The following is a 53,769-nucleotide window of genomic DNA, read 5'->3' on the forward strand; positions in this document are numbered from 1 at the left end:
TACATAAAGAGAATTCAAGGCATTTACATGCCTACAAAATGAAGTCCGATCAAAGGCCTAACTCGTTGATCTGCAAGGGATCAGTCGCCAATCTGACGGCCTGATTGACCGGAACTTCGGGCTAACCGGCCACCAGCAACTGCTCCAGCCGCTGCTCGCGCAGCCCGTAGAAGCGCTTGATCTCGGCGATCTGCGCCAGCAGCTCGACCCGGCGCGCGGCCAGGGCCTCGGCCGCGGGCCCTTGCGCCTTCACGGCCAGGATCATCTTGTTCTTGCTGGTGTGCTCCAGCGCGATGAACTCGAAGACCTGGGTGCGGTAGCCCTGGCTCTCAAGCAGCAGCGCACGCAACGAGTCGGTCACCATCTCGGCCTCCTGGCCGAGGTGGATGCCGTGCTGGAGCATGGGGCGCAGCACCGCCGGCAGCGTCATCTGCGGGCGCAGCTCCTTGTGGCAGCAGGGCGAGCTCATGATGATGCGGGCGCCCGACTGCAGGCCGACGTGCAGCGCATGGTCGGTCGCGATGTCGCAGGCGTGCAGCGCGATCATCAGGTCCAGCGGCTGCACGGCCTGGGTGCGCACGTCGCCCTGGTCAAACCGGATGCCGGCCAGCTGCTCCCCCTCGATGACCGCGTTGCACAGCCTGACCATGTCGTCGCGCAGCTCGATGCCGGTCACGCGCGGCTGCAGGCCCTGGGACTGCAGCCAGTCGTGCACGGCAAAGGTCAGATAGCCCTTGCCCGAGCCGAAGTCGGCCACGCGCACCGGGCCGGCCAGGCCGGCCTCGTCGACGGCCGAGGACAGGATCTCGACGAAGCGGTTGATCTGCTTCCACTTGCGCGCCATCGCCGGCACCAGCGCCGGCTCGCCCTTCACCAGATGCGTCAGCCCCAGCGCCGACCAGACCGTGTGCGCCATGTCCAGCGGCCGGTGCTTGGCCTTGTCGTGGGCGGCGGGCGCTGGCGCCTCGGCGTCGCCGTCACCGTCGACGCGCGTGACGCGCAGCGTCTCGCGGCCCTTGCGGCTGACGGCGAACTGCACCTCCTCGGTGGCCGTGTGCAGATGGGCATTGCGAAAGCGCGCGCCGAGCAGCGCGGCGATCTCGGCCAGGCCGGCCTCGGGCGCATGGTTCTTCGTGACGTCCCTGGTACGGTGCCGCCACAGGAAGCTCAGCGCCGCTTCGCCGCGCAGCTCGATGGCCCGCACGGTCAGGCGCTCGACCTCCTCGTCATCGCCGACCGGGCCGGACAGCAGCAGCTTGCCGAACCGGCCGCCGGCCAGCGCCAGGCGCACGAGATGCAGGAAGCGCTCGTGCGCGGGCGCGGTGGCGGCGGGGGGCGGGGTGATCAGGCTCGTGAACATCGAGCCGGATTGTCTCAAGCGTGAGTCATCAAGCCGCGCGCCTCGGCCGTGTCCAGATGCGGCAGCGCATTGAAGGTGACGAGGTGGTGGCGCTTGGGGTTGAACGCGAACTCGGTCAGCGCCGAGTTGCGGATGCGCAGGTTCAGCTCGACGACCGTCTCGGGCGGCGTGTCCAGCACCTGGCCCACCGCCGTCGAGATCGGGCCGCCGCTGGACACGATGAGCACATGCCGGCCCACGCCCAGCGCCAGCACGCGCGCGAGCACATCGGCCACGCCGGCCGCGAAGTCGGCATGCGCCGGCATGCCCACGGGCGCCGTCTCGCCGCGCATCCAGGCCAGCAGGCCCTGGCGCAGCAGCCGGAAATGCTGCTTGACCGTCTCGGGGTCGCTCGGTTTCCCCAGCGGCCCGGGGTGGATGGCGCGCACGACGGCCTCACTGTCGTACTCGTTCAAGCCCGGCAGCGCGACGGCGGGCAGGCCCTCGCCATAGCCTTCGACGATGCCGGCCAGCGACTGCGCGTGGCGGCGCAGCGTGCCGGTGAAGACGGCGTCGAAGCGCTGGCCGCGCTCGCGCCAGTAGGCGCCGAGGCGGCGGCATTGCTCATGGCCCTTGGCGCTGAGCTGGTCGTAGTCGGCCGCGCCGAAGCTGGCCTGGCCGTGGCGGACGAGGTAGAGGCTTCCCATAGCCGACATCATGACGGCGCGGGGCGCCGCCGGCTGTCGCGACAATGACGGGATGTCACACCTCCGACAAGCCACCCGCGCCGACACCGCCGAACTCTGGCGCGTGCGCTATGCCGTCACCGAGAACACGCTGACGCCGGGCCGCATTGGCGACGCCGAGCTGCACGCTCATCTCGAAGACCACGGCCGCGGCTGGGTCGTCGAGCTGGCGCCCGGGCACATTGCCGGCTTCTGCATCGGCGACGCGCGCGACGGCAATATCTGGGCGCTGTTCGTCGACCCCGCCCAGCACGGTCGCGGCCACGGCCGGCGGCTGCACGACGCGATGGTCGACTGGCTGTTCGCCACCGGCCTGCCGCGCCTGAGCCTGGGCACCCAGCCCGGTTCGCGCGCCGACGCCTTCTACCGCCGCGCCGGCTGGCGGCCGCTGCACATCGACGACCACGGCGAGCGCCGCTTCGAGCTCTTCGCCACCGACTGGACCTCCCGCCATGCTTGAAACCCACGAGATCGAGACCGCCCCCGACCCGCGCACGACGCTGATCGTGCTGCATGGCCTGGGCGCCGACGGGCACGACTTCGTGCCCATCTGCGGCGAGCTGGACCTGCGCGCCCTCGGGGCCGTGCGCTACGTCTTCCCGCATGCGCCCGAGCGGCCGGTGACGATCAACGGCGGCTATGTGATGCGGGCCTGGTACGACATCCTCGGCACCGACCTCGTGCGCCGCGAGGACGAGGCCGGGCTGCGCGAGTCGCAGGCCGCCATCGCGGCCCTGGTCGATCGCGAGCGCCGACGCGGCGTGGCGGCGCAGCGCATCGTGCTGATGGGCTTCTCGCAGGGCTGCGCGATGGCGCTGATGACGGCGCTGCGCTACCCCGAGCGCCTGGCGGGCGCCGTCGGGCTGTCGGGTTACTTGCCGCTGGCCGCCACGACGGCGGCGGAGCGCTCGACGGCCAACGCCGGCCTGCCCGTCTTCATGGCCCACGGCAGGCAGGACCCGGTCGTCGTGCCGGCGCGCGGCACGGCCAGCCGCGACGCGCTGCGCACCCTCGGCCACGACGTGGAGTGGCACGACTACCCGATGCAGCATTCGGTCTGCATGGAGGAGATCGAGGACCTGAACGCCTGGCTGCTGAAGCATCTGGGTTGATTTACAGGCCCTGTTCCGGCCGCCGTTTGCGGGCCAACTAGAAGAAGATCGACAAGTCATGGAGCGCCTGGCCGAACAGATCGTCGACTGGCACAACCGCCACCCGCTGGCGCGCCGCATAGTCGTGGGCGATGTGCACACCCTCGGCGTCGTCGCCCTGCCCTTCGTGCGCGCGGACGCTCAGGCCGGCGGCATCGAGCCGGTGCTGACCGATGTCGTCAGCGCCTTCGACGCGATGCACGACCACCCGCCGCCGTCGCGCTGGTCCGTCATCGTGCAGCGCGTGTCGGGCCTGCTGGCCCGGCGGCTGAAGCGGCAGCCGCGAACGCAGTGGCGCGCCTTCAACGAGAAATTCCTGCCCGGCCTGAGCCCGGCGCGCATCGAGCGCTTCGCGCTGGCCCACGGCTTCGCCGAGGCACCTGCGGAGCCCGAGGCCCGGCCCTGGCGGGTCATCGTCATCGACGAGTCGCTGGCCGGCGCGCATGGCGGCTGGCCCTTCGAGCTCTATCTGATGAGCGCCGGCATCGACGCCGGCCGGGGCCGCACGCGGGTGCTGGCGGGCCGCGGCATCCCGTCGCAGGTCATCGGCCGCCGCATCTGGGATCCGCTGCGCTTCGGGCTGGCGGCCGGCGCGCTGGCCCTGCTCGCGGCGGCGCTGGCCTGGGCGCTGTGGCCGCGCCACGAGGCGCCGGCCCGGGCGGCGCCGGACGCGCCGGCATCGGCGCCGTCCGCACCGGCCCCCGCCTCCGCGGCGCTGCCGGCCTCCGCGGCCGAGCCGGCCTCGTCGCCCGCCGAACCCGCGGCGAGCGCGCCGCAGGCCGAGGCGGCGTCCCTGCCGGACATCCGCCCCCACCTCGTGCGCCGCGCCGACGGCATCGCCAGGCCGCCGCTGCATGCCGAGAAACCTGGCGACGACAGGCCCGCCGAGAAACCCGCCGACAAGGCCTCCGAGGCCGGGCCGGCACAGGCCGGCAAGGCCACGCCCCCCGACCCGCGCCTGGAACGCATGGCCGCCGCGCCGGGCCGGGCCGTCGTCGCCCTCGTCGGGCCGCCGGGCAGCAAGGCCGACGCCGAGGTGCTGCTGAAGAAGATGCAGGCCGGCCTCGCCGGCCTGCACAGCGATCCGGATGCGCTGCAGGCCGAGGTCATCCAGACGCCCGAGGGCTGGCGCGCGGCCGTCTGGCCCTTCCCGAGCCGCGAGCAGGCCCAGCTCATCAACGCGACGCTGGTGGCGCGCGGCTTCAAGACCAGGGCCGTGAACTTCTGAGCCGGCTCAGCCGGCCGGCCGGCGGATGACGAAGGCGCGCTTGTCGCCGCCGTCGAAGCCGCAGCGCTCGTAGAAGGCCCACACGGCCGGATCCTTGCGGCTGGTGGTCAGCACGACCTTGTAGCAACCGGCCGCCCAGGCCTGCGCTATGGCGTGCCGGATGACGGCCTGGCCGTGGCCCCGGCCGCGCCGGTCGGCATGGGTGACGACGTTCTCGATGACGCCATGGCTGCGCCCGCCGCGCGTCAGGTTGGGCAAGACGGCGAGGTTGCAGCTCGCCACCAGCGCGTCGCCGACGAACAGGCCGAAGTGGCGCAGGCCAGCATGCGCGAACACCGCGCGCACCGCCTCGGGCGAGGGCGGCGCATCGCCGGCGTTCAGGTGCTGGTAGAGGGCCAGCAGGGCATCGGCATCGCCGGCGCCCAGGTCGCGGATGGCGGCCTCCGCCGTCACTTGACTTCCAGTTTCATCGTGTTGGCGATGAAGGCCAGGATGTCGCCGCGCTCCTCGATGATCTTGGAGGTGGGCTTGCCGGCGCCGTGGCCGGCATTGGTCTCGATGCGGATCAGCTTGGGCGCCGGGCCGGTGTCGGCGGCCTGCAGCGTGGCGGCGTACTTGAAGCTGTGCGCCGGCACGACGCGGTCGTCGTGGTCGCCGGTCGTGATCAGCACGGCCGGGTATTTCACGCCGCTCTTGATGGTGTGCACCGGCGAATAGGCATACAGCGCGTCGAACATCTCCTTGCTGTCGGCGCCGGTGCCGTAGTCGGTGGCCCAGGCCCAGCCGATGGTGAAGTTCTGGTAGCGCAGCATGTCCATCACGCCGACCTGGGGCACGGCCGCGGCAAACAGGTCGGGGCGCTGGTTGGTGACCGCGCCGACGAGCAGGCCGCCGTTGCTGCCGCCGTTGATGGCCAGGGTCGCCGGGCTGGCGACCTTGTTCTTGACCAGCCATTCGCCGGCGGCGATGAAGTCGTCGAAGACGTTCTGCTTCTTCAGCTTGGTGCCGGCCTCGTGCCAGGCCGAGCCGTACTCGCCGCCGCCGCGGAGGGAGGCGATGACGTAGACGCCGCCCATCTTCAGCCAGGTGGCCGCGGTGACGTTGTAGGCCGGCGTGATGGCGATGTCGAAGCCGCCGTAGCCGTAGAGCAGCGTCGGGTTGCTGCCGTCGAGCTTCAGGCCCTTCTTCGCGGCGATGAAGACGGGCAAGCGCGTGCCGTCCTTGCTCGTCACGAACTCGCGGCGGGTCTCGAACTCGTCGGGGTTGAAGGCGGTCTTGGGCGCCTTGAACAGCTCGATCCTGCCGGTCTTGACGTCGTAGCGGTGGATCTCGGCCGGTGTCGTCAGGCTGGTGTAGCTGAAGAAGGTTTCCTGGTCGTCCCAATGGCCGCCGAAGCCGCTGGCCGTGCCGACGCCGGGCAGGGCCACCTCGGACAGGCGCCTGCCGTCGGCCCCGTGCACGCGCACCAGCGTCGCGGCGTCGTGCAGATAGCTCAGCAGATAGCGGCCGCCGACGGCCGACGCGCCGGTCATCGCGTCGGGGCCTTCGGCCACCAGCGTCTTCCAGCCCGCCGGGGCGGGGTTCTTCAGGTCGATGGCGACGAGGCGGCCGCGCGGCGCGCCCTTGTCGGTCTTGACGACCAGCTTGCCGCCCACCGCGAGGATGGGCGTGTACTGCGCGTCGAAGTCCAGCGTGACGGGCCGGGGCTTGCCGCCGGCGAATACGCCCTTGGGCAGAGGCAGCACCATCAGGCCGTTCTTGCTGCCGGCGCTCTTCCAGACCGTGATGAGCAGCAGCTGGCCGTCGTCCGACACCTCGGCGCCGAAGCCCCATTCCTTGTCGTCGCGGTTCTCGGTGACGAGGACGTCGTCGGCCTGCGCGGTGCCGAGGCGGTGGTAGTAGAGCTTCTGGAAGTAGTTGGCGCCCTTGAGCGCGTCGCCTTCCTTGGGCGCGTCGTAGCGGGCGTAGAAGAAGCCCTTGCCGTCCGCCGTCCAGGCCGCGCTGCTGAACTTGACCCAGTCGATCCTGTCGGCGAGGTCCTGGCCGGTGGCGAGGTCGCGCACCTTCCAGACCTGCCAGTCCGAGCCCGCGCCGGCCACGCCATAGGCCAGCAGCCTGCCGTCGCGCGAGGGCACCACGCCACCCAGCGCCACGGTGCCGTCCCGGCTGAGGGTGTTGGGATCCAGCGCGACCTGCGGCGCGTCCTTCAGCGACCTGGCCGTGTAGAGCACGTTCTGCTGCTGCAGGCCGTCGTTGCGGCTCCAGAAATAGCGCTCGCCCTCGTGGAAGGGGATGCCGAAGCGCTCGAAGTTGTAGAGCTCGGTGTAGATGCGCCGCACCGGCAGGCGCTGGGGCATGGCCGCGAGGAATTTGTCCGTGACCTCGTTCTGCTGCGCGACCCAGGCCTTGGTGTCGGCGCTGTTGTCGTCCTCCAGCCAGCGGTAGGGGTCGGCGACGGCGATGCCGTGGTAGGCGTCGATCTGTTCGATCTTGCGGGTGGCGGGGTAGCCGAGGCCCTGGGCCTGGGCGGTGGTGGAGAACACGGCGGCGAGCGAAAGAGCAGTCAGGCGGAGTTTCATGCGGGAGGACGGGCACCAGAAGAGCCGGGAATTGTCTGCGCCGCCGAGACGGCGACCGTTGGTCATGGCGGCGGCGAACGGCGGGCGGCAAGGAAAAGGCCCGTCGCGCGTCGCTTCATGACGCTGGGGCCGGACGCGACGAGCCAGTCCCTGCGCGACATCGGTTCATGCGAAACGAGCCCATGAAAACGGCGACCGGCGCAGCAGCTGCGCGGTCGCCGTCGGGAGGGCGGGCGCATCCGGCACGATGCGCCCGCAGGGCTGGGGTTCAGTGGGTCAGCGCGTAGTTGACGGCCTCGCGCGCCATGACGAGGCCCGCACCGGAATCGCGGTCGATGCCCACGGCACGGATGTCCAGCGTCGTCTGCGTCAGCGCGTTCAGGATCTGCGCATTCGTGTAGTCGGGCCGCGCGCTCTTCACGAGGGCTGCGATGGCCGCGGCATGCGGCGCCGCCGCCGACGTGCCGAAGAACGGCAGGAAACCGGGCGTCCGCGTGGACACGCCGTCGGCAGCGGCGATGTCCGGCTTGTTCAGGGTCCGGCCCCCTCCGGTCCCGAACAGGTAGTTGCCCGGGGTGATGGGCGTGCCGTCGGGGCGGAAGAAGATCTTGCGCGGGCCGTCCGAGCTGAAGGTCTCGGTCGGGTTGGCCGCGCCGCCGACGAAGGGACGGGTGCCGGTTCTCGCGCTGTTCCAGTAGACGGCGGCCGTGCTGACGGTGCTGGCAGCGCCGTTGTGGCCGAACGTGGCCCCCGAGGTGGCGACGGCCAGGCGACCGCGCTGGGTGTCGATGTGGATGGCACGCGGCTCGGCACCGGCCTTCTTGCCGACCACGATACGGGAACCCGCGGGCCAGCCCTTGCTGTTGTAGCAGGCCTCGATGGAGTCGCCGCTGCCGGCCTGCACATCGGTCGATGCGCAGAGCACGGCCGTACCGGCCGCATTCAGCAGGAAGAGGTCGTAGTCGTTGGCGGAGCTGCCCCAGGCGTCGGACCAGTGCAGGCCGATCCACTTGCTGCCGGCGGTCAGGACGTTGTAATCCTGGCCCGGCTTGAACTGGTGCAGCGTATAGCCGGCGGGCAGCACGCCACCGCTGGCGCTGCCCGGCGTGAAGTCGCCTTCCCAGGTTCCCGAGGTTCCGGAGGTCAGGTTGCCGCTGTTGGCCGCCGCGGAGAAGTACAGGGCGCCCGACGCCACGACATCGTTCACCGCCTGCGCCACGACGCCGTCCTGGAAGACGGGCTCGTCGAAGTAGCTGACGTCGTCCACGATGATGTCGCAGTGGTAGACGTCGCGCAGCGTGCGGATGTTGTTCGCGAAGCTCTGCTCGCCATTGAAGGCGGTGGCAAAGAACAGCTTGGCGCCGGGCGCGAGGTCGTAGACGATTTCCATCATCGCCGTCCCTTCGCTGGAGCCGGTGTTGCCGCTCTGGCCGGGCACCACCACGGCGTCGGCGGGCAGGTCGCCGGTGCCGATCAATGCCTGCAGATAGTCCACGGAATCGGAGATGACGCCGATGCGCACGCCGGTGCCGTCGTAACCCGAGGCCACCACCTGGTTGGCCTTGTGGCTGATATAGCCCTGGGAGGTCAGGGAGCCGGTATTGGTGCTGGCCGGCGCGGCCAGGCCGATGCGGCCCACGGCGGCGCTGCCGGCCACGGCCTCCACGGCGCTCAGCGGCACGGAGACCAGGGCGCTCTGCCTGTTCCTGGCGACGTAGAGCACCTGGCCGCCCTGGGCCGCGATGAAGCTGGCGAGGCTGCCGTCGCCAAAGTCGCCGCGCACGCTCGCGCGGACCATGCCGTTCGCATCGGCCTTCACGGCATCCACGGCGCTGCCGTAGACGGTGAGTTGGGCGTCGTCGGACGGCACGCGGCCGGCCTGCAGGGCATACCAGAGCTGGGAGCCGATCTTGCTCTGCGTCGCGCTGCGCGCGTCCTTCTCGGCGAGCAGGCCGGCCATCTGGCTGGTGACTTGGGGATCGCTGGCCGTCTGGGCCTGGGCCACGCCCGCGAGGCTGGCGGCCAGGGCCACGGCGCCAAGGGCGAAGGCGGTGTTGCGGATCGAATTGCGCTTTGCCATGACTGGAATTCCTTATGAGGATCTCTGAGGGGGCGGCAGGCGCTCGTCGCCGGTCCAGCGACGCAGCCTGCCTCAGATGACGGGGCTCAGCCCCTGCGTCGGCGGCCGACCGCGCCGGCGCTCACCAATGCACCGAAGCACAGCGCCATGGAGCCGGGCTCGGGCAGTTCCCCGAAGTTGGCGTTCTGGAAGGCCTCGACGGTGACCGTCCCATGCTGGTTGACGCCGGCCCCCGCCGCCGACGTGTCGTTGAGAACGAGCAGCAGATGCGAGTTCTGCGGCACATAGACCTGGAAGAACAGCGGGTCGGTCCCGAAATAGTTTCCGCTGGTGCCGGGATCGCCCAGCCAGGTGGAGGCCATCGTGGCGGCGGAGGTCGGGTCGTAGCTGTCGAGGTAGGCGGCCAGGAAGGTGTTGAGCGAAAGGGAGTCGAAGCTGACCTGGACAAAGCCGCCGTAGTAGGACGACACCTTGCCCTCCAGCGAGGTCAGGTCCAGGTCGTAGGTGTGGTAGCGGTAGGCGACGCCGGGGTTGACCACCCCGCCGAAGGCCTCACCGCCCGCCCAGTCCTGAGGAACCTGGTTGCGGGCGATGCGCCCGTGCTGGACCGCGTCGCCGGCGGCGACGAAGGCATCGAAGGTGGAGACCAATGCGGCGCTGGCCGTGCCGGAGGCCAGGGACAGCGCAGCGGCCAACGGCAGCGCGCGGGAGAGCAGCTTGTCGAGAAACGACATCGGGACCTTTCTCAGGGTGAACGAAGGCCAGCAGACTGCGTCCCAATGCTGGGCGCCGGCAGATCGCCGGCACCTGTCGGATCGGAGGCTGGTGGCCACCAAAGGCCGCGAGGGTAGTGGCCTCACCCAGGCTCAAACAACCCCCGGGCAGGGGCAGCAAAAACCCCGAGAGCTCGCTGGGCGAGGTCAGTGCAGAAGTCCCGTCAGCTGCGATAGTCGGCGTTGATGCTGACGTAGTCGTGGCTGAGGTCGCAGGTCCAGACGGTGGCGCCGGCCGCGCCGCGGTTCAGGCCGACGCGGATCGTGATCTCGGTCTGCCGCATCACGCGCTGGCCGTCCTCCTCGCGGTACTCGGGCCGGCGGCCGCCGCGGCTGACGACGTGCACGTCGTCCAGGTGCAGGTCGATCAGGCCCTGGTCCAGGTCGGCGATGCCGGCGTAGCCGACGGCGGCCAGGATGCGGCCCAGATTGGGGTCGCTGGCGAAGAAGGCCGTCTTGACCAGCGGCGAGTGGGCGATGGCATAGGCCGCCAGCTTGCACTCGGCCTCGTCGCGGCCGCCCTCGACGGTGACGGTGATGAACTTGGTCGCGCCCTCGCCGTCGCGGACGATGGCCTGGGCCAGCTCCTGGGCCAGCGAGACCAGCGCGTCGCGCAGCGCGCGGGCCTCGGCGCCGTCCAGCGACGTGATCTCGGCATGCCTGGCCCTGCGGCTGGCGATCAGCATGAAGCAGTCGTTGGTCGACGTGTCGCCGTCGATGGTGATGCGGTTGAAGGACGCGTCGGCGGCCTCCTTCACCAGCGGCTGCAGCAGGGCCGGCGCGATGTTGGCGTCGGTCGCGACGAAGCCCAGCATCGTCGCCATATTGGGGCGGATCATGCCGGCGCCCTTGGAGATGCCGGTCAGCGTGACCTCCACGCCGCCGATCCGGATGCGGCGCGACGCGGCCTTCGGGACCGTGTCCGTCGTCATGATGCCGGCCGCGGCCTCGGCCCAGTGGTCGGCCTTCAGCGCGGCCAGCGCGGCGGGCAGGCCGGCGACGATGCGGTCGACGGGCAGCGTCTCCATGATGACGCCCGTCGAGAAAGGCAGTACCTGGGCGGGCGCGCAGCCGAGCAGGTCGGCCAGCGCCTTGCAGGTCGCGCGGGCACGGGCCAAGCCGTCGGCGCCGGTGCCGGCGTTGGCATTGCCGGTGTTGATGACGAGAGCACGGATGGACGAGCCGGCGGCCAGGTGCTCGCGGCAGACCTGCACCGGCGCGGCGCAGAAGCGGTTGGTCGTGAACACGCCGGCCACGGCCGCGCCCTCGTCCAGCGCGATGACGCTGAGGTCGCGCCGGTTGGCCTTGCGCACACCCGCCATCGCCACGCCGAGGCGCACGCCCGGCACGGGCAACAGAGAGGCGGGGTCGGGGGCGAAGAGATTGACGGGCATGGCGCGCTCGATGGAGAAAGTTCGGGAAAGCGCGCGGATTGTAGAAATGACAAAGGCTCCCGAAGGAGCCTTTGCAAGGATTTGCGGCGCAATCAGCGCGGCATGCGGCGGCGGGCCAGCAGGCCGACGACGCCCAGGCCGCTCAGGAACAGCGCATAGCTCTCGGGCTCGGGCACGGCGCTCAGCGGCGTGGCCGTGACCAGGTCCTGCAGCTGCGGGTTGGTCAGCTTGGTGAGGGTGTACAGCGCCGGGCCCTTGTAGGCCAGGGCGTTCGCCAGAAAGGAGTTGGCTTCGCTGGCGACCGCGGCGCTGGTGGTGTCGGTGCTGGAAAGGTGGAAGCTGCCGGTGGTCACGTCTAGCGCGCTGCCGGTTTCAAGCACCATTTCCCACACGGCGAGCTGGAAGGCCGCCTTGTCGTTGTAGGTCGACAGGCCGGCGTAGGCCGTGGAGAACAGGCCCTGCAGATTCTGGGCCTGCACGCCGGTGAAGCTCTCGACGCCGTAGCTGCGGGTGATGTTGGCGCGGCCGTTGCCCTGGCTGGGTTCGATGCAATAGGCGATGAAGCTCGTACCCGTATCGGCGTAGCTGTAGTTCAAGGCCGTCGTCGCATAGTTGCTCGTGACCGGCACGGTGCTGGACAGCGTGGTGTCCATCGTGCTGAGCTTCACGCCCGAAGTGTCCAGCCCCTGCCACTTGATGTTGACGGTGGTCGCGGCATCCGCGGCCTGGGCGGCCAGAGCGCCCGCGGCGAAGAGGCCTGCAACTACGATGCTTTTCATCATGTCGGTCTTCCGATGCCTCCGGAGGGCTCAGGCCTTGCGGCGGCGGGTGCTCGTCAGGCCGGCGCCGGCCAAGGCCAGCGCAGCCAGTGCCACGCTGCCGGGCTCCGGCAGCTCGACGTTGGCGACATAGCCGTTGCCGGTCTTGTCGGCGTAGGACGTGCCGACCACCTCAAGCGTCCACTGGCCAGCACCCAGCGACTGGGGCGCCAACGCCCATTGCTCGACGCCGTCGGGCGCGACGTTCCAATCGATATTGAGCGTCTCCTGCCAGGTAATGCTGTTACCCAGGTGGCTCAGCGTCACCTGCCGGATGTCGATGGCCGGTGCATTGCCCAGCAGCGTACCGGTCGTCAGCAGCCCGCTGACCCAGGTGTTGCCGGCCAGGTCGAACGTGTAGATGTCGTCAAAGTCCTGGCCAAGCCCGGTGAGGTCCTGGTGACCGTAGTTGCTGAAGCTGACCGTGTTGGCCGACGCACCGGTGGCCAGGACGATTGCAGCAGCTGCGAACAGGGCTTTCATAACATGCTTTCTGATATTTCTATCGGGTTAACCCCGAGTTTGGGGCTGTCTTGGACTGCACTCTAGGGGGATGCGCGCGGGGTGAGCACCCCCCATGCGCGTGGCCCAGGCCGCCGACCGTGCCCAAACGCACGGATTTCCCCCTGGATAAGCGAGGCGCCCGACAGCGCCTCCCCATGAAAACGGGCCGGCTGAGCCGGCCCGTGCAGGGGTTCGGGCGCCCGGCCGTCAGGCCAGCTTGCCGTGGCAGAGCTTGAATTTCTTGCCGCTGCCGCAGGGGCAGGGGTCGTTGCGGCCGACATGGCCGTACTGGGCCAGCAGGGTTTCGGGGTCGACGTCCTGGCTGACGGAGCCGTCCTCGTTGGGATGCTGGTAGGTCACGTTGGACACGCCTGCAGCGCGCTGCTCCATGGCCTCGGCGGCCTGGTTGGCCTCTTCCTGGCTCTGGATGCGCACGTTCAGCAGCGTGCGGGTGACCTCCATCTTCACCAGGTCGAGCAGTTGGGAGAACAGCTCGAAGGCCTCGCGCTTGTATTCCTGCTTGGGGTTCTTCTGGGCGTAGCCGCGCAGGTGGATGCCCTGGCGCAGATAGTCCAGCGCGGCCAGGTGCTCGCGCCAGCGCTGGTCGATGCTCTGCAGCAGCACCATGCGCATGAAGGGGTTGAACTGCTCGATGCCGACACGGTCCAGCTTGCTTTGGAACAGCTCGTCGCCGGCCTTGACGACGGCCTCGACGATGTCCTCGTCGCTGATGGACTCGCTCTTCTTGACGAGGTCGGCCAGCGAGAGGCCGATCTGCCATTCGGTCTGCAGCACCTGCTCCAGGCCAGGCAGATCCCACTGCTCTTCCAGGCTCTCGGCCGGCACGAAGCTGCGCACGACGTCGGTCAGCGTGGAGGCGCGCAGCGATGCGATCTGGGCGACCAGGGCCTCGGCCTCGAGGATGTCGTTGCGCTGCTGGTAGATGACCTTGCGCTGGTCGTTCGACACGTCGTCGTATTCGAGCAGCTGCTTGCGGATGTCGAAGTTGCGGGCCTCGACCTTGCGCTGCGCGCCTTCGATGCTGCGCGTGACGATGCCGGCCTCGATGGCCTCGCCCTCGGGCATCTTGAGCCGGTCCATGATGGCGCGTACGCGCTCGCCGGCGAAGATGCGCATCAGCTGGTCGTCCAGCGACAGGTAGAAGCGCGAGCTGCCAGGGTCGCCCTGGCGGCCCGAGCGGCCGCGCAGCTGGTTGTCGATGCGGCGGCTCTCGTGGCGCTCGGTCGCGATGATGCGCAGGCCGCCCTCGGCCTTGACCTTGTCGTGCAAGCCCTGCCACTCGTCGTGCAGCTGCTGGATGCGGCGGGCCTTCTCGTCGGCCGGGATGGCCTCGTCGGCTTCGATGAACTGGACCTGCTTCTCGACGTTGCCGCCCAGCACGATGTCGGTGCCGCGGCCGGCCATATTGGTCGCGATGGTGATGACGCCGGGGCGGCCGGCCTGGGCGACGATCTCGGCCTCCTTGGCGTGCTGCTTGGCGTTCAGCACGTTGTGCGGCAGCTTGGCGGCCTGCAGCAGCTTGGAGATCAGCTCGGAGTTCTCGATGGATGTCGTGCCCACCAGCACCGGCTGGCCGCGCTCGTGGCAGGCACGGATGTCCTGGATGACGGCGTCGTACTTTTCCTTGTCGGTCTTGTAGACCAGGTCCAGCTCGTCCTTGCGGATGGTCGGGCGGTTCGGCGGGATGACGACGGTCTCGAGGCCGTAGATCTCCTGGAACTCGTAGGCCTCGGTGTCGGCCGTGCCCGTCATGCCGGACAGCTTGCCGTACATGCGGAAGTAGTTCTGGAAGGTGATGGAGGCCAGCGTCTGGTTCTCGGCCTGGATGGCCACGCCTTCCTTGGCCTCGACGGCCTGGTGCAGGCCGTCGCTCCAGCGGCGGCCCGACATCAGGCGGCCGGTGAACTCGTCGACGATGATGACCTCGCCGTTCTGCACGACGTAGCTCTGGTCCTTGTGATAGACGTGGTGGGCCCGCAGCGCTGCATTCAGGTGATGCATCAGCGTGATGTTGGCCGCGTCGTAGAGGCTGGCGCCTTCGGGGATCAGGCCGGCCTGGGTCAGCAGGCGCTCGGCGACCTCGTGGCCGTCCTCGGTCAGGTGGATCTGGTGGGATTTTTCGTCCACCGTGAAGTCGCCCGGCTCGATGACGCCTTCGCCGGTGCGCGGATCCAGCTCGCCGATCTGCTTCTTCAGGCCCGGCACGACGGCGTTGATCTTCAGGTAGACGTCGGTATGGTCGTCGGCCTGGCCCGAGATGATCAGCGGCGTGCGCGCCTCGTCGATCAGGATGGAGTCCACCTCGTCGACGATGGCGTAGGCCAGGCCGCGCTGCACGCGGTCGGCCGTCTCGTAGACCATGTTGTCGCGCAGGTAGTCGAAGCCATACTCGTTGTTGGTGCCGTAGGTGACGTCGGCGGCGTAGGCGGCCTGCTTCTGCTCGCGCGGCATCTGCGGCAGGTTGATGCCGACCGTCAGGCCCAGGAAGTTGTAGAGCCTGGCCATCCACTCGGCGTCGCGGCGCGCGAGGTAGTCGTTGACCGTGACGACGTGGACGCCCTTGCCCGTCAGCGCGTTCAGGTAGACGGGCAGCGTGGCCATCAGCGTCTTGCCTTCGCCGGTGCGCATTTCGGCGACCTTGCCGGCGTTGAGCACCATGCCGCCGATCAGCTGCACGTCGAAGTGGCGCATCTTCAGCGCGCGCTTGCTGCCTTCGCGGCAGACGGCAAAGGCCTCGGGCAGGATGTCGTCGACCGTGGCGCCGCCGGCCAGGCGCTGCTTGAACTCGGCCGTCTGCGCGCGCAGTTCGTCGTCGCTCAGCGCCTCGTATTTCGGCTCCAGCGCATTGATCTGCTGCACGGTGCGGCGATAAAGCTTAAGCAAACGCTCGTTGCGGCTGCCGAAAATCGAGGTGAGAAGCTTGGGCAACATGCTGCGATGAATGAGGCTGACGGGCGGCCGGCGGGGCGGCCGGCGCGAGGCGCGAATCTGGGGTCGCGGCGGGGCATTGCAAGAAGGGCCTGCCCGGCCGCGCAAAACGGCGCAGTTTAGCAGTGGGGCAGGGCGCGACGCCCTGGCGCAGGGCGCGACGCCCTGGCGCAGCCCGCGGCGCCAGCCGGCTGACTACACTCCGGCCATGTCCACCGCGCCCCGCTATCTCGCCCCCCGGAGCCAGCGCGCCAGCGTGCCGTCGCCGATGCCGGTGGCCGACGCCCTGCGCGCCCACGAGGGCCTGAACCAGCTCGGCGCGCGGCTTGAAGCCTCGCGGCGGCGCCTGCGCGTCATCGCACCGGCCCTGCCCGGAACGCTGCTGGCCAGCCTGCAGCCGGGGCCGATCGACGAGGACGGCTGGAGCCTGCTGGCCGCCAACGCCGCCGTCGCGGCCAAGCTGCGGCATCTGCTGCCGCGCCTGGAGGGCCTGCTGGCCCAGGCCGGGTTGCCCGGACGCATCCGTTTGAAGCTGATGCAGAAGTGAAAAACCCACTGCCGTCGGGCAGTGGGTCGCTTTTGGTGCCGGCTATCGGATTCGAACTGATGACCTACCGCTTACAAGGCGGTTGCTCTACCAACTGAGCTAAGCCGGCGAAAAACAGGGCGCGATTCTAGGCGCTTGCCGCACGCTCTTCGCGCAGGAGCGTCATTTCACGCGCTTCAGCGCAGGGCGCGCACCACCACCAGGCGTTTCGGGCGGCGGTTCGTCGTCGGGCTCGCCTTCGTGGCTCTCGGATGCGAGGCGCAGCCCACGGCGAGGCTCGGCCGCGGGCAGGGGCGGCGGCGGCGCGCCCTCCTGCGGCGACTCCGGCGCCGGGAAGGCCATGCCCTGGCCGTTTTCGCGGGCGTAGATGGCGACGACATGGCCCACCGGCACGACGATCTCGCGCGCGACACCGCCGAAGCGGGCCTTGAACTGGATGAACTCGTTGCCGAGGTCCAGGCCGCTGGTCGCGTCGAAGCCGATGTTCAGCACGATCTCGTTGTTGGACACGTATTCCATCGGCACCTGCACCGAGCGGTCGACGTGGACCGCGATATAGGGCGTGAAGCCGTTGTCCGTGCACCAGTCGTGCAGCGCGCGAATCAGGTAGGGGCGGGTGGACGTGCCCCCACCCGCGCCGCCGGAAGCGGGGGTCTGGTCCATCAGCGGCGCATGACCTTTTCGGACGGCGTCAGCGCCTCGATGTAGGCCGGACGGCTGAAGATGCGCTCGGCGTACTTCAACAGCGGCAGCGCGTTCTTGGACATGTCGATGCCGTAGTAGTCCAGGCGCCACAGCAGCGGGGCGATGGCCACGTCGAGCATCGAGAAGTCGTCGCCCAGCATGTACTTGTTCTTCAGGAAGATGGGCGCGAGCTGGGTCAGGCGGTCGCGGATCTGCGAGCGGGCCTTTTCCAGCTGCTTGTCCGTCGCCTTGGTCGTCGTGCCGCGGCCTTCGAGGATGTTCACGTGGGCGAACAGCTCCTTCTCGAAGTTCAGCAGGAACAGGCGCACGCGGGCGCGGGCGACCGGGTCGCCGGGCATCAGCTGCGGGTGCGGGAAGCGCTCGTCGATGTACTCGTTGATGATGTGCGATTCGTACAGGATGAGGTCGCGCTCGACGAGGATGGGCACCTCGTTGTACGGGTTCATCAGAGCGATGTCTTCAGGCTTCGCGAACAGGTCAACGTCGCGGATCTCGAAGTCCATGCCTTTCTCGAACAGCACGAAACGGCAGCGGTGCGAGTAGGGGTCGGTGGTTCCAGAGTAGAGGACCATCATGGCTTGGGCTCCCGAGGGGTCAGTCAATCAAAACGCGCGACGGCTGCCGCGCTGAAAAAGCAAACGCAGTGGGTGGCCGAGGCGCGCCCCACTGCGTGGTTCGGCGCCGCCTGAGGCGGTGCCGGGAAGGACGGTGCTTACTTCACGTCCTTCCAGAACGAGGCGTTCAGCCGCCACGCAAATACGGTCAGGAGGCCGAGGAAGATCAGCACGACCACGCCCAGCTGGAAGCGCTGGCCCTGGGCCGGCTCACCCATCCACTGCAGATAGGCGACGAGGTCGGCCACCGCCTCGTCGTACTGGTGCTCGGTCAGCTTGCCGGGCGTCAGCTGCTCGTAGCCGGCGAAGACATGGACCTTCTTTTCATGGTCGTGCGGGTCGGCGGCTTCCTCGAACCTGGCGGCGCGCTGGCCCTGCAATTCCCACATCACATGCGGCATCGCGACGCTCGGGAAGGCCAGGTTGTTCCAGCCGGTGGCCTTGGTGTCGTCGCGGTAGAAGCTCCGCATATAGGTGTAGAGGTAGTCTGCACCCGAGCCCTTGGCGCCGTCGGCACGCGAGCGGGCGATGACGGACAGGTCCGGCGGGTTGGCGCCAAACCAGGCCTTGGCTTCCCTGGGATCGAGGCTGACCTTCATGGTCTCGCCGACCTTGTCGGCGGCGAACAGCAGGTTGTTCTTGATCTCGACTTCCGTCAGGCCGATGTCGCGCATGCGGTTGTAGCGCATGTAGGCGGCGGAATGGCAGTTCAGGCAGTAGTTGACGAACAGCTTGGCGCCGGTCTGCAGCGCGGCCATGTCCGACATCTTCTCCTTCGGGAACTTGTCCCACTCCATGCCACCGGTATTGGCCTGGACGGCGCCGGCAAGGCTCAGGGAGGCCAGCAGCAGGGCGATCAGCTTTTTCATGGATGTTCTGCTCCGCGGCTCAATGGGCATGGAAGGTCACGCGGTCGGGCACCGGCTTGGGCGTCCCGAGGCGGCTCCACCAGGGCATCAGCAGGAAGAAGCCGAAATAGAACAGCGTGCCGGCCTGGGCCACCAGCGTGCCCATGTCGCTCGGCGGCTGGATGCCGAGATAGCCGAGCACGAGGAAGAACACCACGAAGACGGCGTAGACGTATTTGTGCCAGTCGGGCCGGTAGCGGATGGACTTGACCGGGCTGTGATCCAGCCAGGGCAGGAAGAACAGGATGATGACGGCGCCGCCCATGACGACGACGCCCCAGAACTTGGCGTCGAAGACCTTGAGCAGAAAGATCAGCGCGACCGCAGCCACCAGCAGCGCCACCTTCGCCGCGCCGCCGAATCTGCCCTTCAGGAAGCTCACGACGGCCGCGATGCCGACGACGCCCACGAGCACGTTGACCATCACGTCGGTCGTCGCGCGCAGCATCGAGTAGTAGGGCGTGAAGTACCAGACCGGCGCGATGTGAGGCGGCGTCTTCAGCGGGTCGGCCGGGATGAAGTTGTTGTACTCCAGGAAATAGCCACCGAACTCGGGCGCGAAGAAGAGGATGGCGGTGAACACCATCAGGAACAGGCAGACGCCGTAGATGTCGTGCACCGTGTAGAACGGGTGGAAGGGCACGCCGTCCAGCGGCTTGCCGTTCGCGTCCTTGGGGCCTTTCTTGATCTCGACGCCGTCGGGGTTGTTGGAGCCGACGTCGTGGAGGGCCAGCAGGTGGGCCACCACCAGGCCCAGCAGCACCAGCGGCACCGCGATGACGTGGAAGCTGAAGAAGCGGTTCAGCGTCGCATCGCCGACGACGTAGTCGCCGCGGATCATCAGCGCCAGGTCCGGGCCGACGAAGGGCACGGCGGCGAACAGGTTCACGATGACCTGGGCGCCCCAGTAGGACATCTGGCCCCAGGGCAGCAGATAGCCCATGAAGGCCTCGGCCATCAGGCACAGGAAGATCGCGCAGCCGAAGATCCAGACCAGCTCGCGCGGCTTGCGGTAGCTGCCATAGATCAGGCCGCGGAACATGTGCAGGTAGACGACCACGAAGAAGGCCGAGGCGCCCGTGCTGTGCATATAGCGGATCAACCAGCCCCAGGGCACGTCGCGCATGATGTACTCGACCGACGCGAAGGCCAGGCCCGCGTCCGGCTTGTAGTGCATCACCAGGAAGATGCCGGTGACGATCTGGATCACCAGCACCAGCAGCGCCAGCGAGCCGAAGATGTACCACCAGTTGAAGTTCTTCGGCGCGTAATACTCCGACATGTGGACCTTGTAGGCGTCGAACGCGGTCGGGAACCGGTTCTCCAGCCAGGTCACGGTCTTCACGCCCATCGAGGCGCCTGCGGGAGCTTCCTTGAATTCAGCCATGTCTCGTCGTCCCGTTTTGTTCTGGTCAGGCCTTCTTGTCCTCGCCGATCAGCAGGCGGCTGTCGGTCAGGTACATGTGGGGCGGCACTTCGAGGTTGTCGGGCGCCGGCTTGTTCTTGAAGACGCGGCCGGCCATGTCGAAGGTCGAGCCGTGGCAGGGGCAGAGGAAGCCGCCGTTCCAGTCGTCCGGCAGCGAGGGCTGGGGACCGGCGGCGAATTTGTCGCTGGGCGAGCAGCCCAGATGCGAGCAGATGCCGACGACGACGAGGTACTCGGGCTTGATCGAGCGGCCCTCGTTCTTCGCATAGTCGGGGATGGGGTAGGCCTTGCGCTCGGAATTCGGGTCGGCCAGCTGGATGTCGTTCTTCTTCAGGGCCTCGATCTGCTCGGGCGTGCGGCGCACGATCCAGACCGGCTTGCCGCGCCACTCGACGGTCAGCTTCTCGCCGGGCTTGATGGCGCCGATGTCCACCTCGACCGGGGCGCCGGCCGCCTTGGCACGCTCACTGGGCGCGAAGGTGCTGACGAAGGGCACGGCAGTCGCGACACCGCCGACGGCGCCGGTCACACCGGTCGCGATCAGCCATGTGCGTTTGCCTTGGTCCACTTGCTGGTCACTCATGAGGGTCCTCTAAAGAGACTTCGAATCCGAGACTTCTGATCAGGGGCAGCCGAGAATTCTAACGGACGCCGCTTCGCGCCCCGGCCATGCCGGACCGGCCAGGGACCGCAGGTTTACCCGCCTTCTACACTCCCACCCTTGCCGACAATATCGGCGCCCTTCTCTCCCCCCAAACGATCCCAAAGGAGCCCCGGATGAGTTTCTTTTCCGAATTCAAGGAGTTCGCCGTCAAAGGCAATGTCGTCGACCTCGCGGTCGGCGTGATCATCGGCGGCGCCTTCGGCAAGATCGTCGACTCGCTGGTGGGCGACGTCATCATGCCGGTCGTCAGCAAGATCTTCGGCGGGCTGGACTTCAGCAACTACTTCGTGCCGCTGGCCGGCCAGACGGCCCAGACGCTGGCCGAGGCCAAGAAGGCCGGCGCCGTGCTGGCCTACGGCAGCTTCATCACCGTGTCGCTGAACTTCATCATCCTGGCCCTCGTGATCTTCCTGATGATCAAGCAGATCAACCGCCTCAAGCGCGAGCCCGAGGCCGCGCCCGCGCCGGCCGAGCCGCCCCCGACGCCCGAAGACATCCAGCTGCTGCGCGAGATCCGCGATTCGCTCAAGCGCTGAGTCCCCTGTCCTCAGAAATGCCCGGTAAGTAATGGTTACCGGGCTTTTTTCTGCCACGAAGTTGGCAACCTGCTGGAAACCCGGACTTGTTGCTCGCGCGATACTTTCGGTGACGCCCGCGGCCCTTGTTGATGAACGCGCCCGAAATACGCCTGAATCCGCATCTCGAAGCCTCGCTGACCCGCATCCGCCTTGCGGGTGAGCAGGCGGCCGAGCGCTGCGCGGAAGGCCTGGGCCTGTCGGCGCTGTCGGCCGGGCAGATCAAACGCCGCGATGCGCTGCTGGCGGCGCAGTTCGTGTTCCGCCAGCAGCAGGGCATCTTTTCGCAACGCTTCGTGCAGGGGCTGCGCAGGCAGGTCGCGGCCGAGCAGGCCGACACCAGGCCCGTGCAGAGCGGCGCGAAGAAGACGGCCTGGGGCGAGCTCTCGCTGATGGACGACGACCAGGTCAACAACCTCGTCGCGGCCGACCGCATCGGCCTGGCCATCGGCCATCACAGCGAATGGGAGCTGCGCGAGGTCGAGTCCTACGTCTCGGGCATCCAGGTCGGCGAGCGCAACCCGCTGCGGCCCGAACTGATCGGCCAGGCCCTGCTCGACGCGGTGCAGTCCATCACCGACGACCCGCAGACCCGCCAGACGCTGACCGACGAGCTGACCCGCGCGCTGGCCCAGGAAATGCGCGCCTGCTATGCCGACATCGCCGAGCTGCTGCGCTCGCGCGGCCTGCGCCCGCAGGACTTGCGCGTGCGCGCGACACCGGATGGCGGCGTGTCGCGCTACGGCGGCCTGGGCCCTTCCACGCAGCCGGGCGAGCTCGACTCCGGCCATGGCGGCGTGTCGACGCGGGCCGGCGGCTACGGCGGCTCGGGCCATGGCGGCCTGGGCCGCAGCGGCGGCTTCGGCCGGGGCGGCGGCATCGGCCGCGTCGACCCGCAGATGATGGACCTGCTGCGCCAGCTCGCGCAGGCGCCGGCCGCCTACGAGGCCGGCTACGACAGCCATGGCCAGTCCGGCCGCATGGGCCTGGACACGCTCGGCGGCGACTCGCCCAGCGCCTGGGGCCAGTTGCCGCTGCCGGCCAACCTGATCCACCAGCACCGCGACGAGCTGCGCCAGGCCGCGACAGGCCGGCTGGACCACATGGTCATCGACGTCGTCGCGGGCCTGTTCGACCAGATCCTGTCCGACCCCAAGGTACCGCCGCAGATGGCGCGCCTGCTGGCCCGGCTGCAGCTGCCGGTGCTGCGCGTGGCCCTGGGCGACGAAACCTTCTTCTCGTCGCGCCGCCACCCGGTGCGCCAGTTCGTCAACCGCATGGCCTCGCTGGCCTGCGCCTTCGACGATTTCAGCGACGACCCGGGCCGCTCCTTCCTGGCCCATGTGCGCGACCTCGTGCAGGACGTGGCCCAGGGCGACTTCGACCGCATGGACGTCTACACGGCCAAGCTGGACGCCCTCGAAGCCTTCATCGCCGAGCAGACCCGCGCGACGCTGAAGGCCGCCGGCGACGCAGCCGCCGTCGTCGAGCGCCGCGAGACCGACCTGCGCCTGCAGCAGCGCTATGCGCTGCAACTGCAGCAGGCCCTGGCCAAGGTGCCGATGCAGGACTTCCTGCGCAGCTTCCTGGCCCAGGTCTGGAGCCAGGCCATCGTGCTGGCCTCGCGCGAAGGCGCCCCCGAGCGCGCGCTGCGGCTGCGCCAACTCGGCCGCAGCCTGGTCATGAGCGTGCAGCCCAAGGGCGGCACGGCGGCGCGCGCCGACTTCCTGCGCGAGCTGCCCAATCTGATGCGCACCCTCAACGAGGGCATGGACCTGATCCGCTGGCCGGATGCGCCGCGCAAGGACTTCTTCGGTGCGCTGCTGCCGGCCCACGCCGAATCGCTGAAGGGCGCCGCGCCCAGCGCCCTCGACACCAATCTGCTGGTCAGGCAGCTCGACCAGATCTTCGGCGTGCCGCCGCCGGCCGAGGCCGACCTCGGCAAGCCCATGGCCGGCGAGACCGCCCCCGGCGACCTCGATGCCAGCCAGCGCCTGACGCCGAACGAGGCCAAGAGCCTGGGCCTGGTCGAGGACGCCAGCGTCGACTGGAACGGCGAACTCGACCTGGACCTGTCGGGCAACGACGAGGCCGCGGCGCCGCTGGAAGCGGTGGACATCTCCATCGATGGCCTGCCCGCCGCCGAGAGCGCACCCGAGCCCAGCAGCGGCGCGCTGCTGATGGACAACATGCAGCTCGGCTTCGCCTATCAGATGCACACGGGCAGCGAGTGGCAGAAGATGCGCCTGGCCCATGTCAGCGCCGGGCGCAGCTTCTTCATCTTCACGCACGGCAGCCGCCACCAGGAGACGGTGACGATGACGGCGCGCATGCTGAGGAAGCTCTGCGAGGCCGGCCGCATGCGGGCCTACGAGCAGGCCTATCTGCTGGAGCGCGCCACCGCGCGCACGCGGGCGCAGCTGGCGGCGCTCAGGGGGTGAGCCGCCGCGCCATCGCCAGCGCCGCGCCCAAGCTGGCCGGGTCGGCGATGCCGCGCCCGGCGATGTCGAAGGCGGTGCCGTGGTCGGGGCTGGTGCGCACGAAGGGCAGGCCCAGCGTCACGTTCACGCCCTGCTCCACGCCCAGATACTTCACCGGGATCAGCCCGTGGTCGTGCGTCATCGCGACGACGACATCGAACTCGCCGCGGCGGGCGCGCATGAAGACCGTGTCGGGCGCATAGGGGCCGCTGGCCTCCCAGCCGGCCGCGCGCGCGTCGGCGATGGCGGGCGCGATGTGCCGGATCTCCTCGTCGCCGAACAGGCCGCCCTCGCCGGCATGCGGGTTCAGCCCGGCCACCGCGATGCGCGGCGCCTGCAGCCCCATGCGCCGCAGCGCCGCGCCGGTGATGTGCAGCGTCTCCAGCACGGCCTCGCGCGTGACGCGCGTGATCGCGTCGCGCAGCGAGCAGTGGATCGTGACCAGCACCGTGCGCAGTTCCTCGTTGGCCAGCATCATGCGCACCGGCACCCCGCCGGCCAGGGCCTGCAGCATCTCGGTGTGACCCGGGTAGGGCGAGCCGGCCGCGTGCAGCGCCTCCTTGTGGATGGGCGCCGTGACGAGGGCCCGCGCCCGGCCGGCCTGAATCTCAGCCACGGCCGCCTCGATGCAGCGGGCCGCGGCCGCACCGGCGCGCGCATCGACGCGACCCAGCGGCGCATCGACGAGGCCGGCCGGCAGCCCCGCAGGCTGCCAGACCGGCAGGCAGCGCGGCGGCACGCGGTCCAGTTCGTCCAGACCCTGCAACTCGGCTACTGCGAGGCCACCGCCGATCGCCGCGACGGCCCGCCTCAGCACGGCCACGTCGCCCACGACGACGGCATCGCGCGGGACCTCGCGCCGCCACAGGCTGGCAATGATCTCGGGGCCGATGCCGCAGGCATCGCCCATCGTGACGGCCAGGGGCAGGCCTGGCGAATGTTCCGGGGTCATGCGGCATTCTTTCATCACCCGGCCGCTTCGCTGGCAGACTGCGGCCGCCATGAACCAAGACCACACCCCTTATCCCATCGGCACGCCCGGCCAGGCCTGGGGCGCCGCCGAAATCGCCACCTGGCACGCCCGCCAGACCCGGCAGCGCAGCCATGCCCAGGACGTACTCGCCGCGATCGAGCCGCTGCGGCAGGACTTCGACGTCTTCGACTACGGCGCGCTGGACTACGACGGCGAGCGCTTCCCGCTGCGCGCCATCCGCAGCCGCGGCTGGCGCGACGATCTGCCGACGCTGGTCGTGACCGGCGGCGTGCACGGCTACGAGACCAGCGGCGTGCATGGCGCTTTACAGTTCGTCCGCGACCACGGGCTGGAGCAGGCCGGCCGTGCCAACCTGCTGGTCGTGCCCTGCATCAGCCCCTGGGCCTACGAGCGCGTGCAGCGCTGGAACCCGGCCGCGCTCGACCCCAACCGCAACTTCCGCGACGCCAGCTCCGCCGGCGAATCGGCCGCGCTGGTGGCCCTGCTGGCGCCGCTGCGCGGCCGGGTGCTGATGCACATCGACCTGCATGAGACGACGGACTCGGACGAGTCGGAGTTCCGCCCGGCGCTGGCGGCGCGCGACGGCGAGGCCTTCACGCCCGACACCGTGCCCGACGGCTTCTACCTGGTCGACGACGTGGACCGGCCGCAGCCCGGCTTCCAGCGCGCCGTCATCGATGCGGTGGCTCGCGTGACCCATATCGCGGAGCCCGACGCCAACGGCCAGATCATCGAATGCCCGCTGCAGCAGCACGGCGTCATCAGCTTCGAGGTCGGCCGTCGCGGCCTGTGCGCCGCCATCACGGGTGCGCGCTTCAGCACGACGACCGAGGTCTACCCGGACAGCGCCCGCACGACGCCCCAGCAGTGCCTGGCGGCCCAGGTCACCGCCGTGCGCGCGGCCATCGCCTACGCGCTCGCAAACGCCGCCTAAGCCGGGTTGTCCACGTCGATGAACTGCCAGCTCAGGCCCAGGTCCTGCGCGACCCGGGCGCTCAGGCCCTGCACGCCGTAGCGCTCGGTCGCGTGGTGGCCGGCCGCGACGAAGGCGACGCCGGTCTCGCGGGCGTAGTGGGCCTGGGGCTCGGAGATCTCGCCGGTGACGAAGACATCGGCGCCGGCTGCGATGGCCGATTCGAAATAGCCCTGGGCGCCGCCCGTGCACCAGGCGACGCGGCGCAGCGGCCGGCCGTCGCCGGGCACGGCGGTCACGTCGCGGCCCAGCACGTCGCGCAGCCGGGCGGTCAGCGCCGGCAGTTCGGTGGGCTCGATCGCGGCGCTGAAGCCCAGGTCCTGCTCGCCGAAGCGCCGGTCCGCGGTCCAGCCGAAGCGCGCGCCGAGCTGGGCGTTGTTGCCCAGCGTCGGGTGGGCGTCCAGCGGCAGGTGGTAGGCCAAGAGGTTGATGTCATGGGCCAGCAGCCGCGCCAGGCGCTGCTTCATCCAGCCGGTGACGCGGCCGTCGTGGCCGCGCCAGAACAGGCCGTGGTGCACGAGGATGGCGTCGGCCCGGGCCGCGATGGCGGCGTCGATCAGCGCCAGGCTGGCCGTGACCCCGCAGACCAGATGGCGGACCTCGGCGCGGCCCTCGACCTGCAGACCGTTCGGCCCATAATCCTTGAAGCGCCCAGGCTCCAGCAACTCGTTGAGGCGGAGCTCCAGCGCGGCGCGATCGGTCATGGCTTGAGAAGGAATTGGGGTGTTGAAGCGGCTCTGGCTGATTTTCGCGCAGGCGGTCACGGTCGCCCTGGCGGCCCTCTTCGTCGTCGCGACGCTGAAGCCGCAATGGCTGGCCCAGGACCGCAGACCTGACGCGGCGATCGCCGCCACTGCACGCCAGATCGCGCTGCCGCCGGCTCCGGCCGCGTCGGTCGTGCGGGCCGGCTTCTCCCAGGCCGCGCGCATCGCGTCGCCCGCCGTCGTCAGCATCACGGCCAGCAAGGCGCCGCCGCGGGCGGCCGGCCGCGCGCGCGAGCCGCTGTTCGGCTTCCCGGGCTTTCCCTTCGGCTCGCGCCCGCGCGGCGGCCCGCAGCTGGGCCTGGGCTCGGGCGTCATCATCTCGGCCGACGGCGTGCTGCTGACGAACAACCATGTCGTCGAGGGCGCCTCCGACATCGAGGTCCAGCTCAGCGACGGCCGCCAGGCCCAGGCCACCCTCGTCGGCACCGACCCCGAGACGGACGTGGCCGTGCTGAAGATCGCGCTGCCCAATCTGCCGACCATCCCGCTCGGCGACGCGGCCAGCCTGGCCGTGGGCGACGCGGTGCTGGCCATCGGCAACCCCTTCAACGTCGGCCAGACCGTGACCTCGGGCATCGTGTCGGCGCTGGGCCGCAGCCAGCTCGGCATCAACACCTTCGAGAACTTCATCCAGACCGACGCGGCCATCAACCCGGGCAATTCGGGCGGCGCGCTGGTGGACGCCGACGGCCGGCTCGTCGGCATCAACACGGCCATCTTCTCGCGCAGCGGCGGCTCGCTGGGCATCGGCTTCGCCATTCCCGTCGACGTGGCGCGCCAGGTGGCCGCGGCGCTGCTGAAGGACGGCGTCGTCGCGCGCGGCTGGATCGGCGTGCAGACGCGCGAGCTGACGCCCGAGCTGGCCGAGGCGCTCAAGCTCGGCACGGACGCCAAGGGCGTGCTGATCGGTGGCGTCGTGGCCGAGGCGCCGGCGGCGCTCGCGGGCATCAGGCCCGGCGACGTGCTGACTCGCATCGGCGCTCACACGGTGGCGACGCCGGCCGAGCTGCTGGCCAGCGTCGCGGCGCTGAAGCCCGAGAGCAAGGTCGAGGTGGCCGTGCAGCGCGCCGGCAAGGCCATGAGCTTCCAGCTCGCCGTCGCCCAGCGGCCCAGGCCGCAGCGGCAGGCCGAGGACGACTAGGCCGCGGGCGGCTCGTCCTCGGGCGCCTTGGTGCTGCGGATGAAGTAGCCGGCCGCCAGCAGGCCCAGCTCGTAGAGCAGGCACATCGGGATGGCCAGCGCGAGCTGCGAGACGATGTCGGGCGGCGTGATGACGGCGGCGACGATGAAGGCCACGACGATGAAGTAGCCGCGCCATTCGCGCAACTTGTCCACCGACACGACGCCGATGCGCGCCAGCACGACGACGATGACCGGCACCTCGAAGGCCGCGCCGAAGGCGATGAACATATTCATCACGAAGCCCAGGTAGGCCTCGATGTCCGGCGCCGCCGTGATGCTCTTGGGCGCGAAGTTCTGGATGAACTTGAAGACCTGGCCGAAGACGAAGAAATAGCAGAAGGCCACGCCGGCGAAGAACAGCAGCGTGCTCGACACGACCAGCGGCAGCACGAGGCGCTTCTCGTGCGAATACAGGCCCGGCGCGACGAAGGCCCAGGCCTGGTAGAGCACCACCGGCAGGGCCAGCAGGAAGCCGGCCAGCAGCGTGATCTTCAGCGGCACGAAGAAGGGCGCGATGACATTGGTGGCGATCAGCTTGGTGCCGACCGGCAGATGCGACACCAGCGGCGCGGCCAGCAGGTCGTAGAGCGGGCCGGGGCCGGGGTAGATGACCAGGATGCCGAAGCAGATGCCGATGGCCAGGATGGCGCGCAGCAGCCGGTCGCGCAGCTCCATCAGGTGGGCGACGAAGGGCTGCTCGGTGCCGGCCAGTTCGTCGTGGTCGGGTTTCTGGAAGGAGGAGCTCATTTCCGCAGGCCGGGCGGCCTAAAGCGCGCGACGCGCGCGGCGCCGGACTGGGTGTGGCGGCGCACGCCGGCCTGCTGCTTGAACCACAGCGGCGTCGCGCCGCGCTTGAGCCTCCAGTTCTTCTTCGGGTGGCGGTACTCGGGCGGCGGCGGCGCGATGGCCGAGGCGGCCTCGTAGGACGAGCCCTCCCCGGTCACATCGCGCCAGGTCTGGTCGAAGACCTGGGTGGCCGAGTCGACCTCCTGGCGCACGCTCTGCTCGACGTCGCGCGCCGCCGTCTCGAACTGGGACTTCATCTTCTGAAGCTCCTCCAGCTCGATGGAGCGGTTGACCTCGGCCTTCACGTCGGCCACATAGCGCTGCGCCTTGCCGAGCAGGGTGCCCACCGTGCGGGCGACGCGCGGCAGCTTCTCGGGGCCGATGACGATCAAGGCCACCGCGCCGATCAGCGCGAGCTTGTCGAAGCCGAAGTCAAGCACTCGTCGGGCTCAGGACTTGGTCTTGGCGTCGACGTCGACCGTGTTGGGGTCGTGGGCCTTGCCGGCCGTGACCTGCTGGGTCGGCGCGGCCGGCGCATCGGCGGCACCGTCCTTCATGCCGTCCTTGAAGCCCTTGACCGCGGCGCCGAGGTCGGAACCGACGTTGCGCAGCTTCTTGGTGCCGAAGATCGCGATGACGACGACGAGGACGATCAGCCAGTGCCAGATGCTGAATGAACCCATGATGCTTACTCCTTGAGGACTGGCTCAAATTCTAGGTGACAGGTGCCTCATGCCCGACTCCCTGCAGGGAGTCGGGCCTTCGCCGGGCGTCACGCAGTGCGCAGGCACTGCGCTCGGTGCCGGCTCAGCCCTTCAACCACGGCCTCGGCCCGCCCATCACATGCAGATGCAGGTGGTACACCTCCTGGCCGCCGTCCGGGCCGGTGTTGATGACGTGGCGGAAGCCGTTGCTCACGCCCAGCTCCTTCATCAGCTGGGTGCCGAGTGCCGTCATCTTGCCCAGCAGGGCCGCCTCGGCCTCGGTCACGTCGGCCATCGACGCGATGTGGCGCTTGGGGATGATGAGGACGTGGACGGGCGCCCAGGGGTGGATGTCGTGGAAGGCCAGGACGTCTTCGTCCTCGTAGGCCTTCCGGCTCGGGATCTGGCCGGCAACGATCTTGCAGAAGATGCAGCTGGGGTCGTGACTCATCGCGGGCCTCGCTTCAGACCGACATGGGTTTGCCGTCGTTCCAGTTCAGGAAGCCCTTGACGATGCGGTAGAGCACCCAGATCCCGTCGATGGCGAGGATCAGGAAGCCCACGCCGACGATCATCGTGGCGAAGCCCAGGACCGCCCACACCAGGCTCCACCAGAAGGTGCGGATCTGCCAGGTGAAGTGGCTGGCGTAGATCGTGCCGGCCGTGTCCTCGCGCTTGATGTAGTTGATGATGATCGCGACGATGCCGGTGAAGCCGGTGAACGTGCTCAGCGCGTAGAGGATGTAGGTGACCATCGTCAGCTGCTTGAGGCTTTCCAGCTTCTGTGCGGGCACGGCAGCGTCGAGGGTCGCGGGGCTCGGGTTGTCGCTCATGGGTTTTTCCTCCCTGGGGTGTTGCGGGCCGCGAATTCTTCCAGGCCCGACAGCCCTTCGCGACGCGCGAGTTCCCTAAGTACGTCCTCGGGCTTGAGGCCGAAGTGGGCCAGCGCCACCATGCTGTGGAACCACAGGTCGGCCACCTCGTAGACAAGCTTCTGCGGATCGCCATCCTTGGCGGCCATGACGGTCTCGGTGGCTTCCTCGCCGACCTTCTTCAGGATGCTGTCCAGGCCCTTGTCGAAGAGCTTGGCGACGTAGCTGGTGGCGGGGTCGGCGCCCTTGCGGGACTCGATGACGGCGCCGATGCGGGAGAGGATGTCGTCAGTCATAAATCTTCTTCGGGTCCTTCAGCACCGGCTCGACGGCGCTCCAGACGCCGTTCTCCAGCTTCTGGAAGAAACAGCTGTGGCGGCCGGTGTGGCAGGCTATCCCAGGTTCATCGGGCTCGTGCCCGAGCTGGGTGACGGTCAGCAGCACGACGTCGTTGTCGCAGTCCATGCGGATGGCGTGCACCTGCTGGAAATGCCCGCTCTCCTCGCCCTTGTGCCAGAGCTTGTTGCGCGAACGGCTGAAGTAGACCGCCTGGCCGCGCTCCGCCGTCAGCGCCAGCGCCTCGCGGTTCATCCACGCGAACATCAGCACGTCGCCCGTGCCCTGCTCCTGGGCGATGACAGGCACCAGGCCCTTGTCGTCCCACTTCACTTCGTCCAACCAGTTGCTCATGGTTTCAGTCTAGGTGAGTCGGGCCGGCATGGTGGCGCTCCTCGGCAAACCACTTCAGCACGGGGATGGTGCCCGGCAGCACGGGCTGGACCCGCACCGGCAGCCCGGCCCAGGCCATCCGCTGGCCTTCCAGCATCTGGAACTCGCCCTGCCAGTCGAAGACCTTGCAGAAGTTCAGCCGCACCAGCGCGTGGGGGTAGTCGAAGATCTCGGTCTTCCACGGGTGGGCCTGGCCGATCTCGATGCCGATTTCCTCGCGCAGTTCGCGCGCCAGCGCCTGCTCGACGCTTTCGCCGGCCTCGACCTTGCCGCCCGGGAACTCCCAGTAGCCGGCGTAGACCTTGCCCTCGGGTCGCGTGGTCAGCAGGAACTGGCCGTCCGGCGCGATGAGCACGCCGACGGCGACCTCGGTGAGGGGGCGTTGACTGCTCATTCCGTGCGCCCCGCCAGGTCGCGCGCGAACTGGAAGGCCACGCGGCCCGAGCGCGAACCGCGCTCCAGCGCCCAGATCAGCGCCGGCTGGCGCGCCGCCGCGATGGCCGCGTCGTCCAGCCCGAAATGGCGCAGCCATTGCGCGACGATGGCCAGGTATTCGTTCTGGCTGAAGGGGTAGAAGCTGATCCACAGGCCGAAGCGCTCGGACAGCGAGATCTTTTCCTCCACCGCCTCGCCCGGATGGATCTCGCCGTGCTCGCCGTGCGTGCCGCCGAGGTTGTCCGCCATCTTCTCGGGCAGCAGGTGGCGGCGGTTGCTGGTCGCGTAGACAGCCACGTTGTCGCTCGCCGCGGCCACCGAGCCGTCGAGCACGCTCTTCAGCGCCTTGTAGCCGGCCTCGCCTTCGTCGAAGCTCAGGTCGTCGCAGAAAACGACGAAGCGCTCCGGCCGGCCCTGGACCTGCTCGACGAGGTCCGGCAGGTCGACGAGGTCGGCCTTGTCGACCTCGATCAGGCGCAGGCCCCGGCCCGAGAACTCGTTCAGCACGGCCTTGATCAGCGAGCTCTTGCCGGTGCCCTTGGCGCCCGTCAGCAGCACGTTGTTGGCCGGCCGGCCGGCGACGAACTGGGCCGTGTTGCGCAGCAGCTTCTCCTTCTGCGGCTCGACCTCCTGCAGGTCGGCCAGACGGATGCGACTGACCGAGCGCACCGGCTCCAGGCACAGCGCGCCGTGGCGGCGGCGGGCGCGGAAGGCGGTGGACGCGGCCCAGTCGGGCGGCGTGGCGGCATGGGGCAGCACGGCCTCCAGCCGGGTCAGCAGGCCCTCGGCACGGGCGATCAGGGATTCAAGCGCGGCAGACATCCGCGCAGTTTAGGTGGCGGTCACTTCACGCAAGCTTCACGGCCCCGCCCCCTGCCACGCAGCTACTGCGCCAGCGCCCTTAGCGAGGCTTCGAGCTGCTCGGTCGGCAGGCGCTTGAAGCCCGAGCGGGCATAGCGCTGCAGGCGGCCGATGATGAAGCTGACCCAGACCGAGGCCTGGGCATTGGCCTGCACGGTCGGCGTCAGCGAGCCCTGGGCCTCGGCGGCGGCGCGCAGCGCCTGGCGCAGCGAGGACTCGATGCGGTCGAAGAACTGGTTCATGCGGGCCACCAGCCGCTCGTTCTCGTAGACCAGCGCGTCGCCGACCATGAGCCGCGTCATGCCGGGGTTCTTCTCGCCGAACTGCAGCATGACGCTGGTAATGCGCGCGGCCTTGCCCGGCGGCGGCAGCGGATGCGGGTTGTCGACGATCTGGTTGACGAGGCCGAAGACGCTGGTCTCGATGAAGTCGATCAGCGCCTCGAACATCTGCGCCTTGCTGGCGAAGTGGCGGTAGAGCGCCGCCTCGCTGACGTCCAGCTTCGCCGCCAGCGCGGCCGTCGTGATGCGGTCGGCGCCGGGCTGCTCCAGCATGCCGGCCAGCACCTGCAGGATCTGCGTGCGGCGCTCGCCGGGCTTGGGGCGCTTCCTGGCAGCGGGGCCGGGGCTGGGGCTGGCGGTGGCGGGCAGGTCGGCGTCCATGGCCGGGATGCTAGTCCCTCAGCCAGCCGAGGCGCCGCGCCTCGTAGATGGCTTCCACCTTGGAGCGCACATGCAGCTTGCGGTAGACGCGCTTCACATAGGTCATCACCGTGTGCGGCGACACGTGCATGAACTGTGCGATCTCGTCGAAGGTGAAGCCCTTGGCCGCCAGGTGCAGCACGCGCGACTCCTGCTCGGACAGCGCGACGACTTCCTCGTCGGCCATCGTCGCGGCCATGGCCTCGGGCGACGGGCCGGTGGCGCCCTGCGCGCCGGGCGCCAGCCGCACCAGCAGGCGGCGCGCGATGACGGGGCTGATCGGGCTGCCGCCGGCGCGCAGCGAGCGCAGCTGGCCGGGCAGGTCCAGCGCGAGGCTGTCCTTCAGCAGATAGCCGGTGGCGCCGGCCTCGATGCTGGCGACGACATGCTGCTCGTCGCCGAACACGGAGATGACCATGACCTCGCACTGCGGGCGCGTCTGCGCCGCGTGGCGGATCAGCTCGATGCCGCTGCCGCCGGGCAGGTCCAGGTCGACGAGCAGCACGTCGGGCTGGAGCTGGTCGAACATGCGCCGGCCCTGGGGCAGGTCGGGCGCGATGCCGAGCAGTTCGATGTCGGGCACGCTGCCCAGGGCGTGGGTGAAGGCCTCCCGGAAGCGGGCTTGGTCTTCGACGATCAGGACCGAGAACGGGGTCATGCCTTCAGCGGGACTCTTCAAAAGCGCGGAGTTGGGATTCTCGGCCGAGGATACCCCCTCGGCCATCCGCGTCTTCCTTCAGAAATGGGGAGAACGGGCCAGCGCCGCCAGCGAACCGACCCGCCGGCTCACATAGGCCGGCCGCCGGTGCAGCCGCGCCGCGCCCGCCCGGCGCAGCCAGCGCTGCATCCAGACCGTGGCCATGCCCAGGCCGTGGGCGGTCTTCTGGTGGACCAGCGTGTCCTCGACGAGCACGCACTGCGCCGGCCGCAGCCCCAGCCTGGCCAGCACGATGCGGAACATGCGCGCATCCGGCTTGGGCCGCGACTGGCCGAAGCAGGCCATGTCCTCGACGCAGACCAGCCCCTCGAAGACGCCGCCCAGGCCCACGGCCGCCAGCACGCGCTCGGCATAGCGGCGCGGCGCGTTCGTCATCAGAAACTTGCGGCCCGGCAGCCGGCGCAGCGCGGCCAGATCATGGGCATGGCCGTGCAGATGCGCCTCCAGCCCGGGCAGCAGATGGGTCTCGTGCAGGAAATGCGCCGGCTTGACGCCGTGATGGCGCTGCAGCCCGGTCAGCGTCGCGCCATAGCGCGTCCAGTAGCGGTGGCGCAGCGCGACGGCCTCCTCGGTCGTCAAGCCGAGATGGGTCTCGATATAGGCCGTCATCGACGCGTTCAGCTCCCTGAACGCGCGGTGCGAGGCGTTGTGCAGCGTGTCGTCAAGGTCGAACAGCCAGACCCGGTCGCGTGGACTCATCGGGAGGAAATCATCGTCCCGTAGGCCTGATCGGTCAGCACCTCCAGCAGCATCGCGTGCGGCACGCGGCCGTCGATGATGTGGACGGCGTTGACGCCGCTCTTGGCCGCGTCGATGGCACCGGCGATCTTGGGGATCATGCCGCCGCTGATCGTGCCGTCGGCCACCAGCTCGTCGATGCGGCGCGGCGTCAGCTCGGTCAGCAGCTCGCCGGCCTTGTCCAGCACGCCGCGGATATTGGTCAGCATCAGCAGCTTCTCGGCCTGCAGCACGGTGGCCAGCTTGGCGGCCACGACGTCGGCGTTGATGTTGTAGCTCTCGTTGCCCTCGCCGAAGCCGATGGGGCTGACGACCGGGATGAACTGGTCGTCCTGCAGCGCCTTCACGACGCTGGGGTCGATGGAGACGATGTCGCCGACCTGGCCGATGTCGTGCTCCTTGCTGGGGTCGTCCTTGTCCAGCATCTTCAGCTTCTTCGCGCGGATCATGCCGCCGTCGCGGCCGGTCAGGCCCACGGCCTTGCCGCCGGCGGCGTTGATCAGGCCGACGATGTCCTGCTGCACCTCGCCGGCCAGCACCCATTCGACGACGCCCATGGTCTCGGCGTCGGTGACGCGCATGCCCTGGATGAAATGGCCCTTCTTGCCCAGCTTGTTCAGCGCATCCTCGATCTGCGGCCCGCCGCCGTGCACGACGACGGGGTTCAGGCCCACGAGCTTCAGCAGCACCACGTCCTCGGCGAAGTCCTGCTGCAGCTCCGGGTCGGTCATCGCATTGCCGCCGTACTTGATGACGATGGTCTTGCCGTGGAATTTGCGGATATAGGGCAGGGCCTGGGACAGGATCTCGGCCTTCTCGCGCGGGGCGATGTGGGCGACGTCGGGGGTGTGGGAGGTGGTCATGCGCGGGCTCCGGGAATGGCGGGCATTCTAGGAAGGCTGGCGACAATGCCGCCATGCAAGCCAGCGCCTACCTCAAGCTCTCGGTTGCGACCGCGCTCGTGACCATCGTGCTGAAGACCGCCGCCTGGTGGTGGACCGGCTCGGTCAGCCTGGCGGCCGACGCGCTGGAGTCCCTCGTCAACCTGGCCGGCGCCGTGTTCGCCCTCGTCATGGTCACGCTGGCGGCCCAGCCGCCGGATGCCGAGCACCCCTACGGCCACCACAAGGCCGAGTATTTCTCCAGCGGCTTCGAGGGCATCCTCATCATTGCCGCGGCCATCGGCATCCTGTGGGGCGCCTTCGACCGCTGGCGCCACCCGGAGCCGCTGGAGTCGGTGGGCGTGGGCGTCGCGCTGGCCGTCGTCAGTTCGGCGCTGAACGGCGGCCTGGCCTGGGCCATGCTGCGCAAGGCGCGCGAGCTGCGCTCGGCCGCACTGGAGGGCGATGCGCGCCACCTGATCACCGACGTCTGGACCTCGGCCGGCGTCGTCGTCGGCCTGCTCGGCGTGATGGCCACGGGCTGGCAGTGGCTGGACCCGCTGCTGGCCGTGATAGTGGCGCTGAACATCCTGCGCGAGGGCGTGCACCTGATGCGCGAGTCCACGCGCGGCCTGATGGACGAGGCGCTGGACGCCGACAGCCTGGCCCGCGTGCAGGCCGTGCTGGAGGAGTTCCGCCACCCGCACACCATCCGCTTCGACCACATCGCCAGCCGCGTCGCCGGCCAGCGCCGCTTCATCGACCTGCATATGCATATGCCGTCGGCCTGGACGCTGGGCCGCGCCGCGGCGCTGCGCGCCTCGGTCGAGCAGGCGCTGATGAGCGCCGTGCCGGGCCTGCGCGCCAGCATCCAGCTGCTGCCGATGGACGTGGAGGCGCATTTCGACGACCCCAGGGACCTGCTGTGATCGCACTGCTGCAGCGCGTCCGCGAGGCCCGCGTGGAAGTGGCCGGGCAGGTCGTCGGCCGGATCGGCCCGGGCCTGCTGATGCTGGTCTGCGCCGAGCCCGCCGACACCGAGGCGACGGCCGGGAAGCTGGTCGCCAAGGTGCTGAAGCTGCGCGTCTTCAGCGATGCCGCGGGCAAGATGAACCTCAGCCTGCAGGACGTGGCCGGCGGCCTGCTCGTCGTCAGCCAGTTCACGCTGGCGGCCGACACGGCGGGCGGCAACCGGCCGAGCTTCTCCGGCGCCGCGCCGGCCGATCTGGGCCGGCGGCTCTACGAGCACACGCTGGCGGTCGCGCGCCGCCAGCATCCGGTGGTCGCCAGCGGCGAGTTCGGCGCCGACATGCAGGTGCACCTCGTCAACGACGGGCCGGTGACCATTCCGATGCGGGTCGCCTGACCAGGCGGTCGCCCGCCGCATCGGCCGAAGCCGCGCCTCATTCGACGGGCCGCCGGTCCTCGATGACGCGGCCATCGTTGGGCAGGCTGCCGGGCGCGACCAGCTCGACCTCGCCGCGCAGCTTGGTGACGTCGCGCAGCGCGGCCTGCAGGCGCTCTGCGAGGCCCTCGTCGGCCCGGGCCTCGACCCGCAGGCACATGCGGTCGTTGGCCAGCTCGCCGTCGACGACGAGGCGGGCCCGGCCGCGCTGGCCGCAGCGCGCCAGCACCTCGGCCACCTGGCCGGCATGCACGAACATGCCGCGCACCTTGGCCGACTGGTCGGCCCGGCCCAGCCAGCCGCGCAGGCGCTGGTTGCTGCGGCCGCAGGGGCTGGCGCCCGGCAGCACGGCGGACAGGTCGCCGGTGGCGAAACGGATCAGCGGGTAGCCGGGGCTCAGCGTCGTCACGACGACCTCGCCGACCTCTCCGTCGGGCAAAGGCTCGCCCGTGCCCGGCCGCACGATCTCGACGATGACGCCCTCGTCGACGACCAGGCCCTCGCGCGCCTCGGTCTGGTAGGCGATGAGGCCGAGGTCGGCCGTCGCATAGCACTGGAAGGCGTCGACGCCGCGCTCGGCGAACCAGGCCACCAGGGCCGGCGGGCAGGCCTCGCCGCTGACCAGCGCGCGCCGCAGCGACAGCGCCTGGCCGGCCTCGAGCGCCCTCTCTAACAGGATGCGCAGCAGGCTGGGCGTGCCGGCATAGGCCTCGGGCTGCAGGTCCTGCAGGGCCTGCAGCTGCAGCTCGGTGTTGCCGACGCCGCCGGGGAAGCTGGCCGCGCCCAGCGTGTGCAGGCCGGCTTCCATCATCGCGCCGGCCGGCGTCAGGTGGTAGCTGAAGCCGACGTGGGCGAGCTGGCCCGCGCGGATGCCGGCCGCGTGCAGCGCGCGCGCGATGCGCCAGGGGTCCGCGCCAACGGCATCGGGCTCGGGCTCGTAGAGCGGCCCGGGCGACTGGAAGATGCGCCGCGGCATGCCGGCCGCATAGCCCCCAAGGCGCAGTGCGCGCCGCGCGGCCTGGGCGGCGGCGAGGCTGCTCTTGCGCGTCAGCGGCAGCCGGGCCAGCGCGGCGCGGGAGGTGATCGCGGCCGCGTCGACATCGGCCAGCAGCGCCGTGTAGGCCGGGCTGCTGGCCTGAGCATGGGCGATCTGGGCCGGCAGCGCGGCCATCAGCGCGGCCTCGCGCGTGGCCGGGTCGCGGGCTTCCAGTGCGTCGAAGAAGTCGGTCACTCGTCGCCCTTCCAGCGCATCAAACGGCGCTTGATCTCGTCCTGCAGCTTGCGCGAGTCAGGTGCCGACTTCAGCGTGAAACCATCCCACTCGGGCGTGCGCGCCGGCCGCCTGGCCAGCCGGGCCTGCACGGCCCCGCCGTCGACGCCGAGCTGGATCACGAGCTGGCCGTTCAGCATCCAGCCCTCGCTGCGCTCGGCCAGCACCTGCTGGTCGCGCAGGAAGCGCTTCAGCGCCAGCAGCGCGTTGTCCGCGTTGAAGGGCGGCGGCGCGATGTCCCAGCCGTCGTCGCTCACGCCAGCCACCTCTTGCGGCGCTTGTAGGACTTCACGTCCTTGAAGCTGCGCCGTCCTTCGCCGCCGACGCCGAGGTAGAACTCCTTGACGTCCTCGTTCTCGCGCAGCGCGGCGGCGGCGCCGTCCATGACGACGCGGCCGTTCTCGAGGATGTAGCCGTAGTCGGCATAGCGCAGCGCCATGCCGGTGTTCTGCTCGGCCAGCAGGAAGGTCGTGCCCTCCTGGGTGTTGAGGTCGCGCACGATCTCGAACACCTCCTCGACGATCTGCGGCGCCAGGCCCATCGAGGGCTCGTCCAGCAGCACCATCTTCGGGTTGGCCATCAGCGCGCGGCCGATGGCGCACATCTGCTGCTCGCCGCCCGAGGTGTAGGCGGCCTGGCTGGTACGGCGGGTCTTCAGGCGCGGGAAGTAGGAGTAGACCTTGTCCAGCGTCGCGGCAACAGCCGCGCGGCCGTCCTTGCGCGTGTAGGCACCGGTCATCAGGTTCTCTTCGATGCTCAGGTGGGCGAAGCAGTGCCGGCCCTCCATGACCTGCACCACGCCGCGCTCCACCATGGCCGCCGTGGACAGCTTCTCGATGCGCTCGCCGCGCAGCTCGATGGCCCCCTTGGTGACCTCACCGCGCTCGCCTTCAAGCAGGTTGGACACGGCCCGCAGCGTCGTCGTCTTGCCGGCGCCGTTGCCGCCGAGCAGGGCCACGACGCTGCCTTCGCGCACCTGCAGGGACACGCCCTTGAGCACGAGGATCACATGGTTGTAGATGACCTCGATGCCGTTGACGTTGAGGAGAGATGCGGTGGTGTTCATCGGGTAAAGAAAAATTCGACCACAGAGACACAGAGGCGCAGAGGAACAGCCCACAGAGGTTTGACGCCCTCTGTGCCTCCGTGCCTCAGTGGTTGCATTTCCATCAGCTTTGGCATTCCGCCGGCGTGCGCCGCGTCAGCTTCTTTTCCGCCGCGTACTTGTCCGCAGCCGCCTTGACCATGGGCTTCAGGATCTGCTCGTCGGCCTGATACCAGTCGCTGCTGAAGTTCCACTTCGCGCCGTCCCAGGTGTGGATGCGCGCCCAGGTCGAGCCCTGGTGGTCGCTGCAGCTGGTGCCGATCGGGCGGATCACGCCGGTCAAGCCGAGGGCTGCGAGCTTCTTGTCGTCCAGAGCCAGGTTCTCCAGGCCCCAGCGCACCTGCTCGCCCGTCATGATCTTGCCCTTGCCGAAGCGCTCCTGCGCGCGCCGCACGGCCTCGACGGCCAGCGCCTGGATGACGAGGCCGCGCGTGTAGAGCACGGAGCCGACCTCGTCCCTGGGCCCGCTGCCCTGGCCCTTGGCGTGCACGAGCTTCAGGATGTCCTGGATGACCTTCGGCGCCTGGCCCGAGGTGTTGAGGTTCAGCGCGTTGTAGCCCTTGGCGCCTTCGCCCACGTCCTTCACATCGGGCTCGGCGCCCGACCACCAGACGCCGTACATCTTCTCGCGCGGGTAGCCGGTGGCCTGGGCCTCCTTCAGCGCGGTGGAGTTCATGACGCCCCAGCCCCACAGCAGCACGTAGTCGGGCCGCTGCTTGCGCACCTCCAGCCAGGCCGACTTCTGCTCGACGCCCGGCGCCGTGACCGGGATCTTGATGAGCTCGAAGCCGTGCATCTTCTGGCGCTCCTCCAGCAGCGGGATGGGCTCTTTGCCGAAGGGGCTGTCGTGGTAGACCAGCGCGATCTTCTTGCCCTTGAGCTTGTCCAGGCCGCCCTCCTTCCTGCCGATGTGCTGGATCAGGATGTCGGCCGCGGTCCAATAGCTGCCCATCAGCGGGAAGTTCCAGGCGAACACGCCGCCGTCGGCCGAGGCCGACAGGCCATAGCCCAGCGTGATCAGCGGGATCTTGTCGGCGGCGACCTTGTCCGTCAGCGCGAAGGTGATGCCGGTGGCTTGCGGGTCGAAGACGCTGGCGCCCTTGCCCTTCAGCCGTTCGTAGCACTCCACGCCCTTGTCGGTCGCGTAGCCGGTCTCGCATTCCTCGTAGCTCAGCTTCACGCCGTTGACGCCGCCGTCGCGCGCATTGATGAGCTTGATGTAGTCCTGCTTGCCGTTGGCCCAGGGCGTGCCGTTGGGCGAATAGGGCCCGGTGCGATACACCAGCAAGGGAAAGAACTGCTCCTTGGCCTGGGCCACGGCGGCCGGCGCCGCGACGAGTTGAAGGGCGGCCAGGGCCGCGCAGGTGATGAGGGCTTTCATGAGCAGTGGTCTCCGGTCGCTGTGGGTATCAATGCGGAATCAATGAGGAAAGGGCCAGAGGCGCAGCTTCTCTTTGGCGGTGGCCCAGAGCCGCGCCAGGCCATGGGGTTCCTTGATGAGGAAGAAGACGATCAGCGCGCCGAAGATCATCAGCGCGAGGTGCGAGGCGGTGGCGGTGTCGATGGGCAGGCCCGTCCAGTAGGGCAGCTTGTCCAGCAGCAGCGGCAGCACGACGATGAAGGCTGCGCCGAAGAAGGCGCCCGAGATCGAGCCCAGGCCGCCGATGATGACCATGAAGAGCAGGTCGAAGGATCGGGTAATGCCGAAGGCCGCCGGCTCCCAGGAGCCGAGGTGGATGAAGCCCCACAGCGCGCCGGCCACGCCGATGATGAAGCTCGACACCGCGAACGCGCTCAACTTGGCCTGCATCGGCCGGATGCCGATGACGGCGGCCGCGACGTCCATGTCGCGCATGGCCATCCACGAGCGGCCGATGTGGCCGCGCACGAGGTTCTTGGTGGCCAGCGCGAAGACGACGACGAAGCTCAGGCACAGCAGATAGCGCGCCGCCGGCGACTCGATGCTGATGCCCGCGATTTTCAAGTTAGCGACACCGACCGAGCCCGAGGTCGAGTCGTTGGTGACCCACTTCAACCGCAGGCAGGCCCAGTCGACGAAGAACTGCGCCGCCAGCGTCGCGACCGCGAGGTAGAGGCCCTTGATGCGCAGCGACGGCAGGCCGAATGCCACACCCAGCACCGTCGCACCCAGGCCGCCGGCCAGCAGCGACACGATCAGCGGCATGCCCTCGAAGCGCGCCTGGCAGTTGTAGGCCACATAGGCGCCCACGGCCATGAAGGCACCCGAGCCCAGCGAGATCTGGCCGCAATAGCCCACCAGCACATTCAGGCCCAGCGCGGCGAGCGAGAGGATCAGGAAGGGGATGAAGATGGCGCGCAGCAGGTACTCGCTGGATGCCATCGGCACGACGACGAAGGCGAGCGCCAGCAGCACGGCAAAAGCGATGCGGTCCTGGCGGATGGGCAGGATCTGGCTGTCCGCCGCGTACGAGGTTTTGAACTGGCCGTTTTCGCGGTAGAGCATGTTCTAGACCCGATCAATGATCTTTTCGCCGAAGAGCCCCTGCGGCCTGACCAGCAGCACGACCAGCACCAGCACATAGCCGAACCAGTATTCGATGCCGCCGCCCAACGCCGGGCCGAGATAGGCCTCGGACAGCTTCTCGCCCACGCCGATCAGCAGGCCGCCGACGATGGCGCCGGGCACGCTGGTCAGCCCACCGAGGATGACCACCGGCAACGCCTTCAGCGCGACCAGCGACAGCGAGAACTGCACGCCCAGCTTGCTGCCCCAGATCATGCCGGCCACCAGCGCGACGAAGCCGGCCACGCTCCAGACGATGACCCAGATGCGCGACAGCGGGATGCCGATGCTCTGCGCGGCCTGGTGGTCGTCGGCCACGGCGCGCAGCGCGCGGCCGGTGGCGGTCTTCTGGAAGAACAGCGACAGGCCCGCGACCAGGGCCGCCGCGATCAGCGCCGCGTAAAGGTCTTCCTTGCTGACGAGGACGCCGCCCTCGAAGGTTTTTTCGAACAGGAACATCGGATCCTTGGGCAGGCCGATGTCGATCTTGTAGATGTCGTTGCCGAACAGCATCTGGCCCGCGCCTTCGAGCAGGTAGGCGATGCCGAGCGTGGCCATCAGCAGCGTGATGCCCTCCTGGTTGACGAGCCGGGACAGGGCCAGCCGCTCGACCAGCCAGGCCACGACGACCATCACCGCCAGCGCGCCGGCAAAGGCCAGCAGGTTCACGACGAGCTTGCCGTCCAGGCCCGTGTATTTCGGGATCCATTCGGCCAGGCGGGCCATCGCCAGCGCCGCAAACAGCACCATCGCGCCCTGCGCGAAGTTGAAGACGCCGCTGGCCTTGAAGATCAGCACGAAGCCGAGGGCGATCAGCGAATACAGCATGCCGGACATCAGCCCGCCGATCAGGGTTTCGAGGAAGGGGCCCATCAGTGGCTGGCTCCGAGATAAGCACGGATGACGTCTTCGTTGCTGCGGACCTCGTCGGGCGCGCCGTCGCCGATCTTCTTGCCATAGTCCAGCACGACGACGCGGTCCGAGATGTCCATGACGACGCCCATGTCGTGCTCGATCAGCACGATGGTGGTGCCGAACTCATCGTTCACGTCGAGGATGAAGCGGCACATGTCCTGCTTCTCCTCGACGTTCATGCCGGCCATGGGTTCGTCCAGCAGCAGCAGGCTGGGCTCCATCGCCAGCGCGCGGCCGAGGTCGACGCGCTTCTGCAGGCCGTAGGGCAGGCGGCCGACCGGCGTCTTGCGGTGGGCCTGGATCTCGAGGAAATCGATGATGTGTTCGACGACGGCGCGCTGCTCGGTCTCCTCGCGCCGCGCCGGGCCGAGGTTCAGCGCCTGCCAGAACAGGCCGCGCTTCATGCGCAGGTTGCGGCCGGTCATGATGTTGTCCAGCACGCTCATGCCCTTGAACAGGGCCAGGTTCTGGAAGGTGCGCGCCACGCCCATCTCGGCGACCTGGCGCGGCTTCATGTGGTGGTAGTGGCGGCCGCGCAGCGTGATCTCGCCCTGCCGCGGCTGGTAGACGCCGTTGATGCAGTTCAGCATCGAGCTCTTGCCGGCGCCGTTGGGGCCGATGATGGCGCGGATCTCGTGCTCGCGAACGTTGAAGCTGATGTCGGTCAGCGCCTTCACGCCACCGAAGGCCAGCGAGATGTTCTTCACGTCGAGGATGACGTCGCCGATCTTTTTTGTCGCGCTCATGCGGCCTGCCCTTTGACGGCCGGGAAAGTTCGCGCTTCCATGATGCGCAGGTCAGCGGCAACCATCGAGGTGCGGCCGTCCTCGAACTTGACCTGCGTCTCGATGTATTGCGAGACCTTGCCCGCGTAGAGCGCATCGATCAGCACGCCGTACTTCTCGGCGATGGCGCCGCGGCGCACCTTGCGCGTGCGGGTCAGTTCGCCGTCGTCGGCATCCAGCTCCTTGTGCAGCACGAGGAAGCGGCTGATCTGGCTGCCGGCCAGCAGCTCGTCCTGGGCCAGGTCGGCATTGACCTTCTCGACGCAGTCGAGGATGAGGTCGTAGACCTCGGCGCGGCTGGCCAGGTCGGTGTAGCCGGCATAGGGCAGGTTGCGCCGCTCGGCCCAGTTGCCAACGGCCTCGAAATCGATGTTGATGAAGGCGCAGACCTTCTCGCGCCGGTCGCCGAAGCAGACCGCCTCCTTGATGTGCGGGAAGAACTTCAGCTTGTTCTCGACGTATTTGGGCGCAAACATCGCACCGTCGAAGGCGCCGCCCGACAGCCGCCCCACGTCCTTGGCACGGTCGATGATCTTGACGTGGCCGCCGGGGGTCAGGAAGCCGGCGTCGCCGGTGTGGAACCAGCCGTCCGCCGTCAGCGCCTCCCGCGTGGCGGCGTCGTTCTTGTAATAGCCCTTGAGCAGGCCGGGCGAGCGCACCAGCAGTTCGCCGCTGTCGGCCAGCTTGATCTCCACGCCCTCGATGGGCACGCCCACCGTGTCGGCGCGGGCCTCGTGGTCAGGCTGCAGGCAGACGAAGACGGCCGTCTCGGTGGAGCCGTAGAGCTGCTTCAGATTGATGCCGATGGCGCGGTAGAAGCTGAACAAATCGGGCCCGATGGCCTCGCCGGCCGTGTAGGCGACCCGCACGCGCGAGAAGCCCAGCGTGTTGCGCAGCGGGCCGTAGATGAGCAGGTCGCCCAGCGCATAGCCGAGGCGGTCCGGCAGGCTCGCGGGCTGGCCGTCCATCAGCTTCGTGCCGACGCGACGCGCGAGCTTCATGCAGCGGTCGAACAGCCAGCGCTTGGGTGCCGCTGCGTCTTCCATGCGGATCATCACCGTCGTCAGCAGACCCTCGAAGACCCGCGGCGGCGCGAAGTAATAGGTCGGGCCGATCTCCTTCAGGTCGATGCCGACCGTGGAGGCCGACTCCGGGCAGTTGACGACATAGCCCACGGCCAGCCACTGCGAGAAGCTGAAGATGTTCTGGCCGATCCAGGCCGGCGGCAGATAGGCCAGCACCTCCTCGTCGGCCGTCAGCCTGTCGAAGCGCTGGCCGGCGCGGGCGCGGTCGATCAGCGTCGCATGCGTGTGAATGACGCCCTTGGGGTTGCCCGTCGTGCCGGACGTGAAGAACAGCGCGGCCACGTCGTCGGGCGTGCCGGCGGCGACCTCGGCGGCGAAGCAGTCCGGCCGCTCGGCCCGCGCGGCCCGACCCTGCTCGACCAGCCCGTCCAGCGCAGCCAGGCCGGGCTCGTCGTAGTTGCGCAGGCCGCGCGGGTCGTCGAACCAGATGCGCTTGAGCTGCGGGCAGCGCTCGCGCAGCTCCAGCAGCTTGTCAACCTGCTCCTGGTCCTCGACGACGGCGAACGCGATCTCGGCATTGTTCAGCGGGAACACGAACTCGGCCGCGACGGCGTCCTGGTAGAGCGGCACCGGCACGGCGCCAAGCGACTGGGCGGCCAGCATCGTCGCGTACAGGCGCGGCCGGTTCTCGCCGACGACGACGAGGTGCTCGCCGCGGCGCAGACCCGCGGCGGACAGGCCCAGCGCGAGCTCCTGCACCAGGGTCGCCAGCTGCGCCCAGCTCAGCGTCTGCCAGACGCCGAACGCCTTTTCGCGCAACGCCGGCGCCTGGGGTCGCCGCGCCGCGTGGTCGAGCAGGAGCCGAGGGAAGGTGTCCACCAAGCTGTCTCCGTTGCGAAGGCTCAGGCCCCCGTCTGTGAATGCATTCTGGTCAGGACTTTGACGCCCATCTGTCGGTGCGACGACAATCTACGGGCTTTCACGGGCCAGACTTTCCCGCATCCCATGGGCGACCTGCCACTGACACTGCGCCAGCGCGCCCGCAGGCCCACCGCCGCGGAGCTGGACGCCATCCCCTGGCTGAAGCTGCTGGACGGCAGCCAGCGCTCGCGCGCCATCGTCACGCTGGAGGTGGCCGACGCCGAGCCCGGCGAGCGCCTGTGCCGCATCGGCCGGCCGGCGAACTTCTGGTTCGGCGTCGTCGGCGGGCTGCTGAAGATGAACAACGACGACTCCCTCGGCCAGGCCATCACCTTCACCGGCATCCCGCCGGGCGGCTGGTTCGGCGAGGGCACGCTGATCAAGCGCGAGAGCTACCGCTACAACGTGCAGGCGCTGCGGCCCAGCGTCGTCGCCGGCCTGCCCATCGACAGCTTCCATGCGCTGCTGGACGGCAGCATCGCCTTCAACCGCTTCGTGCTGGACCAGCTGAACGAGCGGTTAGGCCAGTTCATCGCGGCCCGCGAGACCGACCGCATCCACGACCCCGACGTGCGCGTCGCGCGCAACCTGGCCGCCCTCTTCCACCCGCGGCTCTACCCGGGCGTGGGCAACTGGCTGCGCATCACGCAGCAGGAACTCGGCTACTTGGTGGGGCTGTCGCGCCAACGCGTGAACCAGGCGTTGCGCCGGCTGGGCGACGCGAAGCTGATCCGCATCGAGTACGGCGGCCTGCGGGTGCTGGACCTCGCCGGGCTGCGCCGCTTCGGCGGCTGACGCTCAGAACCTGTTCAAGGTCTCCCCATGGTGCTCGCAAGGCATCCCCGGGCCGCAATCAAGGCGCACGCCGCCGGCCAGGCTCATGCCTGGCCAAGGTGGGTAACGCAGAGTGCCGCCCGGGGATGCCTTGCCCTTCGGGTTGCCCCGCAAAAACAGCGTCTGCGGCGTTGCAAATCCTCGCCGGGCACCCAGCCCGTCTCCGGTTTGCGCCTTGCAGCCCCTGCTTTTGCGGGGCAACGGGCGCCATGGGGAAACCTTGAACAGGTTCTCAGGCCGCGAAGGCGACGGCCTCGGGCTCGGCGCGCGGCAGGGTCGCCCAGCGATCCGCGCCCAGCTCGTACAGCAATGCGGCGGCACTGCCAGGACCGTCGGACAGCGTGCCCTTCAGCCGCAGGCCCAGGCCCTCCAGCGTCTTGCGCGTGGGCGCGTTGCTGGGCAGCACGGCGGCCACGACGCTGGGCTCCTGGCGCTGCTCGAAGACCTGTGCAAAGGCGTGCTGCGCCATCTCGGACGCCAGCCCGCGCCCCCAGGCCTGGGGCGTGATCCGGTAGTAGAGGAAGAGCCCGGCATGGCCGGCGACGCTGCGGTGCATCAGGCCGCCGAAGCCGATCAGGTCCTCGGGCCGTTCGCGCTCGGCAATGGCCCAGTGGCCGAAGCCGCGGGCCTGCCAGTGGTCCATCCAGGCCTGGAGCTGGTTCCGCGTCGCGTCGCGGCCCTGCGGCGTCGCGGCGGCACAGAAGCGCGTCACGGCCGGGTCGGCGTAGAGCGCCACCAGGGCATCCAGATCGCCGTCCCGCGGAGGGCGCAGCACCAGGCGGCGGGTAACCATGGCTGCCGGCACGGCGGCGACGGGCTCGCGGGACTCACTCAGAACCATGGAACGGCGCGAAACTCGGTGAAAACCCTAGGGTATCCACGAGAGGCGCCGGGGGGAAGCCCGCGATGACGGGTGTTGTCGCATTCCCGTCACAAATGCACACAATCGGCGCCGGTCAGTCGCGCGTCTCCACCTTCACGCGCTTGAACCGCGAGCCGCCGCCGCTGTGGATGTCGACGGCGGACTTGGCCACGCCGAAGTGCTTGGCCACCAGCGCGATCAGCTCGGCATTCGCCTTGCCGTCCACCGGCGGCGACTTGAGCCAGGCCGTCCAGCTGCCGTCGGCCTCCTGGACCAGCGCGGACCGCGAGGATCCGGGCTTGGCCTTGAGCTGCAGCGTGGTCGTGCTCATTGGTGCACCCTTCGCGCTGCGCGCTTGCCTGGCCGAGCCGGACAGGCGTTTGCCAGGCTTGCGATGCCCACAGGGCATCGCAAGTCCGGGCGCACTCCCGCCAAGCGGGAGCGAGCTTGCTTGGGGCGGCCCGGCGCGGCGCTCAACCAATCAGCAGCGCGTTGACGCGGCGCACATAGGCGGCCGGGTCTTCCAGGTGGCCGCCCTCGGCCAGCACGGCCTGGTCGAACAGCACCTGGGCCAGGTCGTCGAAGCGGCTGCTGCCGTCGAGCTTCTTCACGAGGGCATGCTCGGCGTTGATCTCCAGCGTGGGCTTGCTCTCGGGGGCGGCCTGGCCGGCCTGCTTCAGCAGCCGCGCCAGGTGGCCGCTCACGTCGCCCTCTTCCACGACGATGCAGGCGGGTGAATCAACCAGGCGGGTCGTGACGCGCACGTCCTTGGCGCGGTCCTTCAGCGATTCCTTGAGCTTGTCGATCAGCGGCTTCAGGCTCTCGGCGACTTCCTCGGCCTTCTTCTTTTCGTCCTCGTCCTGCAGCTTGCCCAGGTCCACGGCGCCCTTGGCGACCGACTGCAGCGGCTTGCCCTCGAACTCGTAGAGGTGGCTCAGCATCCACTCGTCCACGCGGTCCACCAGCAGTAGCACCTCGATGCCCTTCTTGCGGAAGATCTCCAGCTGCGGGCTGTGCTTGGCCGCGGCCAGGGAGTCGGCGGTGATGTAGTAGACGGCCTCCTGGCCTTCCTTCATGCGGCCGACGTAGTCCGCCAGGCTCACGCCCTCGTCGGCCTGCGTGGACGCGAAGCGGAACAGCTTGGCCAGGCGCTCCTGGTTGGCGTGGTCTTCGCCGATGCCTTCCTTCAGCACCTGGCCGAAGTCCTTCCAGAAGTCGGCGTACTTCTGCTTCTCGGCGGCGTCCTCGCTGTTGGCCAGGCTCTCCAGCATGCCCAGCACGCGCTTGGTCGAGCCCTCGCGGATGGCGCGCACGTCGCGGCTTTCCTGCAGCAGCTCGCGGCTGACGTTCAGCGGCAGATCGGCCGAATCGATGACGCCCTTGACGAAGCGCAGGTAGACCGGCATCAGCGCCTCGGCGTCGTCCATGATGAAGACGCGCTTCACGTACAGCTTCACGCCGCCGCGCTTGTCGCGGTTCCACAGGTCGAAGGGCGCCTTGGCCGGGATGTAGAGCAGCTGGGTGTACTCGCTGCGGCCCTCAACGCGGTTGTGCGTGTAGGCCAGCGGCGCCTCGCTGTCGTGGCTGATCTGCTTGTAGAACTCCTCGTATTGCTCTTGCGTGACCTCGCTCTTGCTGCGGCTCCAAAGCGCCGAGGCCTTGTTCACCGGCTCCCACTCGTCGGTGACGACCTGCTTGGCCGCCTCGGCGTCCCAGGTCTCCTTCTTCATCAGGATGGGCAGGGAGATGTGGTCGCTGTATTTGCTGACCGTGGACTTGACGCGCCAGGTCTTCAGGAACTCCTGCTCGTCCTCGCGCAGGTGCAGGATCACGTCGGTGCCGCGGCCGGGCTTGGTGATGGCCTCGATCTCGTATTCACCCGTGCCCTCGCTGCTCCAGCGCACGCCCTGGTCCGCGGGCAGGCCCGCGCGGCGGGTCTCGACGGTGATGCGGTCGGCGACGATGAAGCCGGAGTAGAAGCCCACGCCGAACTGGCCGATGAGCTGGGCATCCTTCTTCTGGTCGCCTTCGAGCCGGGCCATGAACTCGCGCGTGCCGCTCTTGGCGATGGTGCCGAGATGCGCGGCGGCCTCGTCGGCGCTCATGCCGATGCCGTTGTCGCTGATGGTCAGCGTCCTGGCGGCCTCGTCGAAGCTGATGCGCACCTCCAGGTTGGGCGCGTCCTCGAACAGCGCGGCCTTGTCCAGCGCCTCGAAGCGCAGTTTGTCGCAGGCGTCGCTGGCGTTGCTCACCAGCTCGCGCAGGAAGATCTCCTTGTTCGAGTACAGCGAATGGGTGACGAGGTGCAGGATCTGCTTGACTTCGGCCTGGAAGGCGTGGGTTTGCTTGGTCATGGCGGGTGGGGTCAGAAAGCGCGACGCGGCCGAAGTGAGGCCGCGTCCAGGGGTTTCAAGTGAGGGTCAGTAAGACACGGCAAGCCGGGGCACGTCGATTTTGACCAGCGCCTTGGACAAGGCGCCGGCCGCCGCGCGGGCATAGTCCAGCGCCCAGGCCGCATCGGCAAAGCCGGCCGGCCCGGCCGCGGCGGCGACCTGGATGAGCTTGTCCGCCAGCAGCACCTTGCCGGAGCCGCGCAGGGGCTCGCACTCCAGCCGGACGAAGGCCTCGTCCAGCCAGCGGCGGGCGGCGTCGAAACTCAGCACCTCGGCGCCGTCGAGCTGCAGCTCGATGGGCGCGGCGCTGTCGAAGAGGACGGTGATCCGGGCTTGCATGGCCCGGATTGTGTCAGCGCCGCGCCTTCACCGCCTGCGACAGCACGTCCAGCACCGCCAGCGAGTCGTCCCAGCCCAGGCAGGCGTCGGTGATGCTCTTGCCGTATTCGAGCTTGGCGGCATCGTCCTTGCCCGGCGTGAACTTCTGGGCGCCGTCGTGCAGATGGCTCTCGACCATCACGCCGAAGATGCTCCTGCTGCCTTCGCGCAGCTGGCCGGCGATGTCGCGCGCCACGTCCAGCTGGCGCTGGTGCTGCTTGCTGCTGTTGGCGTGCGAGCAGTCCACCATCAGGCGCTGCGGCAGCTTGGCCTTGTCCAGGTCGGCGCAGGCCGCGGCGACGCTCTGCGCGTCGTAGTTGGGCGCCTTGCCGCCGCGCAGGATGACGTGGCAGTCCTCGTTGCCGCGCGTCTCGACGATGGCGACCTGGCCGTTCTTGTGCACAGACAGGAAGTGGTGGCCGCGCGCCGCGGCCTGGATGGCGTCGGTCGCGATCTTGATGTTGCCGTCGGTGCCGTTCTTGAAGCCGATGGGCGCCGACAGGCCCGAGGCCAGCTCGCGATGCACCTGGCTCTCGGTCGTGCGCGCGCCGATGGCGCCCCAGGCGATCAGGTCGCCGATGTACTGCGGCGAGATCACGTCCAGGAACTCGCTGCCGGCCGGCATGCCCAGGCGGTTGATCTCCAGCAGCAGCTGGCGGGCGATGCGCAGGCCCTCGTCGATGCGATAGCTCTCGTCCAGGTAGGGGTCGTTGATGAGGCCCTTCCAGCCCACCGTCGTGCGCGGCTTCTCGAAGTAGACGCGCATGACGATCTCCAGCGTGTCGGCGTACTTCTCGCGCTGAGCCTTGAGCTTGCGGGCGTAGTCGATGGCGGCCGTCGGGTCGTGGATGGAGCAGGGGCCGATGACGACGAGCAGCCGGTCGTCCTGGCTGCCCATGATCCTGCGGATACTCTGGCGCGTCTGGCTGATGAGGCCTTCCATCGCGGTGCCGCGGATCGGGAAGAAGCGGATCAGGTGCTCCGGCGGCGGCAGCGGCGTGATGTCGAGGATGCGCTCGTCATCGGTGGCGCTGGTCTTGTCGTCCTGCGAGTACCAGCGCTGGGCTTCGGGTTCGACGGACTGGAGCTTGGTTGCATTCATCTTCGGGACCTCGGAAATGAAAAAACCGCCGGGCTTTTGGGGCCCGGCGGTTCTTGGGGAGTCTGGGTTCGGCGCGCGCGCTCAGGACTCTCCACCGCCGGAGCGGGGAAAAAACCAAAAGCGAAAGTAAGCGGCGCGGGACATGGGCACGGAATCTAGCACGGCGGCAGGCATGGGCTTTCGCGAGACGCCAAGGATCGCTTCAGGCCGTGCCGCCTACCGTCAGGCCGTCGATGCGCAGCGTCGGCTGGCCCACGCCCACCGGCACGCTCTGCCCCTCCTTGCCGCAGACGCCCACGCCGGTGTCGAGCTGCATGTCGTTGCCGATCATGCTGACGCGGGTCAGCGCGTCCGGCCCGTTGCCGATCAGGGTGGCGCCCTTGACGGGGTAAAGGATCCTGCCGTTCTCGACCCAGTAGGCCTCGCTGGCCGAGAACACGAACTTGCCGCTCGTGATGTCGACCTGGCCGCCGCCGAAGTTGGTGGCGTACAGGCCCTTCTTGATGGACGCGACGATCTCCTTCGGGTCGTTCTTGCCGCCCAGCATGTAGGTGTTGGTCATGCGCGGCATGGGCACATGGGCATAGCTCTCGCGGCGGCCGTTGCCGGTCGGGGCGGTCTTCATCAGCCGCGCGTTCATCGCGTCCTGGATATAGCCCTTCAGGATGCCGTCCTCGATCAGCACATTGCGCTGGCTGGCGCAGCCCTCGTCGTCGACGTTGAGCGAGCCGCGGCGGTCGGGCAGCGTGCCGTCGTCCAGCACGGTGACGCCCTTGGCCGCGACGCGCTGGCCGATGCGGCCCGAGAAGGCGCTGGAGCCCTTGCGGTTGAAGTCGCCCTCCAGCCCATGGCCGACGGCCTCGTGCAGCAGCACGCCGGGCCAGCCGGGGCCGACGACGACGGTCATCTCGCCGGCCGGCGCGGGGCGGCTGTCGAGATTGGTCAGCGCCGCATGCACGGCCTGCTCGACATAGCTCGCGATCATCTCGTCCGTGAAAAGCCCCAAGCCGAAGCGGCCGCCGCCGCCGCCCGAGCCTACCTCGCGGCGGCCGTTGCTCTCGGCGATGACGGTGATGGACAGGCGCACCAGCGGGCGCACGTCGGCGGCCAGCGTGCCGTCGGCGCGGGCGATCAGCACGACCTCGTGCTCGGCGGCCAGGCCGGCCATGACCTGGGCGACGCGCGGGTCCTTGGCGCGCGCCAGCTTCTCGGTGCGCTCCAGCAGCGCGACCTTGGCCGCGCTGTCCAGGCTGGCGATGGGGTCGGCCACGCCGTAGAGCTCGCGGCTGCCGGCCACGCGGCTCTGGCTCGGCACCTTGACCTTCTTGCTCTGGCCGGCGGCAGCGATGGTGCGCACGGTGCGGGCGGCGTCCAGCAGCGAATCCAGGGAGATGTCGTCGGAGTAGGCGAACGCCGTCTTCTCGCCCGCCACGGCGCGCACGCCGACACCCTGGTCGATGCTGAAGGACCCGCTCTTCACGATGCCCTCCTCCAGGCTCCAGCCCTCGGCGCGCGTGGTCTGGAAGTAGAGGTCGGCGTCGTCGACCCGATGCTCGGTGATGAGGCGCAACGCCTGCGTGAGCGAAGCCTCGCTCAGGCCAAAGGGCTCCAGCAGCGCGGCGCGGGCGGTGGCGAGACGGGCAAGGGTGGGTTCGACGGCGATCATGGGCGGGATTCTGCGTCAAGGCGCCGCGAAAGCCGCCGCCAGCGCATCGAAGACCCGGCGCAGGCGCGGGGTGTCGCGCAGCTCGCGGTGGGCCGCCAACTGCATGGGCGAAAGACTCTCAACCTCTCAACACTCGCGCTTCAGCAGCAGCCCGGCGTCGTAGAGCGCATTGCGCGGCGCGCCGCTGATCTGAGCCGCCAGCGCGACCGCCTGCTTCAGCGGCAGCTCGGCCATCAGCAGCTTCAGCACACGCAGGGCCTCGTCGTCGAGGGCCGCGTCGCCGCGGGCCGCCGCCTCGGCATGGATGGCCAGCGCGAATTCGCCGCGCTGGCGCTGCGCATCTGCCGCCAGCCAGGCGGGCAGCTCAGCGGCCGGCGCCGTGTGCACGGTCTCGAACTGCTTGGTCAGCTCGCGGCCCAGCGTCACGCGGCGCGCGGGCGCCAGCTCGGCCAGCAAGCTCACGAGGTCGGCGATGCGGTGCGGTGCCTCGAAGAGGATCTGGCTCTGCTCGGCCTGGGCCAGCAGGCCCTGCAGCCGCGTGCGGCGCTCGCCGCCCTTGGTGGGCAGGAAGCCGGCGAAGGCAAAGCCCTGGGCCGCCGCGTCGCCCGCCACGCTGAGCAGGGTGACCGCGCTGCTGGCGCCCGGGATGGGCAGAATCCGGCATCCGGCCGCCGCGGCGCGGGACACCAGCACGGCGCCCGGGTCTGACACGGCCGGCGTGCCGGCGTCCGACACATAGGCCACGCGCTCGCCGGCCGCCAGCCGCGCGAGCACGGCGCCGGAGGCCTCCTGCTCGTTGTGCTGGTGCAGCGCGATCAGCGGCTTGTGCAGGCCCAGGTGGCGCAGCAGCACGGCGCTCTGGCGCGTGTCCTCGCAGGCCACGGCGTCCACCAGGCCCAGCACATGGATGGCGCGCAGGCTGAGGTCGGCCAGGTTGCCGATGGGCGTGGCGACGACATAGAGCGCCGCGGCGGGATACTGCTGGCCGCCGGCCGCGGCCTGCGCGGCCTGACGCAGCAAAGGGGAGTCGGCGTTGTTCAACTGGGGGTCTCGATCTGGGGCGCGGGCGGCCACCGGCACCGCGGGTGAGGATGCCGCGCTGGCTCATCTGCAGCGCGCCGGGTTGAAGCTGCTGGAGCGGAATTATCGAGTCGCCGCCGGCCCCAGCCGCCGCGCCGGCGAGGTGGACCTGATCCTGCGCGACCGCGACGGCACGCTGGTCTTCGTCGAGGTGAGGGCGCGGGCCGATGCCTCGCACGGCGGCGCGGCGGCCAGCGTGACGGCGCGCAAGCAGCGCAGCCTGATCTACGCCGCCCGGCACTACCTGCTGCGCCACGCCAGCCCGCCGCCCTGCCGCTTCGACGTCGTCGCCATCGACGGCGCCGAACTCACTTGGTTACAAGGGGCCTTCGACGCGGGGTGACTATGATTTGTTCCACATGATCGAACAACGCATCCAGCAGCAGTTTTTCGAAAGCGCGGACCTGCTCTACCAGGCCGCCGAACAACTGGCCCGCCCCCTCGCGATGGCCGCGCAGATGGTGGTGGACGCCATCACCGGCGGCAACCGCATCCTCTGTGCCGCCCAGGGCCTCGCCGCGCTGGACGCCGACTACCTCGCCGCCCGCCTGGCCGGCCGCTTCGAGCAGGAGAGGCCCGGCCTGGCCGCCTGGAGCCTGGCCGCCCAGGCCCGCGACGCCGCCGGCCTGGACATCGCCCGCCTGCTGCAGGCCCACGGCCACCCG

The 53,769-nt window shown here is 69.3% G+C and carries 58 protein-coding genes and 1 tRNA gene (1 of these 59 only partly in view); 13 read left to right on the forward strand and 46 right to left on the reverse strand.

Going from position 1 to position 53,769, the window contains the following annotated elements; translation table 11 throughout:
- Window positions 1-121: 121 nt before the first annotated feature.
- Window positions 122-1,360, reverse strand: coding sequence for a class I SAM-dependent methyltransferase (locus tag NYP07_RS03660; protein WP_268147568.1), 1,239 nt, complete (start codon window positions 1,358-1,360; stop codon window positions 122-124).
- Window positions 1,361-1,374: 14 nt separating this feature from the next.
- Window positions 1,375-2,046, reverse strand: a complete 672-nt coding sequence (locus NYP07_RS03665) for a histidine phosphatase family protein (protein ID WP_268147570.1) — start codon at window positions 2,044-2,046, stop codon at window positions 1,375-1,377.
- A gap of 52 nt (window positions 2,047-2,098) precedes the next feature.
- Here NYP07_RS03665 and NYP07_RS03670 point away from each other — a divergent pair, with 52 nt between their 5' ends.
- The 3 genes from NYP07_RS03670 to NYP07_RS03680 are packed head-to-tail and all read left to right on the forward strand — an operon-like array spanning window position 2,099 to window position 4,464.
- On the forward strand, window positions 2,099-2,545 hold the full coding sequence (locus NYP07_RS03670) for a GNAT family N-acetyltransferase (RefSeq protein WP_268147572.1): 447 nt from the start codon (window positions 2,099-2,101) through the stop codon (window positions 2,543-2,545).
- Complete coding sequence (locus tag NYP07_RS03675; protein ID WP_268147574.1) at window positions 2,538-3,197, forward strand: alpha/beta hydrolase; 660 nt, start codon at window positions 2,538-2,540, stop codon at window positions 3,195-3,197. The genes NYP07_RS03670 and NYP07_RS03675 overlap by 8 nt, the downstream gene beginning before the upstream one ends.
- A 58-nt stretch (window positions 3,198-3,255) precedes the next feature.
- Window positions 3,256-4,464, forward strand: coding sequence for a hypothetical protein (locus NYP07_RS03680; RefSeq protein WP_268147576.1), 1,209 nt, complete (start codon window positions 3,256-3,258; stop codon window positions 4,462-4,464).
- A gap of 6 nt (window positions 4,465-4,470) precedes the next feature.
- Here the strand turns inward: NYP07_RS03680 and NYP07_RS03685 are convergent, their stop codons facing one another.
- The 8 genes from NYP07_RS03685 to secA all read right to left on the reverse strand — a co-directional run bounded on the left by NYP07_RS03685 (window position 4,471) and on the right by secA (window position 15,564).
- Complete coding sequence (locus NYP07_RS03685; RefSeq protein WP_268147578.1) at window positions 4,471-4,917, reverse strand: GNAT family N-acetyltransferase; 447 nt, start codon at window positions 4,915-4,917, stop codon at window positions 4,471-4,473.
- Window positions 4,914-7,007: a prolyl oligopeptidase family serine peptidase gene (locus NYP07_RS03690; protein ID WP_268147580.1), complete on the reverse strand. Its 2,094-nt coding sequence runs from the start codon at window positions 7,005-7,007 to the stop codon at window positions 4,914-4,916. The genes NYP07_RS03685 and NYP07_RS03690 overlap by 4 nt, the downstream gene beginning before the upstream one ends.
- Window positions 7,008-7,311: 304 nt before the next feature.
- Window positions 7,312-9,123 (reverse strand): S8 family peptidase, encoded by a 1,812-nt coding sequence (locus NYP07_RS03695; RefSeq protein WP_268147582.1) that lies wholly within the window; start codon window positions 9,121-9,123, stop codon window positions 7,312-7,314.
- A gap of 86 nt (window positions 9,124-9,209) precedes the next feature.
- Window positions 9,210-9,857, reverse strand: coding sequence for an MYXO-CTERM sorting domain-containing protein (locus NYP07_RS03700; RefSeq protein ID WP_268147584.1), 648 nt, complete (start codon window positions 9,855-9,857; stop codon window positions 9,210-9,212).
- Between the two features lie 203 nt (window positions 9,858-10,060).
- Window positions 10,061-11,290: a bifunctional glutamate N-acetyltransferase/amino-acid acetyltransferase ArgJ gene (gene argJ / locus NYP07_RS03705; RefSeq protein ID WP_268147586.1), complete on the reverse strand. Its 1,230-nt coding sequence runs from the start codon at window positions 11,288-11,290 to the stop codon at window positions 10,061-10,063.
- Between the two features lie 92 nt (window positions 11,291-11,382).
- Entirely contained in the window at window positions 11,383-12,069 is a 687-nt protein-coding gene (locus NYP07_RS03710; protein WP_268147588.1) for a PEP-CTERM sorting domain-containing protein, read from the reverse strand.
- Between the two features lie 30 nt (window positions 12,070-12,099).
- Window positions 12,100-12,591 carry a hypothetical protein gene (locus tag NYP07_RS03715; protein ID WP_268147590.1) on the reverse strand — a complete coding sequence of 164 codons (492 nt, stop codon included), beginning with the start codon at window positions 12,589-12,591 and terminating at the stop codon, window positions 12,100-12,102.
- Between the two features lie 228 nt (window positions 12,592-12,819).
- Window positions 12,820-15,564 carry a preprotein translocase subunit SecA gene (gene secA / locus NYP07_RS03720; RefSeq protein WP_268147592.1) on the reverse strand — a complete coding sequence of 915 codons (2,745 nt, stop codon included), beginning with the start codon at window positions 15,562-15,564 and terminating at the stop codon, window positions 12,820-12,822.
- A gap of 205 nt (window positions 15,565-15,769) precedes the next feature.
- On the opposite strand from secA, the gene NYP07_RS03725 reads away from it, so the two are divergent.
- The gene (locus NYP07_RS03725) at window positions 15,770-16,108 is read left to right on the forward strand and encodes a hypothetical protein (protein WP_268147594.1); all 339 of its coding nucleotides are present in this window, start codon (window positions 15,770-15,772) and stop codon (window positions 16,106-16,108) included.
- A 33-nt stretch (window positions 16,109-16,141) separates the two neighbouring features.
- Here NYP07_RS03725 and NYP07_RS03730 read toward each other — a convergent pair.
- The 6 genes from NYP07_RS03730 to petA all read right to left on the reverse strand — a co-directional run bounded on the left by NYP07_RS03730 (window position 16,142) and on the right by petA (window position 20,344).
- Window positions 16,142-16,217 (reverse strand) — tRNA-Thr (locus NYP07_RS03730).
- 53 nt (window positions 16,218-16,270) lie between these two features.
- Window positions 16,271-16,771, reverse strand: a complete 501-nt coding sequence (locus tag NYP07_RS03735; protein ID WP_268147596.1) for a ClpXP protease specificity-enhancing factor — start codon at window positions 16,769-16,771, stop codon at window positions 16,271-16,273.
- Complete coding sequence (locus NYP07_RS03740; protein WP_056192820.1) at window positions 16,771-17,388, reverse strand: glutathione S-transferase N-terminal domain-containing protein; 618 nt, start codon at window positions 17,386-17,388, stop codon at window positions 16,771-16,773. Before NYP07_RS03740 ends, NYP07_RS03735 begins: the two co-directional genes overlap by 1 nt.
- Before the next feature lie 137 nt (window positions 17,389-17,525).
- Window positions 17,526-18,296 carry a cytochrome c1 gene (locus tag NYP07_RS03745; RefSeq protein ID WP_268147600.1) on the reverse strand — a complete coding sequence of 257 codons (771 nt, stop codon included), beginning with the start codon at window positions 18,294-18,296 and terminating at the stop codon, window positions 17,526-17,528.
- Window positions 18,297-18,315: 19 nt separating this feature from the next.
- Window positions 18,316-19,722 carry a cytochrome b gene (locus NYP07_RS03750; RefSeq protein WP_268147602.1) on the reverse strand — a complete coding sequence of 469 codons (1,407 nt, stop codon included), beginning with the start codon at window positions 19,720-19,722 and terminating at the stop codon, window positions 18,316-18,318.
- A gap of 25 nt (window positions 19,723-19,747) precedes the next feature.
- Window positions 19,748-20,344 (reverse strand): ubiquinol-cytochrome c reductase iron-sulfur subunit, encoded by a 597-nt coding sequence (gene petA, locus NYP07_RS03755; RefSeq protein WP_268147604.1) that lies wholly within the window; start codon window positions 20,342-20,344, stop codon window positions 19,748-19,750.
- A 194-nt stretch (window positions 20,345-20,538) separates the two neighbouring features.
- Here petA and mscL point away from each other — a divergent pair, with 194 nt between their 5' ends.
- Both mscL and NYP07_RS03765 read left to right on the forward strand, forming a co-directional pair.
- Window positions 20,539-20,961 carry a large conductance mechanosensitive channel protein MscL gene (gene mscL, locus NYP07_RS03760; RefSeq protein WP_268147606.1) on the forward strand — a complete coding sequence of 141 codons (423 nt, stop codon included), beginning with the start codon at window positions 20,539-20,541 and terminating at the stop codon, window positions 20,959-20,961.
- Window positions 20,962-21,092: 131 nt separating this feature from the next.
- Entirely contained in the window at window positions 21,093-23,441 is a 2,349-nt protein-coding gene (locus NYP07_RS03765; RefSeq protein ID WP_268147608.1) for a DUF1631 family protein, read from the forward strand.
- Here the strand turns inward: NYP07_RS03765 and pdxA are convergent.
- Complete coding sequence (pdxA, locus tag NYP07_RS03770; RefSeq protein ID WP_268147610.1) at window positions 23,431-24,432, reverse strand: 4-hydroxythreonine-4-phosphate dehydrogenase PdxA; 1,002 nt, start codon at window positions 24,430-24,432, stop codon at window positions 23,431-23,433. The two genes, NYP07_RS03765 and pdxA, sit on opposite strands and share 11 nt — an antisense overlap.
- Before the next feature lie 49 nt (window positions 24,433-24,481).
- On the opposite strand from pdxA, the gene NYP07_RS03775 reads away from it, so the two are divergent.
- On the forward strand, window positions 24,482-25,408 hold the full coding sequence (locus NYP07_RS03775) for a M14 family metallopeptidase (protein ID WP_268147612.1): 927 nt from the start codon (window positions 24,482-24,484) through the stop codon (window positions 25,406-25,408).
- On the opposite strand, the gene NYP07_RS03780 is transcribed toward NYP07_RS03775, so the two are convergent.
- Window positions 25,405-26,151, reverse strand: a complete 747-nt coding sequence (locus tag NYP07_RS03780) for a Nif3-like dinuclear metal center hexameric protein (protein WP_268147614.1) — start codon at window positions 26,149-26,151, stop codon at window positions 25,405-25,407. The two genes, NYP07_RS03775 and NYP07_RS03780, sit on opposite strands and share 4 nt — an antisense overlap.
- A gap of 19 nt (window positions 26,152-26,170) precedes the next feature.
- Here NYP07_RS03780 and NYP07_RS03785 point away from each other — a divergent pair, with 19 nt between their 5' ends.
- Window positions 26,171-27,352: a S1C family serine protease gene (locus tag NYP07_RS03785; protein WP_378990424.1), complete on the forward strand. Its 1,182-nt coding sequence runs from the start codon at window positions 26,171-26,173 to the stop codon at window positions 27,350-27,352.
- On the opposite strand, the gene tatC is transcribed toward NYP07_RS03785, so the two are convergent.
- The 13 genes from tatC to argB all read right to left on the reverse strand — a co-directional run bounded on the left by tatC (window position 27,349) and on the right by argB (window position 34,800).
- The gene (tatC, locus tag NYP07_RS03790; protein WP_268147618.1) at window positions 27,349-28,140 is read right to left on the reverse strand and encodes a twin-arginine translocase subunit TatC; all 792 of its coding nucleotides are present in this window, start codon (window positions 28,138-28,140) and stop codon (window positions 27,349-27,351) included. The genes NYP07_RS03785 and tatC overlap by 4 nt on opposite strands.
- On the reverse strand, window positions 28,137-28,619 hold the full coding sequence (gene tatB / locus NYP07_RS03795; protein ID WP_268147620.1) for a Sec-independent protein translocase protein TatB: 483 nt from the start codon (window positions 28,617-28,619) through the stop codon (window positions 28,137-28,139). Before tatB ends, tatC begins: the two co-directional genes overlap by 4 nt.
- A gap of 9 nt (window positions 28,620-28,628) precedes the next feature.
- Entirely contained in the window at window positions 28,629-28,862 is a 234-nt protein-coding gene (tatA, locus tag NYP07_RS03800) for a Sec-independent protein translocase subunit TatA (RefSeq protein ID WP_268147622.1), read from the reverse strand.
- A 124-nt stretch (window positions 28,863-28,986) separates the two neighbouring features.
- Window positions 28,987-29,334: a histidine triad nucleotide-binding protein gene (locus NYP07_RS03805; protein ID WP_268147624.1), complete on the reverse strand. Its 348-nt coding sequence runs from the start codon at window positions 29,332-29,334 to the stop codon at window positions 28,987-28,989.
- Between the two features lie 13 nt (window positions 29,335-29,347).
- Entirely contained in the window at window positions 29,348-29,716 is a 369-nt protein-coding gene (locus tag NYP07_RS03810) for a DUF4870 family protein (RefSeq protein ID WP_268147626.1), read from the reverse strand.
- Window positions 29,713-30,051 carry a phosphoribosyl-ATP diphosphatase gene (locus tag NYP07_RS03815; protein WP_268147628.1) on the reverse strand — a complete coding sequence of 113 codons (339 nt, stop codon included), beginning with the start codon at window positions 30,049-30,051 and terminating at the stop codon, window positions 29,713-29,715. Before NYP07_RS03815 ends, NYP07_RS03810 begins: the two co-directional genes overlap by 4 nt.
- On the reverse strand, window positions 30,044-30,445 hold the full coding sequence (hisI, locus tag NYP07_RS03820; protein ID WP_268147630.1) for a phosphoribosyl-AMP cyclohydrolase: 402 nt from the start codon (window positions 30,443-30,445) through the stop codon (window positions 30,044-30,046). The genes NYP07_RS03815 and hisI overlap by 8 nt, the downstream gene beginning before the upstream one ends.
- Window positions 30,446-30,449: 4 nt before the next feature.
- Entirely contained in the window at window positions 30,450-30,878 is a 429-nt protein-coding gene (locus NYP07_RS03825; RefSeq protein ID WP_268147632.1) for an NUDIX domain-containing protein, read from the reverse strand.
- Complete coding sequence (locus NYP07_RS03830; RefSeq protein ID WP_268147634.1) at window positions 30,875-31,741, reverse strand: ATP-binding protein; 867 nt, start codon at window positions 31,739-31,741, stop codon at window positions 30,875-30,877. The genes NYP07_RS03825 and NYP07_RS03830 overlap by 4 nt, the downstream gene beginning before the upstream one ends.
- Window positions 31,742-31,803: 62 nt before the next feature.
- On the reverse strand, window positions 31,804-32,442 hold the full coding sequence (slmA, locus tag NYP07_RS03835; protein ID WP_268147636.1) for a nucleoid occlusion factor SlmA: 639 nt from the start codon (window positions 32,440-32,442) through the stop codon (window positions 31,804-31,806).
- A gap of 10 nt (window positions 32,443-32,452) precedes the next feature.
- A complete protein-coding gene (locus NYP07_RS03840) occupies window positions 32,453-33,139 on the reverse strand; it encodes a response regulator (protein ID WP_268147638.1) in 687 nt (228 codons plus the stop codon).
- A 78-nt stretch (window positions 33,140-33,217) separates the two neighbouring features.
- Window positions 33,218-33,898, reverse strand: coding sequence for a pyrimidine 5'-nucleotidase (locus NYP07_RS03845; protein ID WP_268147640.1), 681 nt, complete (start codon window positions 33,896-33,898; stop codon window positions 33,218-33,220).
- Entirely contained in the window at window positions 33,895-34,800 is a 906-nt protein-coding gene (argB, locus tag NYP07_RS03850) for an acetylglutamate kinase (RefSeq protein ID WP_268147642.1), read from the reverse strand. The genes NYP07_RS03845 and argB overlap by 4 nt, the downstream gene beginning before the upstream one ends.
- A gap of 53 nt (window positions 34,801-34,853) precedes the next feature.
- On the opposite strand from argB, the gene NYP07_RS03855 reads away from it, so the two are divergent.
- On the forward strand, window positions 34,854-35,747 hold the full coding sequence (locus tag NYP07_RS03855; protein ID WP_268147644.1) for a cation diffusion facilitator family transporter: 894 nt from the start codon (window positions 34,854-34,856) through the stop codon (window positions 35,745-35,747).
- Window positions 35,744-36,184, forward strand: a complete 441-nt coding sequence (gene dtd / locus NYP07_RS03860; RefSeq protein ID WP_268147646.1) for a D-aminoacyl-tRNA deacylase — start codon at window positions 35,744-35,746, stop codon at window positions 36,182-36,184. The genes NYP07_RS03855 and dtd overlap by 4 nt, the downstream gene beginning before the upstream one ends.
- Window positions 36,185-36,221: 37 nt before the next feature.
- Here the strand turns inward: dtd and NYP07_RS03865 are convergent, their stop codons facing one another.
- The 8 genes from NYP07_RS03865 to NYP07_RS03900 all read right to left on the reverse strand — a co-directional run bounded on the left by NYP07_RS03865 (window position 36,222) and on the right by NYP07_RS03900 (window position 44,750).
- Window positions 36,222-37,454 (reverse strand): phenylacetate--CoA ligase family protein, encoded by a 1,233-nt coding sequence (locus NYP07_RS03865; protein WP_268147648.1) that lies wholly within the window; start codon window positions 37,452-37,454, stop codon window positions 36,222-36,224.
- Complete coding sequence (locus NYP07_RS03870; RefSeq protein ID WP_268147650.1) at window positions 37,451-37,750, reverse strand: hypothetical protein; 300 nt, start codon at window positions 37,748-37,750, stop codon at window positions 37,451-37,453. Before NYP07_RS03870 ends, NYP07_RS03865 begins: the two co-directional genes overlap by 4 nt.
- Window positions 37,747-38,559: an ABC transporter ATP-binding protein gene (locus NYP07_RS03875; RefSeq protein ID WP_268147652.1), complete on the reverse strand. Its 813-nt coding sequence runs from the start codon at window positions 38,557-38,559 to the stop codon at window positions 37,747-37,749. The genes NYP07_RS03870 and NYP07_RS03875 overlap by 4 nt, the downstream gene beginning before the upstream one ends.
- A gap of 103 nt (window positions 38,560-38,662) precedes the next feature.
- Window positions 38,663-39,979 (reverse strand): ABC transporter substrate-binding protein, encoded by a 1,317-nt coding sequence (locus NYP07_RS03880; RefSeq protein ID WP_268147654.1) that lies wholly within the window; start codon window positions 39,977-39,979, stop codon window positions 38,663-38,665.
- Between the two features lie 39 nt (window positions 39,980-40,018).
- Window positions 40,019-41,083: a branched-chain amino acid ABC transporter permease gene (locus tag NYP07_RS03885; protein WP_268147656.1), complete on the reverse strand. Its 1,065-nt coding sequence runs from the start codon at window positions 41,081-41,083 to the stop codon at window positions 40,019-40,021.
- A gap of 3 nt (window positions 41,084-41,086) precedes the next feature.
- Window positions 41,087-42,016, reverse strand: a complete 930-nt coding sequence (locus NYP07_RS03890) for a branched-chain amino acid ABC transporter permease (RefSeq protein ID WP_268147658.1) — start codon at window positions 42,014-42,016, stop codon at window positions 41,087-41,089.
- Window positions 42,016-42,804 carry an ABC transporter ATP-binding protein gene (locus NYP07_RS03895; protein ID WP_268147660.1) on the reverse strand — a complete coding sequence of 263 codons (789 nt, stop codon included), beginning with the start codon at window positions 42,802-42,804 and terminating at the stop codon, window positions 42,016-42,018. The genes NYP07_RS03890 and NYP07_RS03895 overlap by 1 nt, the downstream gene beginning before the upstream one ends.
- Window positions 42,801-44,750 carry an AMP-dependent synthetase/ligase gene (locus tag NYP07_RS03900; RefSeq protein WP_268147662.1) on the reverse strand — a complete coding sequence of 650 codons (1,950 nt, stop codon included), beginning with the start codon at window positions 44,748-44,750 and terminating at the stop codon, window positions 42,801-42,803. The genes NYP07_RS03895 and NYP07_RS03900 overlap by 4 nt, the downstream gene beginning before the upstream one ends.
- Before the next feature lie 123 nt (window positions 44,751-44,873).
- On the opposite strand from NYP07_RS03900, the gene NYP07_RS03905 reads away from it, so the two are divergent.
- Window positions 44,874-45,584 carry a Crp/Fnr family transcriptional regulator gene (locus NYP07_RS03905; protein WP_268147664.1) on the forward strand — a complete coding sequence of 237 codons (711 nt, stop codon included), beginning with the start codon at window positions 44,874-44,876 and terminating at the stop codon, window positions 45,582-45,584.
- 271 nt (window positions 45,585-45,855) lie between these two features.
- Here NYP07_RS03905 and NYP07_RS03910 read toward each other — a convergent pair whose 3' ends face one another.
- The 7 genes from NYP07_RS03910 to rsmI all read right to left on the reverse strand — a co-directional run bounded on the left by NYP07_RS03910 (window position 45,856) and on the right by rsmI (window position 53,065).
- Window positions 45,856-46,464: a GNAT family N-acetyltransferase gene (locus tag NYP07_RS03910; RefSeq protein ID WP_268147666.1), complete on the reverse strand. Its 609-nt coding sequence runs from the start codon at window positions 46,462-46,464 to the stop codon at window positions 45,856-45,858.
- A 115-nt stretch (window positions 46,465-46,579) separates the two neighbouring features.
- The gene (locus NYP07_RS03915; protein WP_268147668.1) at window positions 46,580-46,816 is read right to left on the reverse strand and encodes a DUF167 domain-containing protein; all 237 of its coding nucleotides are present in this window, start codon (window positions 46,814-46,816) and stop codon (window positions 46,580-46,582) included.
- 142 nt (window positions 46,817-46,958) lie between these two features.
- Window positions 46,959-48,839: a molecular chaperone HtpG gene (htpG, locus tag NYP07_RS03920; protein ID WP_268147670.1), complete on the reverse strand. Its 1,881-nt coding sequence runs from the start codon at window positions 48,837-48,839 to the stop codon at window positions 46,959-46,961.
- A 66-nt stretch (window positions 48,840-48,905) separates the two neighbouring features.
- The gene (locus NYP07_RS03925) at window positions 48,906-49,217 is read right to left on the reverse strand and encodes a hypothetical protein (RefSeq protein ID WP_268147672.1); all 312 of its coding nucleotides are present in this window, start codon (window positions 49,215-49,217) and stop codon (window positions 48,906-48,908) included.
- Between the two features lie 13 nt (window positions 49,218-49,230).
- Complete coding sequence (locus NYP07_RS03930; RefSeq protein WP_268147674.1) at window positions 49,231-50,358, reverse strand: 3-deoxy-7-phosphoheptulonate synthase; 1,128 nt, start codon at window positions 50,356-50,358, stop codon at window positions 49,231-49,233.
- 202 nt (window positions 50,359-50,560) lie between these two features.
- Entirely contained in the window at window positions 50,561-52,024 is a 1,464-nt protein-coding gene (tldD, locus tag NYP07_RS03935) for a metalloprotease TldD (protein ID WP_268147676.1), read from the reverse strand.
- A gap of 126 nt (window positions 52,025-52,150) precedes the next feature.
- Window positions 52,151-53,065 (reverse strand): 16S rRNA (cytidine(1402)-2'-O)-methyltransferase, encoded by a 915-nt coding sequence (rsmI, locus tag NYP07_RS03940; protein WP_268147678.1) that lies wholly within the window; start codon window positions 53,063-53,065, stop codon window positions 52,151-52,153.
- Here rsmI and NYP07_RS03945 point away from each other — a divergent pair.
- Both NYP07_RS03945 and NYP07_RS03950 read left to right on the forward strand, forming a co-directional pair.
- The gene (locus tag NYP07_RS03945) at window positions 53,058-53,447 is read left to right on the forward strand and encodes a YraN family protein (RefSeq protein ID WP_268147679.1); all 390 of its coding nucleotides are present in this window, start codon (window positions 53,058-53,060) and stop codon (window positions 53,445-53,447) included. The two genes, rsmI and NYP07_RS03945, sit on opposite strands and share 8 nt — an antisense overlap.
- A gap of 16 nt (window positions 53,448-53,463) precedes the next feature.
- Window positions 53,464-53,769, forward strand: the 5' portion of a protein-coding gene (locus NYP07_RS03950; RefSeq protein ID WP_268147681.1) for an SIS domain-containing protein. Its footprint extends 264 nt past the window's final position; 306 of the gene's 570 nt are visible here — the first part of the coding sequence; the start codon lies at window positions 53,464-53,466; its stop codon lies off the right edge, out of view.

It is taken from the genome of Pelomonas aquatica, assembly GCF_026712205.1.
In the GTDB taxonomy this organism is placed as follows: domain Bacteria; phylum Pseudomonadota; class Gammaproteobacteria; order Burkholderiales; family Burkholderiaceae_C; genus Pelomonas; species Pelomonas aquatica.

Excerpts from the sequence above, each read along its gene's own strand:
- NYP07_RS03895 (WP_268147660.1), bottom strand. The coding sequence starts at position 42,804 with ATGAGCGCGACAAAAAAGATCGGCGACGTCATCCTCGACGTGAAGAAC.
- NYP07_RS03670 (WP_268147572.1), top strand. The coding sequence starts at position 2,099 with ATGTCACACCTCCGACAAGCCACCCGCGCCGACACCGCCGAACTCTGG.
- NYP07_RS03680 (WP_268147576.1), top strand. The coding sequence starts at position 3,256 with ATGGAGCGCCTGGCCGAACAGATCGTCGACTGGCACAACCGCCACCCG.
- NYP07_RS03930 (WP_268147674.1), bottom strand. The coding sequence starts at position 50,358 with ATGAATGCAACCAAGCTCCAGTCCGTCGAACCCGAAGCCCAGCGCTGG.
- NYP07_RS03805 (WP_268147624.1), bottom strand. The coding sequence starts at position 29,334 with ATGAGTCACGACCCCAGCTGCATCTTCTGCAAGATCGTTGCCGGCCAG.
- NYP07_RS03925 (WP_268147672.1), bottom strand. The coding sequence starts at position 49,217 with ATGCAAGCCCGGATCACCGTCCTCTTCGACAGCGCCGCGCCCATCGAG.
- NYP07_RS03675 (WP_268147574.1), top strand. The coding sequence starts at position 2,538 with ATGCTTGAAACCCACGAGATCGAGACCGCCCCCGACCCGCGCACGACG.
- mscL (WP_268147606.1), top strand. The coding sequence starts at position 20,539 with ATGAGTTTCTTTTCCGAATTCAAGGAGTTCGCCGTCAAAGGCAATGTC.
- NYP07_RS03915 (WP_268147668.1), bottom strand. The coding sequence starts at position 46,816 with ATGAGCACGACCACGCTGCAGCTCAAGGCCAAGCCCGGATCCTCGCGG.
- tldD (WP_268147676.1), bottom strand. The coding sequence starts at position 52,024 with ATGATCGCCGTCGAACCCACCCTTGCCCGTCTCGCCACCGCCCGCGCC.
- NYP07_RS03910 (WP_268147666.1), bottom strand. The coding sequence starts at position 46,464 with ATGGTTCTGAGTGAGTCCCGCGAGCCCGTCGCCGCCGTGCCGGCAGCC.
- NYP07_RS03885 (WP_268147656.1), bottom strand. The coding sequence starts at position 41,083 with ATGCTCTACCGCGAAAACGGCCAGTTCAAAACCTCGTACGCGGCGGAC.
- NYP07_RS03830 (WP_268147634.1), bottom strand. The coding sequence starts at position 31,741 with ATGTCTGCCGCGCTTGAATCCCTGATCGCCCGTGCCGAGGGCCTGCTG.
- NYP07_RS03765 (WP_268147608.1), top strand. The coding sequence starts at position 21,093 with ATGAACGCGCCCGAAATACGCCTGAATCCGCATCTCGAAGCCTCGCTG.
- secA (WP_268147592.1), bottom strand. The coding sequence starts at position 15,564 with ATGTTGCCCAAGCTTCTCACCTCGATTTTCGGCAGCCGCAACGAGCGT.
- NYP07_RS03855 (WP_268147644.1), top strand. The coding sequence starts at position 34,854 with ATGCAAGCCAGCGCCTACCTCAAGCTCTCGGTTGCGACCGCGCTCGTG.
- NYP07_RS03745 (WP_268147600.1), bottom strand. The coding sequence starts at position 18,296 with ATGAAAAAGCTGATCGCCCTGCTGCTGGCCTCCCTGAGCCTTGCCGGC.
- NYP07_RS03775 (WP_268147612.1), top strand. The coding sequence starts at position 24,482 with ATGAACCAAGACCACACCCCTTATCCCATCGGCACGCCCGGCCAGGCC.
- NYP07_RS03665 (WP_268147570.1), bottom strand. The coding sequence starts at position 2,046 with ATGGGAAGCCTCTACCTCGTCCGCCACGGCCAGGCCAGCTTCGGCGCG.
- petA (WP_268147604.1), bottom strand. The coding sequence starts at position 20,344 with ATGAGTGACCAGCAAGTGGACCAAGGCAAACGCACATGGCTGATCGCG.
- argJ (WP_268147586.1), bottom strand. The coding sequence starts at position 11,290 with ATGCCCGTCAATCTCTTCGCCCCCGACCCCGCCTCTCTGTTGCCCGTG.
- NYP07_RS03725 (WP_268147594.1), top strand. The coding sequence starts at position 15,770 with ATGTCCACCGCGCCCCGCTATCTCGCCCCCCGGAGCCAGCGCGCCAGC.
- tatA (WP_268147622.1), bottom strand. The coding sequence starts at position 28,862 with ATGGGTTCATTCAGCATCTGGCACTGGCTGATCGTCCTCGTCGTCGTC.
- NYP07_RS03715 (WP_268147590.1), bottom strand. The coding sequence starts at position 12,591 with ATGAAAGCCCTGTTCGCAGCTGCTGCAATCGTCCTGGCCACCGGTGCG.
- NYP07_RS03750 (WP_268147602.1), bottom strand. The coding sequence starts at position 19,722 with ATGGCTGAATTCAAGGAAGCTCCCGCAGGCGCCTCGATGGGCGTGAAG.
- NYP07_RS03740 (WP_056192820.1), bottom strand. The coding sequence starts at position 17,388 with ATGATGGTCCTCTACTCTGGAACCACCGACCCCTACTCGCACCGCTGC.
- NYP07_RS03905 (WP_268147664.1), top strand. The coding sequence starts at position 44,874 with ATGGGCGACCTGCCACTGACACTGCGCCAGCGCGCCCGCAGGCCCACC.
- NYP07_RS03845 (WP_268147640.1), bottom strand. The coding sequence starts at position 33,898 with ATGAGTCCACGCGACCGGGTCTGGCTGTTCGACCTTGACGACACGCTG.
- hisI (WP_268147630.1), bottom strand. The coding sequence starts at position 30,445 with ATGAGCAACTGGTTGGACGAAGTGAAGTGGGACGACAAGGGCCTGGTG.
- NYP07_RS03810 (WP_268147626.1), bottom strand. The coding sequence starts at position 29,716 with ATGAGCGACAACCCGAGCCCCGCGACCCTCGACGCTGCCGTGCCCGCA.
- NYP07_RS03710 (WP_268147588.1), bottom strand. The coding sequence starts at position 12,069 with ATGAAAAGCATCGTAGTTGCAGGCCTCTTCGCCGCGGGCGCTCTGGCC.
- NYP07_RS03780 (WP_268147614.1), bottom strand. The coding sequence starts at position 26,151 with ATGACCGATCGCGCCGCGCTGGAGCTCCGCCTCAACGAGTTGCTGGAG.
- tatC (WP_268147618.1), bottom strand. The coding sequence starts at position 28,140 with ATGAGCTCCTCCTTCCAGAAACCCGACCACGACGAACTGGCCGGCACC.
- argB (WP_268147642.1), bottom strand. The coding sequence starts at position 34,800 with ATGACCACCTCCCACACCCCCGACGTCGCCCACATCGCCCCGCGCGAG.
- NYP07_RS03880 (WP_268147654.1), bottom strand. The coding sequence starts at position 39,979 with ATGAAAGCCCTCATCACCTGCGCGGCCCTGGCCGCCCTTCAACTCGTC.
- slmA (WP_268147636.1), bottom strand. The coding sequence starts at position 32,442 with ATGGACGCCGACCTGCCCGCCACCGCCAGCCCCAGCCCCGGCCCCGCT.
- NYP07_RS03735 (WP_268147596.1), bottom strand. The coding sequence starts at position 16,771 with ATGGACCAGACCCCCGCTTCCGGCGGCGCGGGTGGGGGCACGTCCACC.
- NYP07_RS03890 (WP_268147658.1), bottom strand. The coding sequence starts at position 42,016 with ATGGGCCCCTTCCTCGAAACCCTGATCGGCGGGCTGATGTCCGGCATG.
- NYP07_RS03875 (WP_268147652.1), bottom strand. The coding sequence starts at position 38,559 with ATGAACACCACCGCATCTCTCCTCAACGTCAACGGCATCGAGGTCATC.
- NYP07_RS03695 (WP_268147582.1), bottom strand. The coding sequence starts at position 9,123 with ATGGCAAAGCGCAATTCGATCCGCAACACCGCCTTCGCCCTTGGCGCC.
- pdxA (WP_268147610.1), bottom strand. The coding sequence starts at position 24,432 with ATGACCCCGGAACATTCGCCAGGCCTGCCCCTGGCCGTCACGATGGGC.
- NYP07_RS03815 (WP_268147628.1), bottom strand. The coding sequence starts at position 30,051 with ATGACTGACGACATCCTCTCCCGCATCGGCGCCGTCATCGAGTCCCGC.
- htpG (WP_268147670.1), bottom strand. The coding sequence starts at position 48,839 with ATGACCAAGCAAACCCACGCCTTCCAGGCCGAAGTCAAGCAGATCCTG.
- NYP07_RS03840 (WP_268147638.1), bottom strand. The coding sequence starts at position 33,139 with ATGACCCCGTTCTCGGTCCTGATCGTCGAAGACCAAGCCCGCTTCCGG.
- NYP07_RS03825 (WP_268147632.1), bottom strand. The coding sequence starts at position 30,878 with ATGAGCAGTCAACGCCCCCTCACCGAGGTCGCCGTCGGCGTGCTCATC.
- NYP07_RS03700 (WP_268147584.1), bottom strand. The coding sequence starts at position 9,857 with ATGTCGTTTCTCGACAAGCTGCTCTCCCGCGCGCTGCCGTTGGCCGCT.
- NYP07_RS03660 (WP_268147568.1), bottom strand. The coding sequence starts at position 1,360 with ATGTTCACGAGCCTGATCACCCCGCCCCCCGCCGCCACCGCGCCCGCG.